Source organism: Erythrobacter sp. LQ02-29 (assembly GCF_022576075.2).
In the GTDB taxonomy this organism is placed as follows: domain Bacteria; phylum Pseudomonadota; class Alphaproteobacteria; order Sphingomonadales; family Sphingomonadaceae; genus Alteriqipengyuania.
Genome location: NZ_JANCNT010000001.1, coordinates 2,192,529 through 2,247,827 on the forward strand (window position 1 = coordinate 2,192,529; position 55,299 = coordinate 2,247,827).

The 55,299-nt window shown below is 64.4% G+C and carries 57 protein-coding genes and 2 tRNA genes (2 of these 59 running past the window's edge); 34 read left to right on the forward strand and 25 right to left on the reverse strand.

Annotated elements, in window-relative coordinates:
• Positions 1–363: the 5' portion of a universal stress protein gene (locus MKP08_RS10820; RefSeq protein WP_241553834.1), read on the reverse strand. Its footprint begins 93 nt before the window's first position; the window shows 363 of its 456 coding nt (coding positions 1–363); its start codon is at positions 361–363; its stop codon lies beyond the left edge, outside the window.
• Positions 364–486: 123 nt separating this feature from the next.
• Between MKP08_RS10820 and MKP08_RS10825 the strand changes: the two genes are divergently transcribed.
• The 5 genes from MKP08_RS10825 (at position 487) to MKP08_RS10845 (ending at position 4,619) form a co-directional block, all read left to right on the forward strand.
• Positions 487–1,833, forward strand: coding sequence for a pyruvate dehydrogenase complex dihydrolipoamide acetyltransferase (locus MKP08_RS10825; RefSeq protein ID WP_241553835.1), 1,347 nt, complete (start codon positions 487–489; stop codon positions 1,831–1,833).
• Entirely contained in the window at positions 1,830–2,231 is a 402-nt protein-coding gene (locus tag MKP08_RS10830) for a hypothetical protein (protein ID WP_241553836.1), read from the forward strand. Before MKP08_RS10825 ends, MKP08_RS10830 begins: the two co-directional genes overlap by 4 nt.
• Positions 2,224–2,625, forward strand: coding sequence for an acyl-CoA thioesterase (locus tag MKP08_RS10835; protein WP_241553837.1), 402 nt, complete (start codon positions 2,224–2,226; stop codon positions 2,623–2,625). Before MKP08_RS10830 ends, MKP08_RS10835 begins: the two co-directional genes overlap by 8 nt.
• Before the next feature lie 312 nt (positions 2,626–2,937).
• Positions 2,938–4,350: a dihydrolipoyl dehydrogenase gene (gene lpdA / locus MKP08_RS10840; RefSeq protein WP_241553838.1), complete on the forward strand. Its 1,413-nt coding sequence runs from the start codon at positions 2,938–2,940 to the stop codon at positions 4,348–4,350.
• 77 nt (positions 4,351–4,427) lie between these two features.
• Complete coding sequence (locus MKP08_RS10845) at positions 4,428–4,619, forward strand: hypothetical protein (RefSeq protein ID WP_241553839.1); 192 nt, start codon at positions 4,428–4,430, stop codon at positions 4,617–4,619.
• 7 nt (positions 4,620–4,626) lie between these two features.
• Here MKP08_RS10845 and MKP08_RS10850 read toward each other — a convergent pair.
• Positions 4,627–4,716 (reverse strand) — tRNA-Ser (locus MKP08_RS10850).
• Between the two features lie 103 nt (positions 4,717–4,819).
• Between MKP08_RS10850 and MKP08_RS10855 the strand changes: the two genes are divergently transcribed.
• The 10 genes from MKP08_RS10855 (at position 4,820) to mazG (ending at position 13,008) form a co-directional block, all read left to right on the forward strand.
• Positions 4,820–5,836 (forward strand): lytic transglycosylase domain-containing protein, encoded by a 1,017-nt coding sequence (locus tag MKP08_RS10855; protein WP_241553840.1) that lies wholly within the window; start codon positions 4,820–4,822, stop codon positions 5,834–5,836.
• Positions 5,837–5,931: 95 nt separating this feature from the next.
• Positions 5,932–6,072, forward strand: coding sequence for an SPOR domain-containing protein (locus MKP08_RS10860; protein ID WP_255750556.1), 141 nt, complete (start codon positions 5,932–5,934; stop codon positions 6,070–6,072).
• A 32-nt stretch (positions 6,073–6,104) separates the two neighbouring features.
• A complete protein-coding gene (locus tag MKP08_RS10865) occupies positions 6,105–7,268 on the forward strand; it encodes a D-alanyl-D-alanine carboxypeptidase family protein (protein ID WP_241553842.1) in 1,164 nt (387 codons plus the stop codon).
• Positions 7,265–7,903 (forward strand): dTMP kinase, encoded by a 639-nt coding sequence (gene tmk, locus MKP08_RS10870; RefSeq protein WP_241553843.1) that lies wholly within the window; start codon positions 7,265–7,267, stop codon positions 7,901–7,903. The genes MKP08_RS10865 and tmk overlap by 4 nt, the downstream gene beginning before the upstream one ends.
• Complete coding sequence (locus tag MKP08_RS10875) at positions 7,903–8,850, forward strand: DNA polymerase III subunit delta' (RefSeq protein WP_241555590.1); 948 nt, start codon at positions 7,903–7,905, stop codon at positions 8,848–8,850. The genes tmk and MKP08_RS10875 overlap by 1 nt, the downstream gene beginning before the upstream one ends.
• Positions 8,843–10,402 (forward strand): methionine--tRNA ligase, encoded by a 1,560-nt coding sequence (gene metG, locus MKP08_RS10880; RefSeq protein ID WP_241553844.1) that lies wholly within the window; start codon positions 8,843–8,845, stop codon positions 10,400–10,402. The genes MKP08_RS10875 and metG overlap by 8 nt, the downstream gene beginning before the upstream one ends.
• Positions 10,402–11,178 carry a TatD family hydrolase gene (locus MKP08_RS10885; RefSeq protein WP_241553845.1) on the forward strand — a complete coding sequence of 259 codons (777 nt, stop codon included), beginning with the start codon at positions 10,402–10,404 and terminating at the stop codon, positions 11,176–11,178. Before metG ends, MKP08_RS10885 begins: the two co-directional genes overlap by 1 nt.
• Positions 11,175–11,942 (forward strand): MBL fold metallo-hydrolase, encoded by a 768-nt coding sequence (locus tag MKP08_RS10890; RefSeq protein ID WP_241553846.1) that lies wholly within the window; start codon positions 11,175–11,177, stop codon positions 11,940–11,942. The genes MKP08_RS10885 and MKP08_RS10890 overlap by 4 nt, the downstream gene beginning before the upstream one ends.
• Positions 11,942–12,106: a hypothetical protein gene (locus MKP08_RS10895; RefSeq protein ID WP_241553847.1), complete on the forward strand. Its 165-nt coding sequence runs from the start codon at positions 11,942–11,944 to the stop codon at positions 12,104–12,106. Before MKP08_RS10890 ends, MKP08_RS10895 begins: the two co-directional genes overlap by 1 nt.
• 134 nt (positions 12,107–12,240) lie before the next feature.
• On the forward strand, positions 12,241–13,008 hold the full coding sequence (gene mazG / locus MKP08_RS10900; RefSeq protein ID WP_241553848.1) for a nucleoside triphosphate pyrophosphohydrolase: 768 nt from the start codon (positions 12,241–12,243) through the stop codon (positions 13,006–13,008).
• A gap of 27 nt (positions 13,009–13,035) precedes the next feature.
• Here the strand turns inward: mazG and hflX are convergent, their stop codons facing one another.
• From hflX to dusB, 7 genes are all read right to left on the reverse strand, one after another.
• Positions 13,036–14,391 (reverse strand): GTPase HflX, encoded by a 1,356-nt coding sequence (gene hflX, locus MKP08_RS10905; RefSeq protein WP_241553849.1) that lies wholly within the window; start codon positions 14,389–14,391, stop codon positions 13,036–13,038.
• The gene (hfq, locus tag MKP08_RS10910) at positions 14,378–14,941 is read right to left on the reverse strand and encodes an RNA chaperone Hfq (protein WP_373418086.1); all 564 of its coding nucleotides are present in this window, start codon (positions 14,939–14,941) and stop codon (positions 14,378–14,380) included. The genes hflX and hfq overlap by 14 nt, the downstream gene beginning before the upstream one ends.
• A gap of 152 nt (positions 14,942–15,093) precedes the next feature.
• Complete coding sequence (locus MKP08_RS10915) at positions 15,094–16,467, reverse strand: sigma-54 dependent transcriptional regulator (RefSeq protein WP_215228181.1); 1,374 nt, start codon at positions 16,465–16,467, stop codon at positions 15,094–15,096.
• A gap of 31 nt (positions 16,468–16,498) precedes the next feature.
• The gene (locus tag MKP08_RS10920; RefSeq protein ID WP_241553850.1) at positions 16,499–18,721 is read right to left on the reverse strand and encodes an ATP-binding protein; all 2,223 of its coding nucleotides are present in this window, start codon (positions 18,719–18,721) and stop codon (positions 16,499–16,501) included.
• Between the two features lie 63 nt (positions 18,722–18,784).
• A complete protein-coding gene (locus MKP08_RS10925) occupies positions 18,785–20,197 on the reverse strand; it encodes a sigma-54 dependent transcriptional regulator (protein WP_241553851.1) in 1,413 nt (470 codons plus the stop codon).
• Positions 20,194–21,285 carry a nitrogen regulation protein NR(II) gene (locus MKP08_RS10930; RefSeq protein WP_306300148.1) on the reverse strand — a complete coding sequence of 364 codons (1,092 nt, stop codon included), beginning with the start codon at positions 21,283–21,285 and terminating at the stop codon, positions 20,194–20,196. The genes MKP08_RS10925 and MKP08_RS10930 overlap by 4 nt, the downstream gene beginning before the upstream one ends.
• The gene (gene dusB / locus MKP08_RS10935; protein ID WP_241553852.1) at positions 21,282–22,295 is read right to left on the reverse strand and encodes a tRNA dihydrouridine synthase DusB; all 1,014 of its coding nucleotides are present in this window, start codon (positions 22,293–22,295) and stop codon (positions 21,282–21,284) included. Before dusB ends, MKP08_RS10930 begins: the two co-directional genes overlap by 4 nt.
• Before the next feature lie 84 nt (positions 22,296–22,379).
• On the opposite strand from dusB, the gene MKP08_RS10940 reads away from it, so the two are divergent.
• From MKP08_RS10940 to MKP08_RS10950, 3 genes are read left to right on the forward strand one after another with little or no spacing between them, the layout of a single operon-like run.
• A complete protein-coding gene (locus tag MKP08_RS10940; RefSeq protein ID WP_241553853.1) occupies positions 22,380–23,528 on the forward strand; it encodes a bifunctional 2-C-methyl-D-erythritol 4-phosphate cytidylyltransferase/2-C-methyl-D-erythritol 2,4-cyclodiphosphate synthase in 1,149 nt (382 codons plus the stop codon).
• Between the two features lie 10 nt (positions 23,529–23,538).
• Complete coding sequence (locus tag MKP08_RS10945) at positions 23,539–24,096, forward strand: hypothetical protein (protein WP_241553854.1); 558 nt, start codon at positions 23,539–23,541, stop codon at positions 24,094–24,096.
• A 5-nt stretch (positions 24,097–24,101) separates the two neighbouring features.
• Positions 24,102–24,611 (forward strand): CinA family protein, encoded by a 510-nt coding sequence (locus MKP08_RS10950; protein ID WP_241555592.1) that lies wholly within the window; start codon positions 24,102–24,104, stop codon positions 24,609–24,611.
• On the opposite strand, the gene MKP08_RS10955 is transcribed toward MKP08_RS10950, so the two are convergent.
• The gene (locus MKP08_RS10955) at positions 24,572–25,033 is read right to left on the reverse strand and encodes a type II toxin-antitoxin system RatA family toxin (RefSeq protein WP_241553855.1); all 462 of its coding nucleotides are present in this window, start codon (positions 25,031–25,033) and stop codon (positions 24,572–24,574) included. The two genes, MKP08_RS10950 and MKP08_RS10955, sit on opposite strands and share 40 nt — an antisense overlap.
• Positions 25,033–25,992: a lipoyl synthase gene (gene lipA / locus MKP08_RS10960; RefSeq protein WP_241553856.1), complete on the reverse strand. Its 960-nt coding sequence runs from the start codon at positions 25,990–25,992 to the stop codon at positions 25,033–25,035. The genes MKP08_RS10955 and lipA overlap by 1 nt, the downstream gene beginning before the upstream one ends.
• Positions 25,993–26,050: 58 nt before the next feature.
• Between lipA and MKP08_RS10965 the strand changes: the two genes are divergently transcribed.
• Positions 26,051–26,704, forward strand: coding sequence for a carbonic anhydrase (locus MKP08_RS10965; RefSeq protein WP_215228172.1), 654 nt, complete (start codon positions 26,051–26,053; stop codon positions 26,702–26,704).
• Positions 26,705–26,731: 27 nt separating this feature from the next.
• Positions 26,732–27,451, forward strand: a complete 720-nt coding sequence (locus MKP08_RS10970) for an NYN domain-containing protein (protein WP_215228171.1) — start codon at positions 26,732–26,734, stop codon at positions 27,449–27,451.
• 79 nt (positions 27,452–27,530) lie between these two features.
• Here the strand turns inward: MKP08_RS10970 and MKP08_RS10975 are convergent, their stop codons facing one another.
• Positions 27,531–28,895 carry a hypothetical protein gene (locus tag MKP08_RS10975; protein ID WP_241553857.1) on the reverse strand — a complete coding sequence of 455 codons (1,365 nt, stop codon included), beginning with the start codon at positions 28,893–28,895 and terminating at the stop codon, positions 27,531–27,533.
• A gap of 260 nt (positions 28,896–29,155) precedes the next feature.
• Between MKP08_RS10975 and gyrA the strand changes: the two genes are divergently transcribed.
• On the forward strand, positions 29,156–31,948 hold the full coding sequence (gyrA, locus tag MKP08_RS10980) for a DNA gyrase subunit A (protein WP_241553858.1): 2,793 nt from the start codon (positions 29,156–29,158) through the stop codon (positions 31,946–31,948).
• Here the strand turns inward: gyrA and MKP08_RS10985 are convergent.
• Positions 31,945–32,613 carry a lysoplasmalogenase gene (locus tag MKP08_RS10985; protein ID WP_241553859.1) on the reverse strand — a complete coding sequence of 223 codons (669 nt, stop codon included), beginning with the start codon at positions 32,611–32,613 and terminating at the stop codon, positions 31,945–31,947. The two genes, gyrA and MKP08_RS10985, sit on opposite strands and share 4 nt — an antisense overlap.
• Positions 32,614–32,678: 65 nt before the next feature.
• Between MKP08_RS10985 and trmFO the strand changes: the two genes are divergently transcribed.
• Positions 32,679–34,052 (forward strand): methylenetetrahydrofolate--tRNA-(uracil(54)-C(5))-methyltransferase (FADH(2)-oxidizing) TrmFO, encoded by a 1,374-nt coding sequence (gene trmFO, locus MKP08_RS10990; protein WP_241553860.1) that lies wholly within the window; start codon positions 32,679–32,681, stop codon positions 34,050–34,052.
• Here the strand turns inward: trmFO and MKP08_RS10995 are convergent.
• The 5 genes from MKP08_RS10995 to MKP08_RS11015 all read right to left on the reverse strand — a co-directional run bounded on the left by MKP08_RS10995 (position 34,049) and on the right by MKP08_RS11015 (position 38,101).
• Positions 34,049–34,516 carry a hypothetical protein gene (locus tag MKP08_RS10995; protein WP_241553861.1) on the reverse strand — a complete coding sequence of 156 codons (468 nt, stop codon included), beginning with the start codon at positions 34,514–34,516 and terminating at the stop codon, positions 34,049–34,051. The two genes, trmFO and MKP08_RS10995, sit on opposite strands and share 4 nt — an antisense overlap.
• 30 nt (positions 34,517–34,546) lie before the next feature.
• Entirely contained in the window at positions 34,547–35,158 is a 612-nt protein-coding gene (locus MKP08_RS11000) for a hypothetical protein (RefSeq protein WP_241553862.1), read from the reverse strand.
• A gap of 22 nt (positions 35,159–35,180) precedes the next feature.
• The gene (locus MKP08_RS11005; protein ID WP_241553863.1) at positions 35,181–36,578 is read right to left on the reverse strand and encodes a pyruvate dehydrogenase complex E1 component subunit beta; all 1,398 of its coding nucleotides are present in this window, start codon (positions 36,576–36,578) and stop codon (positions 35,181–35,183) included.
• Between the two features lie 3 nt (positions 36,579–36,581).
• Positions 36,582–37,667: a pyruvate dehydrogenase (acetyl-transferring) E1 component subunit alpha gene (pdhA, locus tag MKP08_RS11010; RefSeq protein ID WP_241553864.1), complete on the reverse strand. Its 1,086-nt coding sequence runs from the start codon at positions 37,665–37,667 to the stop codon at positions 36,582–36,584.
• A 116-nt stretch (positions 37,668–37,783) separates the two neighbouring features.
• Positions 37,784–38,101, reverse strand: a complete 318-nt coding sequence (locus MKP08_RS11015; RefSeq protein WP_241553865.1) for a septum formation initiator family protein — start codon at positions 38,099–38,101, stop codon at positions 37,784–37,786.
• A gap of 201 nt (positions 38,102–38,302) precedes the next feature.
• On the opposite strand from MKP08_RS11015, the gene hppD reads away from it, so the two are divergent.
• From hppD to MKP08_RS11035, 4 genes are all read left to right on the forward strand, one after another.
• The gene (gene hppD / locus MKP08_RS11020) at positions 38,303–39,427 is read left to right on the forward strand and encodes a 4-hydroxyphenylpyruvate dioxygenase (protein WP_241553866.1); all 1,125 of its coding nucleotides are present in this window, start codon (positions 38,303–38,305) and stop codon (positions 39,425–39,427) included.
• A complete protein-coding gene (locus tag MKP08_RS11025; RefSeq protein ID WP_241553867.1) occupies positions 39,424–40,005 on the forward strand; it encodes a VOC family protein in 582 nt (193 codons plus the stop codon). Before hppD ends, MKP08_RS11025 begins: the two co-directional genes overlap by 4 nt.
• 71 nt (positions 40,006–40,076) lie before the next feature.
• Entirely contained in the window at positions 40,077–40,994 is a 918-nt protein-coding gene (locus MKP08_RS11030; protein WP_241553868.1) for a mechanosensitive ion channel family protein, read from the forward strand.
• Positions 40,995–41,097: 103 nt separating this feature from the next.
• On the forward strand, positions 41,098–41,976 hold the full coding sequence (locus tag MKP08_RS11035; RefSeq protein ID WP_241553869.1) for a mechanosensitive ion channel family protein: 879 nt from the start codon (positions 41,098–41,100) through the stop codon (positions 41,974–41,976).
• A gap of 59 nt (positions 41,977–42,035) precedes the next feature.
• Here the strand turns inward: MKP08_RS11035 and MKP08_RS11040 are convergent, their stop codons facing one another.
• Both MKP08_RS11040 and MKP08_RS11045 read right to left on the reverse strand, forming a co-directional pair.
• Positions 42,036–42,509, reverse strand: a complete 474-nt coding sequence (locus MKP08_RS11040) for an AtaL-like protein (RefSeq protein ID WP_241553870.1) — start codon at positions 42,507–42,509, stop codon at positions 42,036–42,038.
• 35 nt (positions 42,510–42,544) lie between these two features.
• On the reverse strand, positions 42,545–43,408 hold the full coding sequence (locus MKP08_RS11045; RefSeq protein WP_241553871.1) for an SDR family oxidoreductase: 864 nt from the start codon (positions 43,406–43,408) through the stop codon (positions 42,545–42,547).
• A gap of 107 nt (positions 43,409–43,515) precedes the next feature.
• Between MKP08_RS11045 and MKP08_RS11050 the strand changes: the two genes are divergently transcribed.
• Positions 43,516–44,406 (forward strand): LysR family transcriptional regulator, encoded by an 891-nt coding sequence (locus tag MKP08_RS11050; RefSeq protein ID WP_241553872.1) that lies wholly within the window; start codon positions 43,516–43,518, stop codon positions 44,404–44,406.
• A 44-nt stretch (positions 44,407–44,450) separates the two neighbouring features.
• Here MKP08_RS11050 and MKP08_RS11055 read toward each other — a convergent pair whose 3' ends face one another.
• On the reverse strand, positions 44,451–45,341 hold the full coding sequence (locus tag MKP08_RS11055; protein ID WP_241553873.1) for a TorF family putative porin: 891 nt from the start codon (positions 45,339–45,341) through the stop codon (positions 44,451–44,453).
• 232 nt (positions 45,342–45,573) lie between these two features.
• Between MKP08_RS11055 and kdpF the strand changes: the two genes are divergently transcribed.
• From kdpF to MKP08_RS11085, 6 genes are read left to right on the forward strand one after another with little or no spacing between them, the layout of a single operon-like run.
• Positions 45,574–45,663 carry a K(+)-transporting ATPase subunit F gene (gene kdpF / locus MKP08_RS11060; RefSeq protein WP_215228156.1) on the forward strand — a complete coding sequence of 30 codons (90 nt, stop codon included), beginning with the start codon at positions 45,574–45,576 and terminating at the stop codon, positions 45,661–45,663.
• A complete protein-coding gene (gene kdpB / locus MKP08_RS11065; protein ID WP_241553874.1) occupies positions 45,663–47,672 on the forward strand; it encodes a potassium-transporting ATPase subunit KdpB in 2,010 nt (669 codons plus the stop codon). The genes kdpF and kdpB overlap by 1 nt, the downstream gene beginning before the upstream one ends.
• Positions 47,673–47,690: 18 nt before the next feature.
• Positions 47,691–49,349, forward strand: coding sequence for a potassium-transporting ATPase subunit KdpA (gene kdpA / locus MKP08_RS11070; RefSeq protein ID WP_241553875.1), 1,659 nt, complete (start codon positions 47,691–47,693; stop codon positions 49,347–49,349).
• Between the two features lie 26 nt (positions 49,350–49,375).
• Positions 49,376–49,930 (forward strand): potassium-transporting ATPase subunit C, encoded by a 555-nt coding sequence (locus tag MKP08_RS11075; RefSeq protein ID WP_241553876.1) that lies wholly within the window; start codon positions 49,376–49,378, stop codon positions 49,928–49,930.
• A 15-nt stretch (positions 49,931–49,945) separates the two neighbouring features.
• The gene (locus tag MKP08_RS11080) at positions 49,946–52,585 is read left to right on the forward strand and encodes a sensor histidine kinase KdpD (RefSeq protein WP_241553877.1); all 2,640 of its coding nucleotides are present in this window, start codon (positions 49,946–49,948) and stop codon (positions 52,583–52,585) included.
• Positions 52,578–53,261, forward strand: coding sequence for a winged helix-turn-helix domain-containing protein (locus tag MKP08_RS11085; protein WP_241553878.1), 684 nt, complete (start codon positions 52,578–52,580; stop codon positions 53,259–53,261). Before MKP08_RS11080 ends, MKP08_RS11085 begins: the two co-directional genes overlap by 8 nt.
• Positions 53,262–53,373: 112 nt before the next feature.
• On the opposite strand, the gene MKP08_RS11090 is transcribed toward MKP08_RS11085, so the two are convergent.
• The 4 genes from MKP08_RS11090 to grxC form a co-directional block, all read right to left on the reverse strand.
• A tRNA-Arg gene (locus MKP08_RS11090) sits at positions 53,374–53,450 on the reverse strand.
• Positions 53,451–53,500: 50 nt separating this feature from the next.
• Positions 53,501–53,980, reverse strand: coding sequence for a DUF1178 family protein (locus tag MKP08_RS11095; RefSeq protein WP_241553879.1), 480 nt, complete (start codon positions 53,978–53,980; stop codon positions 53,501–53,503).
• Positions 53,977–54,807, reverse strand: coding sequence for a carbon-nitrogen hydrolase family protein (locus MKP08_RS11100; protein WP_241553880.1), 831 nt, complete (start codon positions 54,805–54,807; stop codon positions 53,977–53,979). Before MKP08_RS11100 ends, MKP08_RS11095 begins: the two co-directional genes overlap by 4 nt.
• Positions 54,808–55,071, reverse strand: coding sequence for a glutaredoxin 3 (gene grxC / locus MKP08_RS11105; protein WP_215228148.1), 264 nt, complete (start codon positions 55,069–55,071; stop codon positions 54,808–54,810).
• Between the two features lie 167 nt (positions 55,072–55,238).
• On the opposite strand from grxC, the gene MKP08_RS11110 reads away from it, so the two are divergent.
• A protein-coding gene (locus tag MKP08_RS11110; protein WP_241553881.1) for an Hsp20 family protein crosses the window boundary here: on the forward strand, positions 55,239–55,299 show its 5' portion. It continues 416 nt past the right edge of the window; 61 of the gene's 477 nt are visible here — the first part of the coding sequence; it begins with the start codon at positions 55,239–55,241; its stop codon lies beyond the right edge, outside the window.

Genomic DNA, 55,299 nt, shown 5'->3' on the forward strand with positions numbered 1-55,299 from the left:
TGAGACCAGCGGCCCCGGCGCGCCTTCGGCCGCGGCGCTCAGCACCAGCATTGTGACCTCGGGATGCGCCTCTAGGTAATTGCGCACCACCGTGTTGCCGTCGCCCACTTCCACGCTGATTGCGGGCATGCGGCCGCTTTCGGAAAAGAGATTGCCCGCCGCGCTGGTGGCGATCGCCTCCGCCCGGTCGCGCGCCTCCTTCTCGATCGTGGCCTGCACGCCGCCGAACGCGTTGAAGCTCTGTGGCTCGACCAGCGCGAGAATCTGCACCGTACCGCCGGTCGCCTCCGCGCGCCTGCTGGCATAGCGCAGTGCCTTTCGCGCCTCTTCGGTCTCGTCGATGATGACAAGGAATGTCCGCAAGTCCGTCTCCCGGGCACGGATATCGGCTGAAAACGTATGCGTGGCAAGGACCTTGCCGCGCTTCGCCTATTTCGCCTAAGCCGTTCGGCAAATCCGCGCCGCCGTAGCGCCAGAGGAGACCCGATGCCCACACCGATCAAGATGCCCGCCCTGTCCCCCACCATGGAGGAGGGCACGCTCGCCAAGTGGCTCGTCGGCGTGGGCGACAAGGTCGAGGCCGGCGACATCATGGCCGAGATCGAGACCGACAAGGCGACCATGGAGTTCGAGGCGGTCGACGAAGGCACTATCGCCAGCATTGAAGTGGACGAGGGGACCGAGGGCGTGGCCGTCGGCACCGTGATTGCGATGCTCGCAGGCGAGGGCGAAGACGTCGAGGAAGCGGCGAACGCCGCGCCGTCCGGCGAGAGCGAGGATAGCGACGACGAGGGGAAGGGCGACCGGCAGGCGCCCTCCGACCGCACCACCGCCAAGGACGCAAAGGATGCGAAGCCCGCCTCGGCAAAGACGCAGGAACTGCCGCAATCGGCCCCCGCGCCGAAGGTGGACGGCGACCGCATCATCGCCTCCCCGCTCGCGAAGCGGATCGCGGAGCAGGAGGGCATCGACCTCGCCGATGTGACCGGCTCCGGCCCGAATGGCCGGATCGTGAAAGCGGACCTCGAAGGCGCCAAGAAAGGGGAAGCGAAGCCAGCGAAAGCGGCGACGAAACCCGACGGCACCGGCGAGATGGAGCAGCCGCGCACCCCGGCGAAGACGCCGGCCGAAAGCGAGTACGGCGCGCCTTACGAGGAAGAGAAGCTTTCCAACGTGCGCAAGGTCATCGCCCGCCGCCTGACCGAGAGCAAGCAGCAGGTCCCGCACTACTACCTGTCGATCGACATCCGGCTCGACCCGCTGCTGGACCTCAGGAAGCAGCTCAATGCCGGGCTGGAAGCGGACGGGGTCAAGCTGTCGGTCAACGACCTGCTGATCAAGGCGCTCGCCCGTGCGCTGATGCGCGTTCCCGATTGCAATGTCAGCTATCAGGGCGACACGCTCCACCGCTACAGCCGCGCCGATGTCTCGGTCGCGGTCGCAGCGCCCAGCGGTCTGATCACGCCGATCATCACCGAGGCGGACAGCAAGGGGCTGGCGAAGATCAGCACCCAGATGAAGGAGCTGGCAGGCAAGGCGCGCGACGGGAAGCTGCAGCCGCACGAATACCAGGGCGGCACCGCCAGCCTCTCCAATCTCGGCATGTTCGGGATCAAGCAGTTCGACGCGGTGATCAATCCGCCGCAGGCGATGATCATGGCCGTCGGCGCGGGCGAGCAGCGCCCCTACGTGGCCGACGGCGCGCTGGCGGTAGCCACCGTGATGACCGCATCGGGCAGCTTCGACCACCGCGCCATCGACGGCGCCACCGGCGCGCAGCTGATGGAGGCGTTCAAGAGCCTCGTGGAGAACCCGATGGGGCTGGTGGTTTGACATTTGGACGTGAGTTGAAAGCTTTCGCAACTGCCACGTTGATGGCTGCGATCGTTTTTGACTCGATAGTATTTGCATACCTTCTTGCGACAGGAGACATGCAATTTAGTTCCGATAACATTTTCTTGTTTATCTATATCTATATTGCAAGTCTTATTCCGGTGGCGATTTCCGGATTTCTAATTGGCTTGCCGATCGCTATGATTTTGCGATGGATAGGTGTGATTTCAATCGTCCCGCTATTGATCCTGGCGACGATATCGGGTGGTTTAGTGAGCTTCATGACGATAGGGTTCTTTGGAAATTCGCAGTGGTTAATTCCTGGAATGTTTGCCGGTTTGTCCGCTGGAATTGTTTGGTGGGTCATCGCCGAGAACGCTGCGACCCGCGATGCCTGACCGTAACCCCCTCATCCGCGTCACCGCGATGCCGACCGACATGAACCCCTATGGCGGGGTGTTCGGCGGGTGGTTGATGAGCCAGATGGCGCTCGGCGCGGGCAGTCTTGCCAGCCGGATCGGCGAGGGCCGGGCAAATGTCGTCGCGGCCACCGATTTCGGCTTTCCCGCCGCGATGATGCAGGGCGACGAGCTGTCGATCTATTGCGAGGTCGAGCGCGAGGGCAACACCTCCATCACGATCGCCGCCGAGGGGATCGCGCGCGAGCGCCATGGCGAGGCGACCAAGCTGGTGTGCAAGGGCACCTTCGTGTTCGTCCTCACCCACGACGACGGCACCCCGCGCCCGGTGCGCGCGGCAGGCGCGGCAGCGCTGGATGGGGCGAACGATTGAGTACGCGCGCCACTCCTAGATCCGCTCGTCCTGAGCCTGTCGAAGGACCGCTCTTTCTTCGAGCGTGGCGCGGGAAGGCCAGTACGACCGTTGATGCTTCGCATCAGCTTCGCTTCCGCCACGCTCAGGGTGAGCGGTGTCGGCGAGGCTGTCCTACATCCGACGTCTCGTGCGATGTCGCGCCGATGGACATTCGCGCGGTCAGCCTCCCATCTCACCTGAATAAACCTCCGCAAACCGGCACATTTTTCCGCACCAGGACACTGTTCCAGGTGTTCCATCCTGTAGGACTTCAAGAAGGCAATCTCTCCCATGGCTGACCAATACGACGTCATCGTTCTCGGCTCCGGACCCGGCGGATATGTCGCCGCGATCCGCTGTGCGCAGCTCGGGCTGAAGACCGCGATCGTGGAGCGCGAGCTGCTTGGCGGGATATGCCTCAACTGGGGCTGCATCCCGACCAAGGCGCTGCTGCGTTCGGCAGAGATCAAGCACTACATGGATCACGCGAAGGATTACGGCCTGAAGGTCGCAGGCGAGATCGAGGCCGATCTGGAAGCGGTGGTGAAGCGCAGCCGCGGCGTCGCCAAGCAGCTTAACCAGGGTGTCACGCACCTGATGAAGAAGAACAAGATCGCGGTCCACATGGGCGAGGGCACGCTGACCGGCCCGACCTCTCTCACCGTCAAGGGCGAGAAGGGCGAGGAGAAGCTGACCGCCAAGCACATCATCGTCGCCACCGGCGCGCGGGCGCGCGACCTGCCCTTCGCCAAAGCGGACGGCAAGCGCGTTTGGACCTATCGCCACGCGATGACGCCGCCCGAAATGCCCAAGAAGCTGCTGGTAATCGGCAGCGGTGCGATCGGAATCGAGTTCGCGAGCTTCTACAACGACATGGGCGCGGATGTGACCGTGGTCGAGATGCTCGACCGGATCGTGCCGGTGGAGGACAAGGACGTCTCGACCTTCCTCGAAAAGAGCCTGACTAAGCAGGGCATGACGATTATGACCGGCGCGGGCGTGGAGGAGATCAAGGTTTCGGGCAGCGGCGTGAAGGCGCAGATCAAGGCGAAGGACGGCAAGGTTTCGGAAACCGAGTTCTCCCACTGCATCGTCGCCATCGGCATCGTGCCGAACACCGAGAACATCGGGGCCGAGAAGCTGGTCGAGATGGAGCGCGGCTTTATCCAGATCGACGATTACGGGCGCACCAAGTCCAAGGGGCTGTGGGCGATCGGCGACTGCACGCCCGGCCCGTGGCTGGCGCACAAGGCGAGCCACGAGGGCGTCACCACGGCAGAGGCGATCGCGAAGGAGCTGGGTAACAAGGACGTTCATCCGCACCCGCTCGACCGGGCGAATATCCCGGGCTGCACCTATTGCCATCCGCAGATCGCCAGCGTCGGCCTCACTGAGGAAAAGGCGAAGGAAGCGGGTTACGAGGTCAAAGCGGGCACTTTCCCCTTCATCGGCAACGGCAAGGCGATCGCGCTAGGCGAGGCGGAAGGCTTCACCAAAACGGTGTTCGATGCGAAGACCGGCGAGCTGCTGGGCGCGCATATGGTCGGTGCGGAAGTGACCGAGATGGTCCAGGGCTTCGTGGTCGGCAAGACGCTCGAGACCACGGAAGCCGAGCTGATGGGTACGATCTTCCCGCACCCGACCATCTCGGAATCGATGCATGAAAGCGTCCTCGCCGCATACGGGCGCGCGCTGCATATCTGACGCGCTACGCGCTTCGTCGCTTTTACTGGCACTCCCTCGCGTCCCGCCCGTTGGGTTCGCGAGAGGAGTTCCAACCGATGGAGTATGAAATCACCGACGATCCGCAAGGCCAGGACGGCGAGCCCGACACCCCCGATTACAACGACAAGAGCGAAGTGATCGACAAGCATCGCGCGCTCAAGAACCAGAGCAGCACGACGCCCGAGCATCACCCGAAGGGGCAACGCGAGGACCAGTCGCTGGTGCAGAAGGACAAGAAACGGAAATAGGGATTGCTGGCGGACAGGGTGGGATTCGAACCCACGAAGGGCTTGCACCCTTGCCGGTTTTCAAGACCGGTGCATTCAACCGCTCTGCCACCTGTCCGCGCTGGCGAGGTCGCTAGGCAAAAGTTTCGCGAATGTCACCCCGGCACGTGGCGTTCGCATTGGGCCATTGGCTGTTAAGGGATGATGTGAGAGGAGGGACCATGTCATTGTCGCGTCTGATCTTTTCCGCCCTTGTCTTCGCCCTGTCGGTCCCGGTGCCCGCACATGCGCAGGACATGCCGTTCGACGCCTATCTCCAGCTGCTGATCGCGAGGGCGCGGGGCGAAGGGGTGAGCGAGGCGACCATCCGCCGCATGACCGACGGGTTGACCCCGAACCCACGCGTCATCGAGCTTGACCAGGACCAGCCCGGGAGCTCGCGCGGTTCGGGCTTTCCGGCGCTTGCGCCTTATATCGCGCGGCATGTCGACAATGCACGCATCTCGCGCGGGCGCGAGGTGTCGAGCCAGACGCGCGGCCTCCAGCAGCAGGTGGAGGGGCGCTATGGCGTACCGGGCGAGATACTCCTCGCGATCTGGGGACACGAGACCAATTACGGCGGCTACAAGGGCGATTTTGATCTTGCGCGCTCGCTGGCGACGCTCGCCTGGGAGGGGCGTCGCCGAGACCTTTTCGCGACCGAATTCGTCGATGTGCTGAAGATCGCGGACAAGGGCTATCCGCGCTCCGAGCTGGTCGGCAGCTGGGCCGGAGCTTTCGGCAATCCGCAATTCCTGCCGAGCGTCTATCTGCGCCTTGCGACCGACGGCGATGGCGATGGGCGCGCGGATATTTTCAACAACCGTTCCGACACGCTGGCGTCGATCGCGCGCTATTTCGTCGATGCGGGATGGCGCACCGGGCAACCATGGGGCGTGCGCGCCTATGTGCCGGACGGTTTCGACGTCTCGCGCTATGCGACGAAGCTCGACGCGCCGGTCTGCGACCGGGTGCACGGGCGGCATAGCCAGTGGAAGACGGTTCGCGAGTGGCGCGATCTCGGCGTGCAACCGCAGCGCGCGCTGGGCGACGACGTCCTCGCCTCGCTGTTCCAGCCCGACGGGGCGGGTGCGCCCGCCTGGCTCTTGACCTCAAATTACCGGGTTATCCTCGAATATAACTGCTCAAATTACTACGCGATGAGTGTGGGATTGCTTGCAGATGAGATTGCCCGATAACGTCCTGCGCGCGGTGTGAGGTGGTTTGCTAACCGCGCTCATGGCCGCTTGCACGAGCGGCGGGTGACGGGGCAAGACACGCTATCACCGACCGGATCGACGGCTACGTGGAAGCAAGCGAGGGCATCCATCGCGTTCGCACCGGCCCCAACGCAACCCGTGGAAAGGCCGAAGCGGCGCTCGCCAAGGTACGGGCGGCAGGCTATAGCGACGCCCGCGTGTTTACAGCAGGTTGAACCGCCGGCCCCGCCGGCGGGCGGGAGCTAGGGTGAGTTCGAAACTGAAGAGAGCAATCGTCTCGGTCGTAACGGCTTTTTGCCTGACCGTACCTGCGGTCGCCAAGGACGACGTGCCATCGCTTCCCGATGCAAATGATGCCCCGATAGCGCTGCTGGTCGATGCGGGCAGCGGGCAGGTTCTGTTCTCGAGAAATCCCGATCTGCGCTTCATGCCCGCCTCCATCACCAAGGTAATGACGGTCTACACGGCCTTCCGGTTGGTCAGGGAGGGGAAGCTGTCGCTGGTGCAGCATTTTCCCTATACAGATACCGCGTTCGCCGAATGGGATCGCAAGGGCTCCAGCCTGTTCCTCCCGCGCGGAGCGAATCCGAGCGTCGATCTGCTGCTGAGGGGCATCACGACCGTTTCGGCCAATGACGGCGCTGTCGTTCTGGCGGAAGGGGCGGGGGGCTCCGTCGCGGGGTGGACCCGGATGATGAATGCGAATGCGCGTCGACTGGGCATGCGCGATAGCCATTTCAACACGCCCAATGGCTGGCCGGACCAAGGCGGGACCTTCGTGACGGCGCACGATCTGGTGATCCTCGGCCGCGCGATGGTGAACGATTATCCGACGCTGTTTCGCCGCTATGTTGGCAAGCCGGGTATGCGGGCCTTCGGCATCGCGCAGGACAATCACGATCCGATCCTGGGCAAGGTCGAGGGCGCGGACGGGATCAAGACCGGCTTCACCAACCAGGCGGGCTATGGCTTCCTGGGCACGGCGGAGCGCGACGGACGCCGCCTGATGCTGGTCGTGGCGACCAGCGACACCTGGCGTCAGCGCAATGCCGCTGCCCGCGATCTGATGGAGTGGGGTTTCGCCCGCTTCGCTAATCAGAACCTGTTCCCGGCGGGCAAGCCGATCGCGATGGCGCGGGTCCAGAACGGTTCGGCCAGCGAGCTGCCGCTGATTGCCCCGCGACCGGTGCGACTCTCCGTGCCCCAGGGCAACACGGGACCGGTGAAGGTCGAACTGCTTTACGACGGGCCGCTGGAGGCCCCGATCGCGAAAGGCGAGGAGGTCGCCCGGCTCAAGCTGACGGCACCGGGCCTCGAACCGTCCACCGTCCCGCTGGTCGCGGGCGAGGCGGTGGAACGGGCCGGTCCGCTGCGTCGCATCGTCAACGGCTTTTCCGCTTTCCTGCGATGACACCGGGACGGTTCATTGCTTTCGAAGGGGGGGAGGGGGCCGGCAAATCTACGCAGGCGCGGCTACTGGCCGACCGCTTACGAGATGCGGCGATCGACGTCGTCATGACCCGTGAGCCCGGCGGCACACCGGGTGCGGAGGCTATTCGCACGTTGCTGCTCGATCCACCGGGCGAAGGGTGGGGCGCGCGCGCCGAGGCGCTGCTGTTCGCCGCCGCACGGGCAGACCATGTCGAACGGCTGATCCGCCCCTCGCTGGCCGCGGGAAAATGGGTAGTATGCGACCGCTTCGTCGATTCGAGCCGTGCCTATCAGGGCGGGGCGGGGGGCTTGGGAGACACGGCGATCGTCGGTCTCCACGGCTTCGGAAGCGAGGGGCTGCGGCCCGATCTCACCCTACTCCTGCAAGTTTCCGCGGCCAGCGCCTCGACGCGCCTGGCGCAGCGGGACGGCGGGCGTTCGGATGCCATCGGCGGGCGCGATGCCGCCTACCATGCTGCCGTCGCCTCGTCCTTCGCCGAGATTGCGGAAATCGAGCCGACCACGACCGTGCAGATCGACGCCGACGCAGACGCCGCGACCGTGGCCGACCGTATATGGACCGTCGTCGCGCCTCTGGCAGAGGGCAGCCGGTGATGCAGCCAGGCCACGAAGCCGCCTGGCGCGAATGGAACGCAGCCCGTTCGGGCGCGCGGATGCATCATGCTTGGATACTCGCGGGCAAGCAGGGCCTCGGGAAGCGGGCCTTTGCAAACGCGGCCGCGCGCTCGCTGGTGGGCGCGGAAGAGGGCGCGCAGCATCCCGACATCCTCACCCTGACCCACCCGCCGAAGGACGACAAGGAAGACCGCAAGCGCGCGGACGGCAAGCCTTACGAGCGCGCGCGCAGCATCCGCATCGCCCAGATCCGCGAGATGCAGCGCCGGCTCGCGACCCGGCCGACCCTGGGCGAGCGCCGCGCGATCGTGATCGATCCCGCCGACGATCTGGAGCGCAACGCGGCGAACGCCCTGCTCAAGAGCCTGGAGGAACCGCCGCAGGGCACGTTTTTCCTGCTGGTGTCGCATCGCCCGGCGCGCCTGCTCCCCACCATCAGGTCGCGCTGCCGCATCCTGCGCTTCGCCCCGGTCGGCGAAGACGCGATCCTCGCTTTCCTGGCCGAAGCCGCGCCAGAATCCGACGACGCGTCGCGGCGGGCGGCGGCGGCCGGTGCGGGCGGCTCCCCCGGCGCGGCGCTCACTTTCATCGAGCAGCAGCTGGCCCCGGTGGAGGAACTGATGCGCCGTCTGGTTCGCGAGGGCGACCGGGATTTCGCGCTGCGCGGCAGGCTGGTAGACGCGATCGGCAACCGGCCCGACCGCACCCGGCTGCAGGCGATATTCGACCTGTCGCGCAACGTCTTGCGGGACGAGGCCGTCGGCGCGCAGGGTCCGACGCTCGCCGCCGTGGCGGATGCGCACGCCGCCATGGTCGCCCTGGCGGCCCAAGCCCCGACCTACAATTTCGACCCCGGCTTCCTTTCGACCGAAATCGGCGGGTTGCTCGCATCGGCCGCCGGGCATAGGAGCACGGCCGATGTCTGATCCTTACTATATCACCACCGCCATCAGCTATCCCAACGGACCGCCGCATATCGGCCATGCCTACGAGGCTATCGCGGCCGATGTCATCGCTCGTTTCCAGCGGTTTCGCGGGCGCGAGGTGCGTTTCCAGACCGGCACCGACGAACACGGGTTAAAGATGGCGCGCAAGGCGGAGGAGCAAGGCAAGAAGCCGCGCGAGCTGGCGGACGAGATGTCCGGCCGGTTCCGCCGCATGTGCGATGCGCTCGACATCTCCTACGATCGCTTCATCCGCACGGTCGATGCCGATCACCACCGCGCCAGCCAGGCGATCTGGCGCGCGATGGAGGCCAAGGGCGACCTCTACCTGGATCGCTACGAGGGCTGGTATTCGGTCCGCGACGAGGCGTTCTACGACGAGAAGGAATTGGTCGACGGGGAAGGGGGGGAGCGTCTTTCCCCGCAAGGCACTCCAGTCGAATGGACCGTCGAGGAAAGCTGGTTCTTCCGCCTGTCGAGCTATCAGGAGAAGCTGCTGGCCCTGTTGCGCACCCCCGGGTTCCTCGAACCGGAAAGCCGGCGGAACGAGATGATCGCGTTCGCCGAAGGCGGCCTGCGCGATCTTTCGATCAGCCGGACCAGCTTCGACTGGGGCGTGAAGGTGCCGGGGAGCGACGACCACGTCATGTATGTTTGGGTCGATGCGCTGACGAATTACATTACAGGGCTCGGCTACCCGGACGATACCGAAATGTGGCGCAAGTTCTGGCCCGCCGACCTGCATTTGATCGGAAAGGACATCGTTCGCTTTCACACGATCTACTGGCCGGCTTTCCTGATGAGCGCCGATCTGCCGACCCCGAAGAAGGTGTTCGGCCACGGCTTCCTGCTCAATCGCGGGCAGAAAGAATCGAAATCGCTCGGCAATGTCACCGATCCGCTGACCCTTGCCGACAGCTTCGGCGTCGATACGCTGCGCTACTTCCTGCTGCGCGAGGTCGCGTTCGGCCAGGACGGCAGCTATTCGCCGGAGGCGATCGTGACGCGCGCCAATGCAGAACTGGCGAACAGCTTCGGAAATCTCGTACAGCGCACATTATCCATGATTCACAAGAACATGGATGGTGTTCTTGAGGATTTCTCTCCGGATGGTGTCGATCGCAGTCTGCTGACCGTGGTGCAGGATGCCTGTCGTGAGGCTTTGCCGGAGGCTTTCGAGAGGCTGGCGTTCTCGACCGGGCTCGAAGAGTGGATGCGCGCGGTCTTCGCCTGCAACCAGTATGTCGACGAGCAGGCTCCATGGGCGCTGCGCAAGACCGATCCCGATCGGATGAAGGCCGTGTTGCAGACGCTGCTGATCGCGATCCGTGATCTCGCGCTGGCGGTGCAGCCGGTCATCCCGAACAAGGCGAAGGCCGTGCTCGATGCCGTGGGCTGCGAACCGGAGCGGCGCGGCTTCGCCGATCTCTCAAACGAGGGGTGGTTCGGCGCTCTGGTCGCCAGCGGTCATCGCATCGCCAAGCCGGAGCCGATCTTCCCGCGCCTCGAACTGCCGCAAACGGACGCCGCCTGATGCTGATCGATAGCCACTGCCACCTCGAATACGAAGGTCTGGTCGAGGATCAGGCGGCGGTGCTCGATCGCGCGCGTGCGGCCGGGGTCCACGGCTTTCTGAACATCTCCACACGCCAGTCGGAATGGGACCGCGTGGTCGGTACGGCGCAGCGCGAGCCGGATGTATGGGCCAGCGTCGGGATTCATCCGCACGAGGCGGACGCGCACGAGGATCTCGGTCGCGAGGCGCTGCTGGTGGCGACGCAGCAGGATCGCGTCATCGGCATCGGCGAAACCGGGCTCGACTATTATTACGACAAGTCCGACCGCCAGGTGCAGCAGGCGCTGTTCCGGATGCACATCGGCGTGGCGCGCGAGACCGGCCTGCCGATCATCATTCACACGCGGGACGCGGAGGACGATACGGCCGCGATCCTGGCCGATGAAATGGAGCAGGGCGCGTTCCCTGCGCTGATCCATTGCTTCACCGCATCGGCGGAGTTCGGACAAAAGGTTCTCGATCTGGGACTGACGATCTCGCTGTCCGGCATCGTCACATTCAAGAATGCCAAGGATTTGCAGGAAGTGGCCAAGGGCGTGCCCGCCGATCGGCTGCTGGTCGAAACCGATAGCCCGTTCCTCGCGCCCGTACCCAATCGAGGCAAGACTTGCGAACCGGCCTTCGTGCGGGACACCGCGACATTTGTCGCCGAGCTTCGGGGCGTCCCGCTGGACGGCCTGGCCGAAACAACCACCGCCAATTTCCACCGTCTGTTCACTCGGGCGAAGGCGTGAAGGTCACGCTGCTCGGTTCGGGCACCTCGACCGGGGTTCCCCGCAGCAATGGCGACTGGGGTGCCTGCGACCCGGACGAGCCCCGGAATCATCGGATGCGCGTCTCGATCATGGTCGAGAGCGACGAGGGCAAGCGGATCCTGGTGGACACCTCGCCCGATCTGCGGCGCCAACTGCTCGACAACGACATCGCTTCCGTCGACGGCGTGTTCTGGACCCACGACCATGCCGACCACTGCCACGGGATCGATGATTTACGGTCGCTCCGTTACGGACGTTCAGGGCCGATTCCGGGCTACGGAACCGAAGAAACGGTCAGGCGGCTGCGCGCGCGCTTCAGCTACGTTTTTGCCGGCGAATATGGTTATCCGACCATTGTCGATCTCGACACGCTCGATCGACTGAGGATTTTCGCGGGCTTCGGTATAGGTTGGTGTCGTATGCCGCACGGACCCGCGAAGAGCACCGGTTTCCGGTTCGAAAACGATGGAAAGACAATCGGTTACGCAACGGATTTCAGCGAAATTACAGCCGATATGATTGAAGTGTTCGGCGGGGTCGACGTGCTGGTTTGCGACTGTTTGCGGCGCGATCCGCATCCAACGCATGCTCATCTCGCGTTGGCGCTGGATTTGGCCAAGCGATGCCGGGTTGGAAAACTCGTCCTGACGCATTTGGACAAATCGATGGATTACAGAGCGTTGCAGGCTGAAGTTCCCAAGGGTGTTATCGTCGGCCACGATGGACTGGTGGTGGAAGCATAATGGGCAACGACGTGCTCCAGATTGTGGTGCTACTTGGCTGGCTTATCCTGGCGGCGGGCGCGTTTGCATCCTTTCGGCTCGACTGGCGCTCCGGTTTGCGCTTGGCGCTCGTCTGGGCCGCGATTTTCACAGGGCTCGCGATTGTCATCTCGATGATTGTTTGAGGAGCAAATCAGGCGCCGGCCCACGCTGGATATATATCATTTAACATAATATATATTATCAATCTCGTTTTGAGGTGGTGAGAGAGTTCCCCGACATGCTGGAGTCCGGCTCGCTCACCGGTTAGGCAGCGCACATGACCAAGCCGATCGAACGACTGCTCGAAATCATGGCCAGGCTCCGCGATCCGGAGACCGGATGCGACTGGGATCGCGCGCAGACTTTCGCGACGATCGCACCGTACACGATCGAGGAAGCGTACGAAGTGGCCGACGCCATCGAACGCAGCGCGATGGACGACTTGCACGAGGAACTCGGCGACCTGCTTTTCCAGGTCGTTTTCCACGCCCGCATGGCCGAGGAAGCCGGCGCGTTCTCTTTCGACGACGTCGCGCAGGCCATCGGCGACAAGATGGTGTCACGCCACCCGCATATTTTCGGCGCTGAATCCGACCAGGCCATGACGGAAGACCGTTGGGAAGCGTTGAAAGCGACAGAACGCGACAGCAAAGGCGCGACCAGCTCGATGGACGGGGTCGCCGGTGCGTTGCCCGCGCTGCTCAGGGCGGAAAAGCTGCAAAAGCGCGCGGCTCGCGACGGGTTCGACTGGCCGGATGTCGACGGCCCTCGCGCCAAAGTTCGCGAGGAGATGGACGAACTCTCCGAAGCAGCGACAGCCGAGGATCGGGTGGAGGAAGCCGGCGATTTGCTGTTTGCCGCGGTCAACCTTGTCCGAGCCTACGGTGTCCCGGCGGAAGAGGCATTGCGCGCCGCCAATAGGAAGTTCGAGCGGCGCTATCGCGCGATGGAAAACCTGGCCGGCGGTTCGTTCGCCGAGCTCGATCTGGACCAGCAGGAAGCGCTCTGGAACCGCGTCAAGAAAACCGCCCAGCGCACCTCGTGATAGCACGCAGGCGGCCCCGCCGCATGTTCACGCGGCGTCGGTAGCGGAGAGGGACCGAAACCGCCCGTATTCCCTGGGTGTCAGGCGGACGCTCAATCGCGCTACCAATCCGCCTTCCTCGTCGGACTGGGACAGGACATGGCCGTGTTGGTGGAGCCACGCCAGGCGCTTGCCATCGGTCGCCGGCAAAGCCAGCTCGTAGCACCGCGCATCGGCTGTCAGTATCGCGTCGATGCGCGTGCGCAGGTCGTCTATGCCCTCTCCTCTGGCTGCGGAAATGGGCACTACGTTCGGATCGTTCGCGGCCGCCTGGCCGAACTCCTCGCGCGTTTCCGGATCGAGGAGGTCCCTCTTGTTCCACGCTTCGACGACCGGCGTCGGTTCGTGCCCGTCCTCACCCTCCCCCACCCCGACCCCAAGGTCGGCGAGCACATCGAGCACCTGCTGCTTCTGCGCCGCGTTTGCCGGATTGGCCATGTCGCGCACATGGACGATGACATCGGCAGCAACGACCTCTTCCAGCGTAGCGCGAAATGCCGCGACGAGTTGTGTCGGCAGGTCCGAAATGAAGCCCACCGTGTCGGACAGGATGACCTTCTCCATCCCCGGCAGCTCGATCGCGCGCATGGTCGGATCGAGCGTTGCGAACAGGAGATCTTCCGCCATAACGTCCGATCCCGTCAGCCGGTTGAAAAGCGTCGATTTACCGGCATTGGTGTAACCCACGATCGCGACCAGAGGCCACGGCGCCCGCTCTCGCCGATCGCGATGCAGGGAACGGGTCTTGCGAACCTGTTCGATATCCCGCCGCAATCGGGCCATGCGCTGGCGGATCATTCGCCGGTCGGCCTCGATCTGCGTTTCGCCCGGCCCGCCCAGGAAGCCGAAGCCACCCCTCTGCCGCTCGAGGTGGGTCCAGCTGCGCACGAGGCGACTGCTCTGGTAATCGAGGTGCGCCAGCTCGACCTGCAAGCGGCCCTCCGCCGTCGCGGCCCGTTCGCCGAAGATTTCCAGGATCAGGCCGGTCCGGTCTATCACCTTGCGCTTGAGTGCGTCTTCCAGATTGCGCTGCTGAATCGCGCTCAACGCGCCATCGATAATCACGAGTTCGATTTCGTGCTGCTCGCACTCGGTGCCGATCCGTTCGACCTGACCGGCGCCAAACAGTGTGTTCGGCCGGACGTCGCGTACCGGAAGAACGTAGCTATGGGCGATCTCGATGCCGATGGCGAGCGCGAGCCCGCACGCCTCTTCCAGCCGCTCCTGCGCGCCCAGTTCGTAATCGGCTCCGCGAATATCGGGGCACACGACTAACGCTCGCGCGCCCGAGGTCACCTCTCCCAGCAGGTCGTCGTCCAGGTTCAGCGGCTCAGCCCTCTTCATCGGGGCTGCCGTCGTCGGCGTCCCCTTCCCATTCAGTCAAGTCCACCGGGCTGGCCGGCTGAATGGTCGACACCGCATGCTTGTATGCCAGCTGGACGTAGCCGTCGCGCTCCAAAAGCGTGCAGAACAGGTCATAGGCAGCGATCCGGCCCTGGAGCATGACGCCATTCACCAAGAACATGGTCACTTGCACCTCGGCCTCGCGCACCCGGCTCAGGAACACGTCCTGCAACAGGCGCTGCTTCGCGCTGCCGTCCTTACTCCCGAACTGTTCGGCTTCCATCGGTTGGCCCGGCATGATGGTGCTGATCGCGTGTTTGTAGACCAGCTGAGATTGGCCATCCCGACGCAGGAGCAGCGAGAAATTGTCGAACCAGGTGACGATGCCCTGCAGCTTCACGCCCTTGACCAGAAAGACGGTGACCGGCGTCTTTTGACGACGCAGCAGATTGAGGAATGCATCCTGCAGGTTGCCCGGCGCTGGCGCGGGTTTGGGCGGCTCCTTCTTCGGCGCTCGCGGCTTGACGGTCAGGGTCTTTCCTTCGGCCACTTGTTCGGCTCCTGTTATGGGCGACCCGTTAGCCGGGCCGCGATCTGGAAGGGTACCGATCAGGTACCTACCGGGAAAATAAGGCGCTGGTGCTAAAGAGAACGCCCTTCGTCAAATGTGGATGATGGACGCGGGTTCCGCAAGCCGGCACATCATTCTTCCTTGCGATCGGACATGCCGAGTATTTTCAACTTTCGGTGCAGGGCCGATCGTTCCATCCCGATGAAGGTAGCGGTCTTCGAGATGTTGCCGGAGAAGCGGCGGATCTGGATCGTCAGATACTCGCGTTCGAAGGTTTCCCGCGCCTCACGCAAGGGAACGCCCATCAGCGAAGCGAGCCCGGGAGCGCCCCCGATCTTTCCGCTCGTTACCTCGCTGGGGAGCATGTCGGGCTCGATCTTCTCCAGCCGTTCGCGCGGCGACAGGATGATCGTGCGCTCGACCACATTGCGGAGCTGTCGCACATTGCCCGGCCAGTCGTATGCCTGAAGCGCGGCCATCGCCTCTTCGCTGATGGAGGGAGGCGCGATGCCCTGCTCGGCCGCGTACCGGGTGAAGAAATGGTCGGCCAGCGCGGGTATATCGTCCCGGCGTTCGGTCAGCGATGGAACGGTGACCGGCACGACGTTGAGGCGGTAGAACAGATCCTCGCGAAACCGCTTCTCGTCGATCTCCGCCTGGAGATCGCGCGAGGTCGACGAGACGACCCGCATGTCGACGCCGATCTGCCGGGTTCCGCCGACCCTGACGAAGCTCTGTTCCGTCAGAACGCGGAGGATCCGCGCTTGGGTCGACAGCGGCATGTCCGCAACTTCGTCAAGGAACAGGGTTCCACCGTCCGCCAGTTCGAGCAATCCGGCACGAACCAGTTTTCCGTCGGCTTCCTCTCCGAACAATTCCTGCTCGAACCGTTCCGGCGTGATGCGGGCGGAGTTCACTACGACAAAGGCACTTTCGGCCCGCGGGCTCCAATTGTGCAGAAGGCGCGCCGCCACTTCTTTACCTGCTCCCGCCGGGCCGGTGATCAGCACCCGGCTGCCGGTGCCTGCCACGCGCTTCAGGGTAGCGCGAAGCTGGTTCACCACCGCCGAATTGCCGGTAAATTCCTCCCCGCCGGGAGTGTCCTGCCGCAGTCGTTCGTTTTCACGGCGAAGCCGATCTGTCTCGGTCGCACGCGCGACGAGGAGCAGCAGGCGCTCCGCCTCGAACGGCTTTTCGATGAAATCCATCGCCCCGCGCGAAACCGCGGATACCGCAGTATCGATATTGCCGTGCCCTGAGAAGACGATCACCGGCAGGTTGGGCTCGCGCAGCTTGATCGCGTCGAGCACTTCGAGACCGTCGAGCTTGCTGCCGTGCAACCACACATCCAGCAGAACGAGGCTGGGGCGCTTCTCGTCGACCATGTCGAGCGCGGTTTGCCCGTCGGCGGCGGTCCGGCACTCGTACCCCTCGTCACTGAGTACACCCGAAACGAGATCGCGAATATCGCGTTCGTCATCCACGACAAGTATTTCGAGCGCCATCAGAGCGTCCTCATTTCAGTTCTCATGTTGATCATTCGGCGGCTTCCGTTGCCAGGGCGTTCGGGTCCCGCGCGAAGCTGAGCACCACCCGGGTTCCGCCCCCTTCGACCCGGCGGAAAGCCATGTCGCCCCCATGTTCCTCGACGATCTTGTTCACGATCGCGAGGCCCAACCCGGTGCCCTTCTCGCGCATCGTCACATACGGCTCGACGATCCGTTCCGGTTCGTTGGGCAGGCCGACGCCATTGTCCTCGACAGTGATCGATAGCAGCGTCTCTCCCGCATCGACCGTCACGCCGACCCTGCCCCGATAGTCGGGCTCTGCCCCCCTCGCCCGCGCCTCGACCGCCTCGACCGCGTTCTTGAGCACGTTCGTCATCGCCTGGCCGAACTGGTGGCGATCGCACTCGATCCGCAAATCGTCATCGATCGCCAGCGCGAGGGCGAAATCGACTGCCGGGTGCGCGACCTCCTGCAGGAACAGCGACTGCCGAACCAGGTCGGCCGGATCCTCGCGCCGGAAGACCGGCTTGGGCAGACGCGCGAAAGAGGAAAACTCGTCCACCATGTTACGCAACGTGCCGACTTGCCGAACGATCGTACTGGTAAGCTCATCGAACAGATCGCCGTCATTGGCGATCTGCTTGCGATAGCGGCGCTTCAGCCGTTCGGTCGCGAGCTGGATCGGGGTCAGCGGATTCTTGATCTCGTGCGCGATCCGGCGGGCGACGTCGGACCAGGCGGCCTGACGCTGGTCGAGCAGCTGGCGCGTGATGTCCTCGAAAGTGACAACATGCCCGGTACTGGAACTGGTCACCCGAACGGCCAGCGTCATGATTTTCTTGTCGCGTTCGTGGGAGACGACCCCACCCTTCGCCCCGCTTTCGACCATCGCGGCGATGGCGGGGCTGATATCCTCCAGCGGCTTGCCCGCAGCCTCGATCTCTTCCTTGCCCAGCAACACCGCGCGGGCGGAGGGGTTCATCAACAATATCTCGCCGCTGCCATCGGTGGAGATGATCCCCGACGTGATCGATTCGAGCACCGCTTCGATGAATCCTCGTCGTTCGTCGAGTTGCCGGTTGGCCGACACCAGAGCGTCGGTCTGCTTCTCCAGTTGCGCGGTCATCCGGTTGAACGCACGGTTGAGCAGACCGACTTCGTCGCCGCCGCGGCGTTCCTCGACGCGCATGGCGAAGTTGCCCGCCCCCACCTTGCGGGCCGCGGCGACCAGATCGGTCAATGGCTCCACCTGCCGGTCGGCGAAGCGAAGCGCGAACCACACCGCGAGGCCCACCAGCAGAAGGCTGACGAAGAACAGCGCCAGGTTGAACTGCAATTGCAGGGCGCGCGCCCGCGCGGTCAGCGCGTCGTAGGATGCGACGACCGAGCTCGCTTGCTTCCACTGACTGAAGGACAACGCCTCAGTATTGCGCGCGTTGTAGAGGTATATTCCGGCTTCGCGATCAATGGGCGTGATCGCCTCGATCCGCGTTGGATCGGCGAAAACGGCCTCCGTCTCTCCGCGCTCGAACAGCGGCAAAGCGCGCTCGCCCGCCTTGGCCGGTTCGTTCCCCTCGGTAAGCCCGATCGCGAGCGCGGTCGTCATTCGGCCGTCGGGGAAAGCCTGCAGAATCGCAGATTCGTTGATATCGCGACCCTGCATCTGGTCGCTGTAACGGCTGAGGAATTCGCGGTCCCCGAGGTCCGGCGACTCCTGCCGCTGCAACAGAAACAGGATGTCGCCCGCCATCGAATAGGTTTCGTTCTTCACCTCGAGCTGGTTCTGCTCGAAATAGCCGCGCGCCAGGCGATTGGCCTGTTCCATGACCCCGCGCGACTCTCCCGACATCCAGAAATCGACGCCCGACTGGAACAGGAATGCGGCGAAAGCGGAAACCAGCAAGGTGGGGACCGCAGCGATGATGGAGAACAGGAACACCAGGCGGGTGTGCAACCGCGCCGTACTGCCGGCAGCGCGCCGACGGGCAAGGCGCCGTCCGCCCAGCACCAGCAGCACCATCGTGGGCAGGAGGGTGCCAACCAGCAGGGCCGCCACCTGGCTCGCCATCAGGATATGGTCCGAATCCGACCGACCGCTGAACGCGAGCCAGGTCGTGCCGACCATGATCACGAACGCCACCGACGCCCCGATCTCGAGCACGGTAAAAATGTCCGCCCGACGCATCGACATGAGCTTGCGCTTGGCGAAGGATGCGCTTGCTGAATTGCGTGGGGGGGTGACGCTTACCATCGTTGCGCATTAACAACGCGCATGTTGCCTAAATGCAAGCAGCATTTGCGGCGTAGCCGGGCGTCAGGCGCTCGCGGAGAACGCCTCGGCGGAAATTCCCAGATCGCTCAACCGTTTGCGCAACGTGTTGCGATTGATCCCGAGCATCTCGGCAGCGCGGAGCTGATTGCCCCCCGTCTTTCGCAGCGCATATTCGAACAGGGGCCGTTCGAAGGTCGCGAGCGCGGCGCGATACAGCGTTCCGTCGGCTGGCGCGGCGTGAGCGATCCAATCGTCGATCGCGCGCGAGATGGGCAATCCGTCCGCCCTTTCGTCGACGGGCTGTTCTGCTCCCAGAACCTCGTCGATCACCGAAACGTCGATCGTCTCGTCGCGCGCCATGAGCGCGAGACGATAGACCACGTTGCGCAGCTCGCGCACATTGCCACGCCACCGGCGCTGGGCGAGCCGCTCGATCGCGTCATCGTTCATGCGCCGGTTCGGCAGACCCTCCTCCGCCGCCCGGGCGAGGAAATGGCGGACTAGCAGCGGAACGTCGTCCCGGCGCGCCCGCAGCGGAGGCAGTTCGATCGGCACGACATTCAGGCGATAGTACAGATCCTCGCGAAACGATCCTTCCGCGATCATCGGTGCCAGGTCGCGGTTCGTGGCGGCGACGATGCGCACATCGACCGCGATATCGTGACGACCGCCCACGCGGCGGATACGGCCGGACTGGAGGGCTCGCAGCAGGCGGGTCTGCGCCTCGGCCGGCATGTCGCCGATCTCGTCGAGGAACAGCGTGCCGCCATTGGCCTGCTCGAACTTGCCGATCGCCCTGGAGGCGGCACCGGTGAAGGCGCCTTTCTCGTGCCCGAACAATTCGCTTTCGATCAGGTCGCGCGGAATGGCCGCGGCATTGACGGCGATGAAGGGGCCCGATTTGCGATGACCCAACTGGTGAATTGCTTCCGCGACCAGCTCCTTGCCGGTGCCGCTTTCACCCAGGACAAGGACGGTCAAATCGTTGCGCAGAACGCGCGTGATCATGCGGAAGACGCCCTGCATGGCCTGGCTGCGTCCGACCAGGGGCAAGGCGGTTTCCGCCTCCTGTCCTCGTTCCGTCGGGGCTCCTTGGTCCTTGACCGCCTGCTCCACCGCGCGGACCACGTCGTCGAGGTCGAACGGCTTGGGGAAATACTCGAACACCTCGTTCTCGCTCGCACGGACCGCCGTATCGAGGGTGTTTTGCGCCGAGATCACGATGACCGGCAGTGATGGATGCGCCGCCCGCACCGGGGCGAGCGAACCGATCCCGTCGCCATCGCCTAGCATCACGTCGGTCAGCATCACGCCATACCGATGGCGTTCGAGCAGCGCGTCCCGCCCCGCCAGCTCGGTACAGTGATCGACGGCATAGCCCTCCGCCTCCAGCGCGGAGACGATCACCGTGGCGATCGCGCGGTCGTCTTCCACCAGCAGGACGCGGCTGCTCATGCGGTTTTCTCCGGTCGGGGCGCGGCGGCGAGATGGAGCCGGAAATGCGTCAATCCCTCGCGCTCGTCGCGGCTGTGCGCAATGCGCCCTTCCATGTCGCGGACCAGCTTCCGCACCAGCGCCAGACCCAGCCCCTGCCCACCCTGCTTCGTCGTCACGAACGGTTCGAAGATCGTATCGCGCAAGGCCGGATCGATTCCCTGCCCGTTATCGGTCACCGTGATCTCGATCGGCAGCCGCACCGATCGCCCCGGATGGAGGGCATTCAGGATCAATCCGCTGGAAAACCGGGTGCGAATATCCACTCGTCCTGCCCCGCTCGCTGCGGCGGCATCGCGGGCGTTTCCGATCAGGTTTATGAGCACCTGCTGCAACGCGTCGCGACTGGCGAGCACGGCCGGCAGCGAGGGATCGAACTCCTCGCGGAACTCGACCTCGTCCAGGTCCCCCTGTTCCTCGGCTGACTGCACGACCGCCAGCGCGTTGCGGATGACCTCGTGCAGGTTGACCGGCTCCAGCGGGTCGGAGGTCCGACTGCCCAGCCGCTGCATACGATCCACTAGGCGGGCGATGCGGTCCACCTCGTCCCGTATCAAAGTCAGCAGGCCGACATCGGCCTCCGGCACCTTGCGGACCAGAAGCTGGCTCGCGCCGCGGATTGCCGAGAGCGGGTTCTTTATCTCGTGCGCCAGCACCGAAGGAGCGCTGGGCCGGGCATGCTCGCCCACATCCCCCATGTCGCGCTGTCCGATGTCGGAGAGTGTCATTACCCGCCAGCCCGGATGGCCCCCGACCGGAGACAGGGTGAGATTGACGTGCCGCGCCTCGTCCGCGACCTCGATCGATAGACCCCGGGCGGTCAGGCCCTCTTCCGACAGCTTGAGCCGCCGCAGAACGCGGGGATCGCTGATCTTCACCCAATCGAGCACCGGCTGCCCGCCAAGGCGCCGCATACTCGCGCCGAGCATGTTCTCGGCCGCCGCGTTCGCTTCCGCGATGCGGCTCTCCGGATCGAGCAGCAGCAGCGCGAAAACAAGATGGGCGAGCTGGGCCTGCGGGTCGGGCGGTCCCGCATGCGCCATGGTCATGCCGCGCGACGTCGCAGGAACGGGGCGTAGAAACGCTCCAGCTCGTCCAGCACCTGCGCCGGGTCCTCGATCACGTTGACCCGGTTCCGGAACTCGGCCGATCCGTGCATGCCCTTGGTGTACCAGCCAAGGTGCTTGCGCGCGATCTTCACGCCCACAGCGCGCCCGTAATGGTCGAGCATCCGCTCGTAATGCTCGACCAGGGTCGTGTACTGTTCGTCGAAGCTGGGGGTGTCCAGCGCCTCCCCGGTACGCCACCAGTGCATCACCTGCCCCAGCAGCCAAGGTTTGCCGTAGGCGCCCCGCCCAATCATCAATCCATCGGCACCTGACTGTTCCAGGGCGGCGGCCGCGTCCGCGATCGTGCAGATGTCGCCGTTGACGATCACGGGGATGGAAACCGCATCCTTCACCCGGCGGATGAACGACCAGTCGGCCTGTCCTTTGTACATCTGGTTGCGGGTGCGCCCGTGCACTGTGACCATCTTCACACCCAGATCCTGAGCGATGCGGGCCAGTTCGGGGGCGTTCAGGCTGGCATGGTCCCACCCCATGCGCATCTTGACCGTTACCGGCACGTCGACCGCCTTCACCGTCGCTTCCATCAGTCGCGTAGCCAGGGGAACTTCGCGCATCAGTGCGGATCCGGCGAGCTGGCCCACAACCTTGCGGACCGGGCATCCGAAATTGATGTCGATAATGGCCGCGCCATTGCCCTCCTGCAATTTTGCGGCCTCCGCCATCGAAGCGGGATCGCAGCCAACGAGCTGCATGGAGACCGGCTCCTCGGTACGGTCCCACTCCGCCTTCTGCACGCTCTGACGCGTCTCGCGGATGGCGGCCTCGCTCGCGATCATCTCCGTCACGTTGAGGCCCGAGCCGTAGCGGCGCACGAGAGTGCGAAACGGGAGGTCGGTGACGCCGGTCATCGGCGCTAGCACGACCGGCGTCTCGATCGTAACGGGGCCGACCGAGAGAGGTGACGGCGGACGGGGCGGAGCAGGGATCATAACGATGGGTCTGGTTGGTGCTTAAAATTTGGGCAGCGCCTATCGCATTGCGGCATCCTTCGCAAGCGGGTAGCGGGCCACCCGATGGACGACGGTTCCGTAGACACCCCATTCGCAGCGATCATCGTCGCGGCCGGTAAAGGCATGCGCGCGGGGCAAACCGTCCCCAAGCAATTCGCCCCGTGGCGCGGCGAGCCGGTGTTGCGGCATTCCGCAAGGGCCTTGTCGGCGGCTGGTGCCGATCCCCTCGTCATCGCCATTCCCCCTGGGGAGCATGAGGCCGCGATCGACGCGCTCGGCCCCGACATCGCAGCGCACCTGGTTGGAGGCGGCGAAACGCGCCAACAATCCGTGGCAAACGCGCTGGAGTTCCTCGCCGATCATCCGCCCGAGCGCGTCCTGATTCACGATGCCGCGAGGCCGCAAGTCGATCCGCAGGTGATCGGTCGGATTCTCGCCGCGCTGGAGGGCCACGACGGGGCGATCCCGGTGCTGCCGGTGGTCGACAGCCTCGTTATCGCGCGCGACGCCTGCATGGAAGCGCCCGCCGATAGAGACGCGATGCGCCGCGTCCAGACACCACAGGGCTTCCGTTTCGATGCCATTCTTGCCGCCCATCGCGGCTGGCAGGGGGAGCCTGCTGCCGGGGACGATGCGCAAGTCCTCCGCGCGGCCGGACACGAGGTCGCACTGGTCGAAGGGGACGAGCAGCTCGCCAAACTGACATTCGCAGGGGATTTCATGTCGGAAGCACCGCAGGTTCGCACGGGGATGGGGTTCGACGTCCACCGCCTCGAGCAGGGCGAAACGCTTTGGCTCGGCGGGATCGAGATCGCCCATACGCATGGATTGGCAGGCCATAGCGATGCCGATGTCGCCCTCCACGCGCTGGTCGACGCGCTGCTGGGAGCGATCGGGGATGGCGACATCGGGAGCCACTTCCCCCCCTCCGACCCGCAATGGAAGGGTGCGCCCTCCTCTCGCTTCGTCGAACATGCCGCCAGCCGGGTGCGAGAAGCGGGCTATAGTGTCGCGAATGTCGATCTCACCATCATCTGCGAGGCGCCGAAAATAGGCCCGCATCGCGAGGCGATGCGCACCCGGATCGCGCAGCTTCTATCCGTTGACACTGGCGCGATTAGCGTGAAGGCAACGACCACGGAACGGCTTGGTATGACCGGGCGTGGCGAAGGGATCGCGGCGCAGGCCATCGCCACGCTTATCCGCAGGTAGGAGGGTTTTCATGATGAAGCTTTCAGGTCTTCTTTTCGCCGGTATCCTGGCGGTGGCCGGCACTGGCGCGGCCCAGGCGCAGGACGCCGGCGACGCGCCGGTGGAACTCGATCCGGCACAGGTCAGCAGCGCGGTGCGTTATGCGATGCCGCTGGCGCTCGACGGGCTCTACGCAAGCTGCGCCAGCTCGCTCCCGCCGAAGGCCTACCTCCTCTTGCACCGGGACGGTCTCAAGACCCGGTTCACCAAGGCTTCCGAAGGTACGTGGAGCCAGGCGCGCGGTCTGATCATGCAATTGATGGACAAAAAAGGCGGCGAAGACCTGTCGTTCATGAAGAACATGCCCGACGATGCCATGAAGCCCTTCGTGGACGCGATGGTGACGCAGCTCGTCGCGGAGGAGATCGAGCCGGCCCAGTGTGTTGATATCGACAGGGTCATGGAACAGCTCGATCCTTTGCCTGCCGAAAACCTCGCCAATCTGGTCGGCGTCGTGGTCGATCTGGCGATGAAGGAAGAAAAGGGTCCGAAGCCGCTCGCAATCCCGATGGCACCGGCCCCCGAATGACCGTAATGCCCGCAGAACATCTCCTACCCGACGATATCTGCCTGCTCGCGCAGCAGGTGGTGAGAGCCAATACCGAGGCAGGTCGCAAGGTTACCGTGGCGGAAAGCTGCACCGGTGGTCTGGTATCGGCCGCCCTTACCGAAGTGCCCGGCTCGTCCGCCGTGTTCGAGCGCGGCTACGTCACCTATGCCAATTCGTCGAAGGAGGAGATGCTCAACGTCTCGTCCGACATTATCGAAACCTTCGGCGCGGTGTCGATTGCGTGTGTCTGGGCGATGGCGCAGGGCGCGCTCGAACGCAGCGGGGCGGACGTTGCGGTCGCGATCAGCGGAATCGCGGGACCTGGCGGCGGCACCGACACGAAGCCGGTCGGAACAGTGGTATTCGCGCGGGCGAAGAAGAGCTCCTCAGACGGCGGTCAGCCGGAGGGTGAGATGCGCAAGTTCGACGGCGCGACCCGCGCCGAAATCCGGCGTCAGGCGACGCTGTGCGCGCTGGAACTGCTGCTGCCATAAAGCGCTTGGGCGCGTTTTTCGAACGCCTCCACCATGCGGCGGAACGCGCGGTCGAAATACTGGCCCGCCAGCGCTTCGAACACCCTGTTCTTGAAGGTGAACTGGACGCAGAAATTGATGCGACAGCCACCATCGGCGGTGGGTTCGAAGCGCCATTCGTTTTCGAGATCGCGCAGCGGCCCGTCGACGTAGTTGACCTTCAGGAAATGCGGCCGGTCCTTCTCGACCCGCGACGTGAACCGCTCCCGGATCGCCTTGAAACCGACGACCATGTCCGCGACCATTTCGGTCTCGGCGTCCGAGCGCACGCGCGTTGCAATGACCCACGGCAGGAATTCCTTATACCGCCCGACATCGGCGACCAGATCGAACATCTGCTCGCAGGTAAACGGCAGCTCGCGCGTTTCGCGAATTCCCGGCATCAGGCGGCCTCCCCGCGCCGGCCCTCCGCCTTCGCCAGTTTGGCTTCGCGCGCAGCCTTCATCTGGGCGAAGTCATCGCCCGCGTGGTAGCTCGACCGGGTCAGCGGGCTGGACGCGACCTGCAGGAACCCCTTGGCCCGGGCGATCGCGCCGAAGGCATCGAACGCCTTCGGGGTGACGAAATCCTCCACCTTCGCATGGCGCGGGGTGGGCTGGAGATACTGGCCCAGGGTCATGAAATCGATGCCGGCGCTGCGCATGTCGTCCATCACCTGATGGACCTCCAGCCGCTGCTCGCCCAAGCCCAGCATCATGCCGGACTTGGTGAAGATCAGCGGATCGTGGGCCTTCACCTCCTCCAGCAGGCGGAGCGAGGCGTAATAGCGCGCGCCGGGGCGAATGGTGGGATAGAGGCGCGGAACGGTTTCCAGATTATGGTTGAAGACGTCGGGTCCGGCCGCACAGATCGCCTCGATCGCCGGGCGCATCTTGCCGCGGAAGTCGGGGGTCAGGATTTCGATGGTCGTGCCGGGCGTTTCGCGCCGCAGCGCCTCGATCACCTTCACGAACTGCCCCGCCCCGCCATCGGGCAGGTCGTCGCGATCGACGCTGGTGATGACGATATGCTCCAGCCCCATCTTGCCCGCCGCGACCGCGACGTTCTCCGGCTCCATCGGATCGACCAGCCGGGGCATCCCCGTCTTCACGTTGCAGAACGCGCAGGCGCGGGTGCACACGTCGCCCAGGATCATGACAGTGGCGTGCTTCTTCTCCCAGCACTCGCCGATATTGGGGCAGGCGGCCTCTTCGCACACGGTGTTGAGGTTGAGTTCGCGCATCAGCTTGCGCGTCTCGTGATAGCCCTTGCCGACCGGTGCCTTCACCCGGATCCAGTCGGGTTTGCGCGTGCGCTGCGGCCGGTCGGCCGGTGTCGTGGGAGCCGAGGAGAGATCGTTCATGCCGCCCACTTAGGCATCGCCCTTGCCACTGGCAATGGCGGCAGGCATGGGAATGGGCATGATCCAGACCGACTCACCGGACCTCGATGCCCTGATCAAGGGATACCGCGATTTTCGCGAAAAAGGCTGGGCCCCGTATCGCAAGCGCTGGGCCGAACTGCGGCAGGGGCAGAACCCCCAGGTGATGGTCATCGCCTGTTCCGACAGCCGCGTCGATCCCGCGCAGATCTTCGATGTCGATCCGGGGCAGATTTTCGTGGTGCGCAACGTTGCCGCCCTGGTCCCCCCGTTCGAGACGACGCCCGGCCAACACGGCGTTTCAGCGGCGCTGGAATTCGCGGTCCAGGTGCTGAAGGTGAAGGAAATCGTGGTCATGGGCCACGGCATGTGCGGCGGGTGCGAGGCGGCGCTGAGCCGCTCCATGGAGGGCACCGAACCCGGCAATGGCGGCTTCATCGCCCAGTGGATCAAGCTTCTCGACGGCGCCCGCGACAAGGTGACCGAGCAGCAGGGCACGGAAGGCAAGGAAGCTCGCCGTGCGATGGAAATGGAAGCGGTCAAGGTCAGCCTGGAGAACCTGCGGACCTTCCCTTGCGTGCAGGCCAAGGAGGGGCGCGGCGATCTGAGCCTGCGCGGTGCCTATTTCGCGATCAGCGACGGCCTGTTGCATCTGCTCGACGACGAGAGCGGCAAGTTCAGCGCCATCACCTGATCGTCGCGTAATACCGGAGAAATGATAATGTCCGAAATGGACGCGAAGAATATCGCGCTGCTGATCGATGCCGACAACGTCAATCCGTCAGGTATCAACGCCGTGCTGACCGTGCTGGCCGAACTGGGGCAGGTCAATATCCGCCGCGCCTATGGCAACTGGGCGAAGGATGCGCTTAAGAAATGGGGCGACATCACCAACCGGTTCGGCATCCAGCCGCACCAGCAGTTCGACCTGACCCGCGGCAAGAACGCGACCGACATGGCGATGACCATCGACGCGGTCGACCTGCTCTATCAGGGCAAGGTCGACGGGTTCGGGATCATGAGCTCGGACAGCGACTTCACCCCGCTGGTGACCCGGCTGAGGCAGGACGGGCTGCCCGTCTATTGCTTCGGCGACAAGAAGACGCCCGAGGCGCTACAGAGTGCCTGCACCCGGTTCATCGATATCGACAAGCTGATGAAGGGCGAGCAGCGCAACGGTGGCGGCTCGGCCCCTAGCGACGAGGGCGAACGGGTCGACGAAGACGTCATCACGCTGCTGGGCGACGCATGGAAGGCATCCAGCCGGGACGAGGACGGCTTCGCCCGCTTGCAAGAGGTCGGACAGATTGCGGGCAACCGGTCCAGCTTCGATGTGCGCAACTTCGGCTTCAAGCGGTTGTCCGAACTGGTCCGCTCGCTCGACCGGTTCGAACTGCGCCGGGGCGAGGACAACCAGCTTTACGTCAAGCGACTGCGCTGACGGTTGATAAGAAAAAGGCGCGGCCCCGTTTTAGGAGCCGCGCCGTCAATCTTAGCCCTTGGATTGCGGGCCGGAGCGATCAGCTGCCGGTCGCCGCAGAGGCGGTTGCCCCGGTCGAACCCGCGGCCTGCTGCGCCGCGTAGATCGACCACAGCTGCGCGATGTTCTTGCGCGACTGGTCGCCATCGACCTTCGCGAAAGTGGCCTGCGCCTCCTCGTACTTGCCCTGATCAATCTGCGCGATACCCATGCGGGTCAGCGCCTCGGCCTTGTCCACATCCGGCTTTTGCAGGGCCAGCGTATAGAGCTCTTCGGCTGTCGCCGCCTTGCCGTTGCTGAGTTGCGAGTTCGCAGCGGCAACGATCAGCTTGGTGCTCACGCCGGACTTGCGCGCATCCGCCGCCAGCGAGGGCAGATCGGCCTTCTCGCTCGCGATCCGGCCACTCGCTTCGCCCTTCGCTTCCTTGATGAACTGGTCACTGGTGTTGATCTTGCCGGCGGCGACACCGCGATCGATAACCCCGGCCACTTCGCTGGGAAGGCGGCGGGCATCGGCCGCGTTGATGTAATCGGTGTAGTCGCGTTCGGAACGCAGTGCATCGTTGCGCGCCAGCAGGCGCAGCGCGTCGAGGAGGGCAGGCTCGGTCGGGGTATAGTAGTTACGCTGCCCGGCCATCACGTCGCCCCACGCGGTGGGGCTGGGATAGTACTTCACCCACATCTCGCCGAGCTTGGTCACTTCCGGGCCAAGCTCGTTCTGGAACGCCGCGACATAGGCGCTACGCAGCAGCGTCTCGTCGGGCTTGCCGGTGCTGGCCTGCTGCTCGATCTGCTGCACGGCGTAGTCCACGCCCTGCTGCGCCTGATCGGCATCGATATAGGTGCGCATGATGGTCGAGCGCATATCGTTGGGGCCGATCTTGCCGGTCGTCCCGTCGGAGAATGTTGCGTCGAACGAATAACCGATGTCGATCGCCCGCTGCAGGGCCGTGCGCGCGCCGTCCATGTTGCCGGCGGCCCGCTCGGCTTCGAACAGGCCGTAGTTGATCTGACCCTGGGTCTTAGCATCGCCCTTGCCGCTGTCGGCCATCATACGCAGACCGGCAAGCTTCAGGTCCTGATCGTTCAGCTTGGTGGCGACACGATAGGCGAGGCTGCCGGCTTCGAACTTCTCGTCGCTCGACTTGGCGACCGCATTGACGGCGGGCAGCTTGGTCTTCGCTGCCGCATAGTCGGCCGCCGCTTCGTCCTTGATAGGGTCGTTGGCCGCGTTGTAGGCGGTGACGAACTCCTTCGAGAACTCCGGCTTCGCCGCTTCATCGCCCTTCTTGTCCTGCGCTGCGGCTGGCGCTTCGACTGCCGTGGCAGCGATCGAACCACCCGCGACAAGGGCGAGCGCGAGCGCCAGGCTGGAAGGCGTGGATTTACGGGCGAAGAATCGCATTACGGGTATCTCCCATTGAATTTCACGTTTGATCGAACAGAACCTGACCGGCCCCGCTCTGGCGATAGGCCTCGTCTGTTACCGGACTGAGATATGATTTCCACGCTGAATATGGATTGAATGCCCGGAACATCGCAATACGGCCACGAAATGTGGAAAACCATGCGCAATTCGCGCTCGCCATGGCGGTAAAAGTGGTGTCGCGCGGCGCGTTCCCCTACCCTCCTCCGATCACAGAACAATTACGGATCTGAACGGCCTTGACCGACGAAACCGATACCATGACCCCGCCCGCGCCGATGGGCGAATACGAACGCATCGACATCGTCGACGAAATGAAGACGAGCTACCTCGATTACGCGATGAGCGTGATCGTGAGCCGCGCGCTGCCCGACGTGCGCGACGGGCTGAAGCCGGTGCATCGCCGCATCCTGTTCGCCAGTAACGAAGGCGGCTTCGTCGCGGGGCGGCCCTATCGCAAGAGCGCCAAGATCGTGGGCGACGTGATGGGCAACTATCACCCGCACGGCGACAGCGCGATCTACGACGCGCTCGCGCGGATGACGCAGGACTGGTCGATGCGGGTGCCGCTGGTCGATGGCCAGGGCAATTTCGGCAGCATGGATCCGGATCCGCCCGCCTCGATGCGTTATACCGAGGCGCGGCTGGCGCGGGTCGCCAACAGCCTGCTCGACGATCTCGACAAGGATACGGTCGATTTCGCCGACAACTACGACGGTTCGCGGCGCGAGCCCACCGTCCTTCCCGCCCGCTTCCCCAACCTGCTGGTCAACGGCGCGGGCGGCATCGCGGTGGGCATGGCGACCAATATCCCGCCGCACAATCTGGGCGAGGTGATCGACGGCTGCCTCGCGCTGATCGAGGATCCCGGCCTCTCCAGCGAAGAGCTGATGGAGTATATCCCCGGGCCCGATTTCCCGACCGCGCCCCTGATCCTGGGGCAATCCGGTGCCCGCTCCGCCTACACCACCGGCCGCGGCAGCGTGCTGATGCGCGCCCGGCACGAGATCGAGGAGAAGCGCGGCGACCGGCGATCGATCGTCTTCACCTCCATCCCGTTCCAGGTCGGCAAATCGGGCCTCGTCGAAAAGATCGCCGAAGCCGCAAAGGAAAAGCGGATCGAGGGCGTTTCCGACATCCGCGACGAGAGCTCGCGCGAGGGCGTGCGCGTCGTCGTCGACCTGAAGCGCGACGCCAGCCCGGAAGTCGTCCTCAACCAGATCTGGCGCTACAGCCCGGCGCAGGCGAGCTTCCCCGCCAATATGCTGGCGATCCGCGGGGGCAAGCCCGAAACGCTGGACCTGCGCAGCATCCTGCAATCCTTCGTGCAGTTCCGCGAGCAAGTCATCACACGCCGCACGAAGTACGAGCTCAACAAGGCGCGCGACCGGGCGCATATCTTACTCGGCCTGGTCGTCGCGGTCTCCAACCTCGACGAGGTGGTGCAGATCATTCGCGGCGCGCCAAATCCCGCCACCGCGCGCGAGCGGCTGCTTGCCAAGGAATGGCCGATCGGCGACATCGCGCAATATATCCGGCTGGTCGAGGCGATCGAGCCGACCGCCGATCAGGAAGGCGGCACGTACTCCCTGTCCGAACGGCAGGTGAAGGCGATCCTCGACCTGAGGCTCCACCGCCTGACCGCGCTCGGCCGCGACGAGATCGGCGAAGAGTTGAAGGAACTGGCCGACGCGATTGAGGAATATCTCTCGATCCTGGCCGACAGGGCGAAGCTGTATCGTGTGATGCGCGAGGAGCTGGAGGAGATCCGCAACACCTACGCCACCCCGCGCGTCAGCGAGATCGCGCCGGCGTGGGACGGGCTCGAGGACGAGGACCTGATCGAGCGCGACGAGATGGTCGTGACGGTCACAATGGACGGCTACATCAAGCGCACCCCACTCTCGACCTTCCGCGCGCAAGCGCGCGGGGGCAAGGGCCGGTCCGGCATGGCGACGAAGGACGAGGACGCGGTGCGCGAACTGTTCGTCACCAGCACCCACAATCCGGTCCTGTTCTTCTCCACCGCGGGCAAGGTCTATCGCCTGAAAGTGTGGAAGCTGCCCGAAGGCGGTCCGCAGACGCGCGGTCGGCCGATCGTGAACCTGCTGCCCGCGCTCGATGCCGAGGAGACGATCGCGACCGTGCTCCCGCTGCCGGAGGACGAGGACAGCTGGGGCGCGCTCAACGTCGTGTTCGCCACGGCCAGGGGCAATGTGCGGCGCAACGCGATGGATGCCTTCGCCAACATCCCCTCCAACGGCAAGTTCGCGATGCGCTTCGACGACGACAGCGACGATCGCCTGATCGGTGTGCGCCTGCTGGAAAGCGGCGACGACGTGCTGCTGGCGAGCCGCATGGGCAAGGCGATCCGTTTCGATGGCGAGGATGTGCGCGAATTCCAGAGCCGCACCTCCACCGGCGTGCGCGGCATGCGGCTGAAGGATGGCGACGAGGTCGTCTCGCTCGCCGTGCTGAAGGGCGGCACCTGGTCGCCGGAGGATCGCGACGCCTATCTGCGCGTCGCCCCGTGGAAAGCCGACGACGACAGCCCCGCTCTCGAAGGCGAGCAGGCGACCATGGCGGAAGACGAGGAATTCATCCTGACCGTCTGCGCCAATGGCTACGGCAAGCTTTCCTCCGCCTACGAATACCGGCGCAGCGGTCGCGGCGGCCAGGGCGTGACCAATATCGACAACATCGCCCGCAACGGGCCGGTCGTCGCCAGCTTCGTCGCCGACAAGGCGGATCAGCTGATGTTGGTCACCGATCAGGCGAAGCTGATTCGTATCCCGCTCGAAAGCCTGCGGGTGATCGGGCGCGGTTCGGCGGGCGTGCGGCTGTTCAATGTCGGCAAGGGCGAGCATGTCGTCAGCGTCACGCGCATCGACGACGAGGAAGCGCCCGAGAACGAAGCCGAGCGGCTGGTGGCCGAGGAAATGCTCGAGAAACGCGGCGGCGACGACGAGACGCAGCCCGACACCACGATGGACCGCGACGACCCGCCGGGCGACGAAGAGGGCGAGGTCTAAGCGGGCAGGATCTCGCGCCGGTCGGCCTTGTCCCGCCGGCGCAGGCTCTGCACCACGCCCGTCGCGATCAGGAACTGACCCGCGGCATAGAGCGGCCAGATCAGCCACGCCGCCACCGTGCCCGGCACCATCCCGCCGCCGCGCCCGAAAATAAGCAAGTCGGACACCACGAACAGGATCGCGCCGATCCCGACGCGGTAGCGGGGAAAGCTGCTGAGCCAGGCGGTCGCCGCCATCGCCCCCAGGCCCAGCCCGTAGAACGACACCTGCAGCGATCCCGACAAAAGCCACGCAAGCGCGGGCGTGAAAACGAAGAGCGCCACCGCGAGCGCAACCTGGCTGCCAGCGGGATTCGCGCGCCGATTGCGCAGGTACAGCACGATGCCCGCCAGATGCCCGGCGAAGAACGCTGCGCCGCCATAGAGCAGGTCGATCTCCAGCAGCATGTCCCCCAGCGCACCCAGCCCTAGCACCAGCGTGAGCAACTGCCCGTCGACGCCCAACCCGCGTTCAGCGGCATAGATCGCAAGCGCGGCGACAGGGGCACCCTTGAGAGCAATGATCCAGTAATCGTCGGTGGTACCGCGCAGCACGAAATAGGCGATCGCCGCCACAATGGCCGCAAACAGCCAGGGACGGCGGTCGATCAGCGCTCTTTTCGGCAATCCACCCTCCCCTGCGGCACCCGCGCCGCTTGAAGCTCACCTAGGGCAAGCGATATGGGGCGGCAATGACACATGATATTCACATCATCGGCGGCGGTCTCGCCGGAAGCGAAGCGGCATGGCAACTGGCCCGGCGCGGCTTCCGCGTCCGCCTGTCCGAAATGCGCGGCAGCGGCGAGACGACCCCGGCGCACCAGACCGACGGCCTGGCCGAGCTGGTCTGCTCCAACTCATTCCGGTCCGACGACAGCGACAAGAACGCAGTCGGTCTGCTGCATGACGAGATGCGGCGCCTCGATTCGCTGGTGATGCGTGCGGGCGAGAAGGCGCGCGTTCCCGCAGGCAGCGCGATGGCGGTCGACCGCGATGTGTTCTCGGCCGAGGTCGAGCGCACCCTGGCCGAACACCCGAACGTCACCGTGGTGCGCGAGCGCGTTGACGTGCTGCCTGCCGGCGGGCCGACGATCGTTGCGACCGGGCCGCTGACCGCGCAGGCGCTCGCCGAAAGCATCGTCGCGGCGACGGGGCAGGAACGGCTCGCCTTCTTCGATGCGATCGCGCCGATCGTCCATCGCGACAGCATCGACATGGACATCTGCTGGATCCAGTCGCGCTGGAACAAGCGCAACGAAGCCTCGAACGAGGATGGCGATTACATCAACTGCCCGATGACGAAGGAGCAATATCTCGCTTTCCACCAGGGATTGATGGACGGAGAGAAGACCGAATTCCGCGAGTGGGAAGCCGATACGCCCTATTTCGACGGCTGCATGCCGATCGAGGTGATGGCGTCGCGCGGTGTCGATACGCTGCGCTATGGCCCGATGAAGCCGGTTGGGCTGGACAACCCGCGCGATACCACGCCAGAATTTCCGCAGGGGCGCTGGCCCTACGCCGTCGTCCAGCTGCGGCAGGACAACAAGCTCGGCACGCTGTGGAACATGGTCGGTTTCCAGACCAAGCTGAAATACGGCGCGCAGGTCGAGCTGTTCCGTACGATCCCCGGCCTGGAGCAGGCGGAGTTCGCGCGCCTTGGCGGCCTGCACCGCAACACCTTCCTGAATTCGCCGCTGGTGCTCGACCGGCAGCTGCGCCTGCGCGGGGCGGAGCATATCCGCTTCGCGGGCCAGATTACCGGGTGCGAGGGCTATGTCGAAAGCTCCGCGATCGGGCTGGCCACCGGCATGATGGCGGCATGCGAGCTGGCGGGCGAGCCGTGGCGCGAACCGCCCCGGACGACCGCGCTGGGCGCGTTGCTGTCGCATATCACCGGCGATGCGGAGGCCGATACCTATCAGCCAATGAACGTGAATTTCGGCCTCTTCCCGCCGCTGCACGAGGTGAAGAAGAAGCAGCGCAAGGAAGCCTATACCGGTCGCGCGAAGGCGGACATGGGCGAATGGCTTGCGCACTTGGAGCGCGAGCGGGTCCCCGCCTAGCAGCTACAGGTCGGTTTCTTCGGTTTTCGCTTGGGTGCGGTGGTCGCGAACTCCGCCTGCGTCAGCGACCGGTCGTGGTTCGCATCGGCCCCGTCGAAGCGCTGCGCGGTCGCCACCGCCCACTCCTCGAAGCTCAGCAGGTTGTTGCCGTCCTTGTCCAGCCGACGAAAATCGTCGGTTCGCGACGACAGCATCTCGCTGCGGGTGATCTTGAGATCGCGGTTGCGATCGTAGCGGAAGAAGCGGCGTTGCTCGCGCGTCAGTTCGCTCGCCTCTGGCGGTTCCGGACCGCGCATGGCGCCCGGATCGGCCTGCGGCAGGGTCGGCTCCGCATTTGGATCGGCGAGCGCAACGGGCTCCGGCGGCGGAGCCCCCTTCTCCACCTCGGCGCGGCCCTGCCACCAGAACAGGCCGATGCCAACCAGTACCAGCGCGCCGACGAATCCCAGGATAGCCTTGTTCATGCCCGCCCCCCTTTTCGCGGCATTTCTACGCTAGCGCCCGAAAATGCCAACCCGCATCGCCGCCGCCATATCGCCCGGACGGGCCAGCATCGGGCGCTGGAGCCGGATCGCCCGACGGGCAATGGTCGCGAGAACCGCGAACATGAGTAGGGAGCGCGGCAGAGGACGGGTATCGGGCAATTCGTGCGCGAGTGCGAAGGCCGCCTTGCGGTCTTCATCCGAACCGCAATGCTGCGCGAGATCGGCGAGCGCCCACCACGTTCCCGCCGATGCGGCCGCAGGGACCGCCGCTTTCTCGCCCAGCGCCAGCGCCACCGCGGCCCAGCCTTGCCCGCGACCTTCGGCAAAGCTTTGCGCGACTTCGTCGCTCAGAGTGTCGGCGACAAGCAGGGTTTCCCAGCCATCGACCATCGCGCCGAGCTGGCTCGTGCCGCCGTCCCACAATGCGAGGCGTGCCAGCAACGGTTCGCCCTCGGGCCACGCGCTCGGCTCCTCGGCGAACCGGTCGCGCCACCACGCCAGACGCAATTGCCCGGTGATCGGCTCGCTCGCCTGCCGCACCGCATCGGCCAGGCGGCGATCAAGCTCGAACAGGTCGAGCGCGACGGCTCGCGATGCCGCAGGGGCGTAGGAAAGCGCCAACCTTTGCTCTGGCGGAAGGTCCTCAGTCCTCGACGTAGCAGACCTTCTTCGCGGCCTTCACGATGGAGGCGGTGTCCACCAGCGCCATCTGCTCGAGGTTCGCGGCATAGGGCAGCGGCACGTCCGCATTGGTCACGCGCAGTACCGGCGCATCCAGATGGTCGAAGCCCTGCTCCATGCAGATCGTCGTGATTTCCGATGCGATCGAGCAGGTCGGCCAGCCTTCTTCCGCCACGATCAGGCGATTGGTCTTAGCGAGGCTCTCCAGCACCGTCTCGGTGTCGAGCGGGCGCAGGGTGCGCAGATCGATCACTTCCGCGTCGATCCCGGCCTCGGCCAGCTCCTCCGCCGCTTCCAGCGCCAGACCGACCGCGATCGAATAGGACACGATCGTCACGTCCGACCCCTCGCGCACGATCCGCGCCTTGCCGATCGGCAGGACATGGTCGTCGAGTTCCGGCAGTTCGAAGGTGCGCCCGTAGACCAGCTCGTTTTCCAGGAAGACCACCGGGTCCTCGCTGCGGATCGCCGCCTTGAGCAGACCCTTCGCGTCCGACGCGTCGTAGGGGGCAATCACGATCAGGCCGGGAACGCTGGCATACCAGGGGCCGTAGTTCTGGCTATGCTGCGCGCCGACGCGGCTCGCCGCGCCGTTCGGTCCACGAAACACCACCGGGCAGCGCATCTGCCCGCCCGACATGTAATTGGTCTTCGCCGCCGAGTTCACGATGTGGTCGATCGCCTGCATCGCGAAGTTGAAGGTCATGAATTCGACCACCGGCCGCAGCCCGCCCATCGCGGCACCGGTGCCGATCCCGGCAAACCCGTATTCGGTGATCGGCGTGTCGATCACGCGCTTGTCGCCGAATTCCTCCAGTAACCCTTGCGTGACCTTGTAGGCGCCCTGATACTCGGCGACTTCCTCGCCCATCACGAAGACGCGCTCGTCCCGGCGCATTTCCTCGGCCATGGCATCGCGCAGCGCCTCACGCACGGTGATCTTCGCCATGTTGGTGCCGGCGGGAATTTCGGGATCGGTCTTCGCTTTTGCGTCCGATTTCAGACTTTCGGCGCCGCCTTCGGAGGTTTCGGCCTTCTCCTTGGACTTCGCCGGCTTGTCGTCGGACTTCTCTTCCGACGGCGTCGGGGCGGATTCGGGCTCCGCATCGGCATCCTCCCCTTCGCCGATCAGCGTGGCGATGGCGGTGCCGACGGCTACGCCCTCGGTGCCTTCCTCGATCAGAATCTTGCCGAGCGTGCCTTCGTCAACCGCCTCGAATTCCATCGTCGCCTTGTCGGTTTCGATCTCGGCGATAATGTCACCCGCCTCGATCGTGTCGCCTTCCTGCTTCAGCCACTTGGCGAGCGTACCCTCCTCCATGGTGGGGGAAAGCGCGGGCATCTTGAGTTCGATCGCCATGGCTCAATACTCCTCCACCAGAACATCGGTGTAGAGTTCGCTCGGCTCCGGCTCAGGCGAATTCTCGGCGAAGTCCGCCGCTTCCGAAACCTGCGCGCGGATGCGCTTGTCGATCGCCTTCAAATCGTCCTCGCTCTTGCCCTTTTCGATCAGCGCCTTCTTCAGTCGCTCGATCGGGTCATGGTGATCCTTCTGGTCCTGCACTTCCTCGCGCGTACGATACTTCGCGGGGTCAGACATCGAGTGGCCGCGATAGCGGTAGGTATTGCACTCGATCAGCACCGGGCCGTTGCCGCCGCGAACATATTCCAGCGCAATCTCCGCCGCCTTGCGCACCTGCAGCACGTCCATCCCGTCGACTTCCATGCCCGGAATGCGAAACGCAGTGCCGCGGCGGTGGAAGTGCGTTTCCGCGCTCGACCGCTTGCTGGCGGTGCCCATCGCGTACTGGTTGTCCTCCACCACGAACACGATCGGCAGCTTCCACAGGCTGGCCATGTTGAACGCCTCGTACACCTGGCCCTGGTTCGCCGCGCCGTCGCCGAAATAGGCCAGCGTCACGCCGCCGTCCTCGTTGTACTTGTGCGCGAAGGCGAGTCCTGCGCCGAGCGGCACCTGCGCGCCGACGATGCCGTGCCCGCCATAGAATTTGTGCTCGGTGCTGAACATGTGCATCGAGCCGCCCTTCCCCTTGGAAATCCCCGCCTCGCGACCGGTCAGTTCGGCCATGATGACCTTCGGATCGAGGCCGTAGGCGAGCATGTGCCCGTGGTCGCGATAGCCGGTGATCACGCTGTCCTTGTCTCCGTCCAGCGCGCTCTGCATTCCTATAGCGACCGCTTCCTGGCCGATGTAGAGATGGCAGAACCCGCCGATGAGGCCGAGGCCGTAAAGCTGGCCTGCGCGTTCCTCGAACCGGCGGATAAGCAGCATCTGCTCGTAGAAATGGAGCATCTGATCATCGTCGGCGTCGAAGGACGGGTCCTTCTCGAGCGCCTCCTGCAAGGAATGCAGGGCGAAATCCTCATCCTGTTCCGGCGTGGCCGCCTTGTTCTTCGGGGCGGACTTCGCGGACGGGGATTTTGCCAAGGGAGACCTCTCAAACGCTACGGAAGGCTAATCTATGCGTGGCCGACGCTATAATCATCCCACGCGTGCCGGTGCAACGCCCGAAAGGGCCACCCGGGTCCGCATAGCTATGCATGTCAGGGATTGGTGATAGGAAGAATCACTTCGTCGGGACGCACGACATTGAGATTCTTCCGCAGAAGCTCGCTCACCATGTCGGGGTCCGCGTGATCGGGATCGAGCGCGGCAACCTGGCTCTGCAGCTCGCCACGCCGTTCCTCCAGTGCTTCGATCCTGGCCTTGCGCTGATCCAGCAGCCGCGCATTTTCGCCCCATGCTAGCACGCCGTCCGGACCCATCAGGGACAGGCCGGCAAGCGCCAGCAGCACTACAAGAGCCAGCCCCTGCGTAAATTGTTCTCGCGGCAATGCGAGTTTGTGCCCTTCGCGCGTCATCGGAAACGATAGAATCACAACCGGCCTTTCGCATCAAGCGCAAATCGTTGAGGCCGATAGATTTCGCGCCGGATGGAGGGTGCAGCAAACGAGGTGCGCCGCTACCCTCTCTGGACCTTCGCCTCCTTTCCCTCGTTTGACAAACACTGAAGGAAACGGTATTTAGTTTCTATTGAAACCAAATTCGCAGGAGCCCTCTGCATGACTGATCTTTTTGAGAATCCTGCCGGACTCGACGGCTTCGAATTCGTCGAGTTCTGCGCGCCCGAAAAGGGAGTGCTGGAGCCGGTCTTCGAAGCGATGGGGTTCACCCATGTCGCAAACCACCGGTCGAAGGACGTCCAGCTGTGGCGCCAAGGCGAGATAAACCTGGTCGCGAATTACGAGCCGCGCAGTGCCGCCTGGTATTTCGCCCGCGAGCATGGTCCGAGCGCATGTGGCATGGCCTTCCGCGTGAAGGACGCGGCGGCGGCCTGGGACCACCTGATGGAACAGGGCGCGGAACCGGTCCATGTCGAAACCGGGCCGATGGAGCTGACCCTGCCTGCCATTCGTGGCATCGGCGGAGCAATCCTCTATCTGGTCGATCGCTACGAAGGGAAGACGGGCGACAACGACCTGTCGATCTACGACATCGATTTCGAATATCTTCCCGGCATCGAGACGCACCCGAAAGGTGCCGGCTTCCAGAAGATCGATCATCTGACGCACAACGTCTACGGCGGGCGCATGTCCTTCTGGGCCGATTATTACGAGAAGCTCTTCAACTTCCGCGAGATCCGCTATTTCGACATCAAGGGCGAATACACCGGCCTTACGTCCAAGGCGCTGACCGCGCCGGACGGCAAGATCCGCATCCCGCTGAACGAGGAAGCGAAGGGCGGTGGCGGCCAGATCGAGGAATTCCTGCGCGAGTTCAACGGCGAGGGAATCCAGCACATCGCGCTGATCACCGACGATCTCGTTGCCGCGTGGGACAAGCTGAAGGAATTTGGGGTGCCGTTCATGACGGCCCCGCCCGAAACCTATTACGAGATGCTGCCAGAGCGCCTGCCGGAGCATGGTGAACCGGTCGATGAGTTGAAGCCGCGCGGTATCCTGCTCGACGGCACCACGGAGGGGGGCAGCCCCCGCCTGCTGCTGCAGATTTTCGCCGAAGCGCAGGTCGGCCCAGTCTTCTTCGAATTCATCCAGCGCAAGGGCGACGAGGGGTTTGGCGAAGGTAACTTCAAGGCGCTGTTCGAAAGCATGGAGCGCGACCAGATCCGCCGCGGTGTCCTCAATGCCAAAGACGCGAAGTCTGTCGAGAAGGAGCCTGCGGAATGACCGATCAGTCCAACCATCCGGTGAAGCTAGGCGGAGTCCATCACGCGGCCTATCGCTGCAAGGACGCGAAAGAGACCGTCGAATGGTACGAGAAGGTGCTCGGCATGGATTATGTCAGCGCCTTCTCCGAAGATCACGTTCCCTCGACAGGGGAGTACGACCCGTACATGCACGTCTTCCTCGATGCGGGTAACGGCAACATCCTCGCCTTTTTCGAGCTACCCAACCAGAAGGGCATGGGCCGCGACGAGAATACGCCCAAATGGGTCCAGCACCTCGCGTTCCGGGTCCATTCCGAGGACGAATTGCTCGCGGCGAAGGAACATGTCGAAAGCCTCGGCATCGACGTGATCGGCCCGACGCATCACGGCATCTTCAAGTCGATCTACTTCTTCGATCCCAACGGCCACCGCGTAGAACTTGCCGCCGATATCGGTACGGATGAACAGTATGCCGAGCTGAAGCGCGTGGCGATGCCGATGTTGGAGGAATGGAGCGAAACCAAGAAGGCTCCTCGTCACGCCGATTGGCTGCACGAAATCGCGCGCGCGGAGCGCGAGGCAAAGGCCGAGCATTAGAAAAACCGGCGGAGTTCCGCGGGAACCTGGCCCATCGCTCATGCATATTTCCCCGTAACAAAGGGGAACATATGTTAGCCGCGCCTTCGCCGACGCCTACACCCGACACGGTCGATCCGGTCGGTACGCTCAACCACCAACTGGTCGATATGGGCCAGCAGCTTATAAAGGCGTTGCCAAGCATCGCCATCGCACTGGTGATCCTCGTAATCACTTGGGCAGTTGCGCGGATGGCGGTCAAGATCGCCGACCGGGTGACCGGGCGCACCAAGATGCGCCCCAGCCTGCAGGCGCTGGTCGAAACGGTGGTAAAGCTGGCGATCTGGATCGTCGGCCTGATGATTGCGGCTATCGTTGTCATCCCCAGCCTCACTCCCGCCAGCCTCGTCGCCGGCCTCGGCATCGGTGCAGTCGCGATCGGTTTCGCCTTCCAGGATATCTTCGAGAATTTTCTGGCGGGCGTTCTGATCATGGTGCGCGAGAAGATGCGGATCGGCGACGTGATCCAGTGCGAAGGCATCATCGGTAAGGTCGAACATATAACCTTGCGCGAAACGCATGTGCGCAAGCTGTCGGGAGAGGTGACCCTCGTTCCCAATTCGATACTGTTCAAGAACCCGGTCGAAATCCTGACCGACGAGGTGAAGCGCCGCCACGAAGTGGTGGCTGGTGTGTCCTACGACACCGATCTCGATCACGCCGCGGACGTGATCCGCAAGGCGGTTGAAAGCGTCGAAGGCATCGACGTCGAGAAGGGCGTCGATGTGTTCGCGCAGGAATTCAATTCCAGTTCGATCGACTTCAACGTGCGCTGGTGGGCCGGCTCCACCCCCCGCAATATGTGGGAAAGCAAGGACAAGGTCGTGCGCGCCATCAAACGGGCGCTGGACGATGCGGGTATCGAGATTCCCTTCCCCTACATCACCCACACCTTCAAGGAACGGGTGCCGCTGGGCGAAAAGGTCGGTGAGGCCAACCCTAACGCCTGATCGCCAGCGCCGGCGTGTGGCAAAGGGCCGGGTTGAGAAGCCTGGCCCCCTTCCCTACGTCACCTTCGATCCCAGACAGAGCTGACACAGGATAATCGGTTTCGTGAACTATCTGAACGTTCTTCAGAACGAGTTGCAGGGCATGGCCAAAGGTGCCGTCGAGCTGCTTCCCAATATCGCCATTGCCGTGATCGTCATCATTTTGACCTCGATCGTTTCGCGTATCATGGTGGGTATCGCACACAAGCTGACCAACAAGGCGCATATTCGCGAGGACTTGCGCCAGCTCGCGCAGACCCTGACCAAAGTGGTCGTCTGGATCGTCGGCATCCTGCTGGTGATGACGATCATCGTTCCCGATTTCACGTTCGGCGGTGCGGTCGCGGGCCTGGGGGTGGGCGCGGTCGCGATCGGCTTCGCCTTCCAGGATATCTTCGAGAATTTCCTCGCCGGCGTCCTTATCATGCTGCGCGACAAGATGCAGCTGGGCGATTACATCGAGGCGGAAGGAGTCGACGGGACGGTCGAGAAGATCACCCTACGCGAAACCCATATCCGTCAGTTTTCCGGCGAGCTGACGATCGTCCCCAATTCGACGATCTTCAAGAACCCGGTGAAAATCTACAGCGACCGGCCCTTCCGCCGTTTTCAGATTATGGTCGGGGTGTCCTACGATACCGACCTGAAGCAGGCGCGCGAGATCATTACGCAGGCCGTCGGCGAAGTGTCGGGCATCGATCCGGAGCGCGGCTACGATGTCTATATCCGCGAATTCGGCGCCAGCTCGATCGATTTCCTCGTCCGCTGGTGGATCGACACCAAGGAAAACAGCCTGTTCGAGGTTCAGAACGAGGTCGTGCTGCGGATCAAGGACACGCTGGACGAGGCCGGCATCGAAATCCCGTTCCCCTATATCACCCATACCTTCAAGGAGGTGGTTCCGCTTGGGAAGGAACCAGGGACGTCGGTCGAGGACAGCTGATCGTTCGCGAGCAAGTTTGCACGCTGGGAGCGGCTGGTGGTCGCTCCCGGCGCGCTCGATCAAATCAGACCCTCGTCGACAAGTTCGCGCGTCCGCTCCAGAGTCGACAGCAGCGCGGCCTTGTATCCTTCCTCACTGTCGAATTGCACCTGTTCGGCCTGTTCCTCCGGGCCGCCGGGCGCTTTGCCCCGCAAGCCGAGATAGCAGTAGAACCGCAGCTGAAGTGCACCGGCATCGTCCTCGAACAGTTCGTTGACGATCGCACCTTCGCGTGGGCCTGTAGCCTGAAAGAAGGTCACCTTGCGCGCGGGTTCGAGCACGATGATCTCGCGCACATTCTGGCCACCGATCGTCGCATCGCGCACGAAATGGGACGAGCTTTCCTCGGTAACGTCGCACCGCGTACAAAGACCGGGCGGCAGAAAAAGCCGGGCATCGCGCGCTTTGGCTTCGAGGCCTTTCCACACCTGCTCGCGGGTAAGCGTGGTCTGGCCTTGCGGATTCACCGGCACGGTCGCGGTAGAATAGATCATGGTATCGTTCCTTGTTCGAAGAGAGAGTTAGCGGATCAGGCCGCGATCTGCGCGACATGGTCGCGATAGGTGCGTAAGGGACGGCCCAGAATGTCGGTCAGACGGGTGACATCGCCGGGCTCGGGGATCATGCCCTCGGTCTGGAAACGGTCGGCCATCTGGCGCATGTCGTACGCCATCCAGCTCGGCATCGCTTGACGCATATTCCGCTCGAAACCGGCGGTATCATTGCCCGGAAAGACGATCGTGCGACCCAGTACATCGGACCAGATCGCAGCGACTTCGGCACCTGTCAGCGTCTCGGGGCCGACCAGATTCATCCGCGTGGTCGGCAGAGGCTCGGCCGAATTATCACGGCGGATCAGTTCGATCGCGGCGAGTTCACCGATGTCGCGCACATCGATCATGGCGAGACCCTTGTCCCCGATCGGCATCGGATAGACGCCATGTTCGCGCACGATGTCGCGGATCGTGATCTCGTTATCCATGTAATATGCCGGGCGCAGGATCGTCGCTTCGAACCCCATCGCGTCGATCATCCGCTCGACCCCGAACTTGCCGGCGAAATGGGGTACGTTGACGTACACATCGCTGTGGATCACAGACAGGTAGACCACCCGCTTCACACCGGTTTCGCGTGCGACGTTCAGGGTGATCAGCGCTTGGGTGAATTCGTCCGCGACCACCCCGTTCAGCAGGAACAGGGTCGATATGCCGGACATTGCTGATCTCAACGAGTCGACGTCGAGCATGTCGCCACGGACGACTTCGACGGCGTCGGGCAGTTCGGCCTTGGACGGATCGCGGACGAGCGCCCGAACGTCTGCGCCGCGCTTTACCAACTGATCGACGACATTGCCGCCCACATTGCCGGTGGCGCCGGTTACGAGAATGGTCATGGTCTTCACTCCTTTGGGTTGAGCCGTTTGGCATTTCCCGAATTAGTGATCCACGAATGTGCAAATAGCCGCTATATCTGGACGCACTGTCTATCTGGTGAAACGATATGGATCTCCTCGCTCTTGCCGATTTCACTCTCGTCGCCCGCCACGGCGGTTTCGGAAAAGCCGCTCGCGCAACCGGGCGACCCAAGGCGACACTGTCCCGCCGCGTGGGCGACCTGGAGGCGAGCCTCGATCTGCGCCTGTTTGAACGTGGACCGCGTGATCTGAAGCTTACCGAAGAGGGCCGTGCGCTGTTCGAGCGCGGCGGCAGGCTGCTCACCGAGTTGGAGGAAACCACTGCCGAGATCGCATCCGGCGGCGATCGTCCGCGCGGGCGGCTGCGGATCAGCGCGCCGCTGCTCTTCTGTCAGACCGCGATGGGTAAGCTCGCCGGCGATTTCGCGCTGCGCTATCCCGAGGTGCAGCTCGAAGTGACCACCGAGGACCGCGCGGTCGATATGATAGAGGAAGGGTTCGACCTCGTGATCCGGGTCAACCCAGATCCCGACGAAAGCCTGGTCGGCCGGGCCTTCCTGCGCGATCGGTTGGTGGTGGTCGCACCGCCCGGCCTCGATCGTCCAAGGGCCGGAGCGGTAGCCCCGGCGGTAGTGAGGACCGCCGCCGATCGCGCGCCCTGGCGGATGAAGGGTCAATCGCCGAATGCCGCAATCGCAGTCGACCCGGTCCTGACGCTGTCGTCGCTGATAATGATCCGCGACGCGGTGCGGACCGGAGTGGGTGCCGCGCGACTGCCGATATCCCTTGTCAGCCGCGACATCGCCGACGGTACACTCGTCCATTGGGGTGATGCGGACGTGCCCGAGATCGCGCTCTGGACTTTATATCCCACACGCCGCCTGCTGAGCGCCCGTGTGTCGGCGTTTCTAGAGCATCTGAAGCGCACGTTCCCGTCCGGCGCTCCCGAAGAACTGGCGGCCTTCGTCGATAGGTGACCCGGTGCAACCGAGGGCGATCTTGCCGCGCCCGTCCGCCGCGATCAAAAGGAGGCGGTTATGGACGCCACCACGGCAGAACCGGCAATCGAACCCCTTCCGTCTTGCCCGCGCGAAAAATATGGTTGGAGATAGGCGCTGTCCGCAGCCGAGATGTCGGTATCGACATAGGCAAGCGACACCGTCAGCCCCCGGACCGGGATTACGTCGACGCCGAGCATCCAGTCGAAATAGCTGCCCGTAGGTGTGATGCTGGTGCCATTGGGGCCAAGGCCGGAATTACCATCAGAGTAGCCGATATGAGCCTTCAGGCTGACGGGGGTATCGGCCACGCCATAGACCGCATCGCCCGACAGATAGAGGTTGTCCTCCTTGTCGCCCGGGTAATCCGGCAGGCCGGCGGCGGCTGCCGCGCCGGTGAGATAGACCTTGCCGAGCGACTCCTGGCGTGGGGCGTAGGCCACGCCTGCAGTCAGAGAGAGTGGACCCACATCGCCCGACAATCGTGCGAAGAGCTCGGCGAAGTCGCTCACCTGCGCACCGCCCGGATACATGTACCAGACCAGTCCCGTGTCGAGCACCCCCTCGCCGACCGGCACCTTCACCCCGCCGATCAGGTCGAGCTCCATGTTCGGGCCGCCGAACGTGCCCCAGCCGGCCAGGTTGGAGCCCCATGCCCCGACATAGACACCGCTTTGGTGCGAGAGGGTCACGCCGCCCTGCACCGCCATGCCGCGATCGGTCTGGGAGACGCCGCGGAAGCGATAATCGGAAATGAGGGTCGCGCTGCCTGAAACAGACAACGGAGCCGGTTCGTCCGTCTGCTCTGCTTCGGATTGCGGGGCGGCGACCACAGCGGCGGGCTCCCCACCGTCCTGCGCATAGGCGGGGGCGGCAATCACGGCAGTAAGCGCGGCCAGGGTCAGGTATCGCATTGGAAACTCCTCGTCGTGCGACGGCGCACATCACCGCCAGACGGGAACCCCGATCCTACCGATCGGCATGAAATTGCCATGTGAATGGCCACACCGCGGAGTGAAATTCGTATTAAATCGCGACATCGCAAACCCGATTTTCATGCGAATTTAATGCCCCACCCCCCGAACGCCCCGCGATTTTTCATGGCGCGCCGACGCAGGGAAACTCCTGAATGAAGGAGCTTCACGCATGACATTCGATCTCATCCTTGTTGGCCTGGTTGCCCTCGGGCTGCTGGCCTATCTCACTGCGGTCCTGATCCGTCCGGAGCGTTTCTAATGACGCGCGCGACCCTGTTCGAGCGGGCGCTCGTCGTTCCGGCCATTCGGGAATCCTTCACCAAGCTCGATCCGCGAACGCTGGTGCGAAACCCGGTGATGTTTACCACCGCGGTGGTTGCAGCGGCGGCTACGGTCATCCTCGTCCGCAGCGTCGTCGCCGGAGAAGTCGATGTCCTGTTCCAGGCGCAACTCGTTTTCTGGCTGTGGCTGACGGTTCTGTTCGGCAACTTTGCCGAAGCGCTGGCCGAAGGACGTGGGAAGGCGCAGGCGCAATCGCTGCGCAGTACCAAGGAAAGCCTGGTCGCGTTGCGCGTCGGCAAGAGCGGCGCAACCGAAGAAATTCCGGCCACGCAACTGCGGATGGGCGATGTCGTGCTGGTTTCGGAAGGGAAGCAGATTCCTGCCGACGGCGAAGTCGTGTCGGGCGTGGCCTCGGTCAACGAGGCGGCCATCACCGGCGAAAGTGCCCCGGTCATTCGCGAGGCGGGTGGCGACCGTTCGGCGGTCACTGCCGGGACCACCGTCATCTCCGACCGGATCAAGGTGAAGGTCACGGCCGAACCGGGATCGGGCTTTCTCGACCGGATGATCGCGCTGGTGGAAGGGGCCAGCCGGCAAAAGACGCCGAACGAGCTGGCGCTCACCATTCTGCTGACCGGGTTGACGCTGATCTTCCTGGTCGCGGTCGGCACACTGCCGGCCTTCGCTGCGTTCGCCGACGGAGCCATTGCGGTACCAGTACTGATCGCGCTGTTCGTAGCGTTGATCCCGACCACTATTTCCGCACTGTTGTCCGCCATCGGGATAGCGGGGATGGACCGTCTCATCCGTTTCAACGTGCTGGCGAAGTCCGGGCGTGCGGTGGAGGCGGCCGGCGATATCGGTACGCTGCTGCTCGACAAGACGGGTACGATCACCATCGGCGATCGGCAGGCGAGCGAGTTCGTCGCCCTGCCTGGCGTCGCGGAAAGCGACCTGATCGCCGCGGCGCGTCTTTCCAGCCTTGCCGACACCACGCCCGAGGGACGCTCCATCGTGGCGCTTGCGGGGGGTAGCGAGGAAGCGCCGCCGGATGGCGAGGTGGTCGCGTTCTCCGCCCAGACACGCGTCAGCGGCATCGACCTTTCCGGGCGAACGATCCGAAAAGGCGCCGTGGATGCGGTGCTGAGGTTGCACGATTTCCCCGAAGATAAGGTCACCGCGCTCAGGACGATAACCGACCGGATCGCGCAGGCCGGCGGCACGCCATTGGCGGTGGTCGAGAACGAGCGTCTGCTCGGCGCGATCCATCTCAAGGACATCATCAAGGCGGGCATTCGCGAGCGGTTCGTCGAACTGCGCCGGATGGGCATCCGAACCGTCATGATCACGGGCGATAACCCGCTGACGGCAGCCGCCATCGCCGCCGAGGCAGGAGTGGACGATTTCCTCGCCGAGGCGACACCGGAGGACAAGCTCGCCTACATCCGCAAGGAGCAGGCCGAGGGCAAGCTGGTCGCGATGTGCGGCGACGGGACCAACGATGCCCCCGCGCTTGCCCAGTCGGACGTCGGCGTGGCGATGAACACCGGTACGCAGGCCGCGCGCGAGGCGGGGAATATGGTCGATCTCGACAGCGACCCGACCAAGCTGATCGAGGTCGTGGGCATCGGCAAGCAGTTGCTGATGACGCGCGGCAGCCTGACAACCTTCTCGATCGCCAACGATGTCGCAAAATATTTCGCCATCCTGCCCGCGATCTTCGTGGTGCTCTATCCTTCGCTCGGTGCGCTCAACGTCATGGGGCTCGCCAGCCCTTCGAGCGCGATCCTGTCGGCGATCATCTTCAACGCCGTGATCATCCCGGTCCTGGTGCCGCTGGCGCTGAAGGGCGTGAAATATCGCCCCATGCCCGCTGCCAGCCAGCTGCTGCGCAACCTCGGCATCTATGGCGCGGGGGGCGTGGTGGCGCCCTTCATCGGCATCAAGCTCATTGATCTGGCCGTGTCCGGCCTCGGCCTCGCGTAAGCCGCGAAAGGATAAATCATGCTCAACGCAATCCTTACCGTCATCCTGATCGTCGGCGGCACCGCGCTGCTTTGCTGGCCGCTCGGGACCTACATGGCGAAGCTGTTCGGCGGGCAATTCGCCCGCGCCGACGGCCTGTTCGCCCGCGCTGTCGGCGGCGCCCCGGCCCAGGACTGGAAGCAGTATTCTATCGCGCTGCTGGCTTTCAACGCGGTGATGTTCGTATTCGTGTTCGGCCTCCTCGCGCTGCAGCATCTCCTCCCGCTCAATCCTGACGGTCAGGGTGCGGCGAGCCTCGATCTCGTCTTCAACACGGCGGTGTCGTTCACGACCAACACCAACCTTCAGCATTATTCGGGCGAAAGCACCTGGAGTTACCTCGCGCAGCTCGGCGGGCTGATGTGGCTGCAATTCGTCTCCGCGGCGACAGGCATCGCGGCTCTTGCGGCGCTGGCGCGCGGGATCGCGGGGCAGCGTGATATGGGGAACTTCTTCGTGGACGTGCAGCGGGCCGCGTTCTGCGTCCTCCTCCCGCTGGCGATCATAGTCGCAGTCGTCATCGCGCTCGCCGGAGTGCCGATGACGCTGCAGGGCGCGGCGCAGGTCACCACGCTGGAAGGTGTGGCCCAGACGATCGCGCGCGGACCGGTCGCGGCCTTCGTCGCGATCAAGCAACTGGGCACCAATGGCGGCGGCTTCTTCGGCCCGAACTCGACCCATCCGCTGGAAAACCCCGATTTCTGGTCGAACGGGTTCGAGATGATGGCGCTGATCCTGATCCCGATGGCCTGCGTCTGGATGTTCGGGCGCATCATCGGCCGCATGAAGCACGCCGGCGTGGTCTTCGGCGTGATGGCGGTGCTGCTGCTGGTGAAGGTGACCGCGGCGGTCGGGTTCGAAATGGCTCCGACGCAAGCCTTTGCCGGGCTGCCGGTGATGCAGGATGTCGGCAATCTGGAAGGCAAGGAACTGCGCCTTGGTGCCACCACGGGGCCGCTTTGGGCAGCCCTGACCACCTCGACCAGCAATGGCTCGGTTGGCGCAATGCACGACAGCCTCAATCCGCTGACCGGTCTGGTGCCGATGGCGGGCATGTGGCTGAACGAGACCTTCGGCGGCGTGGGCGTCGGCATGATCAACATGTTCCTCTACATCGTCGTTGCGGTGTTCGTGGCGGGAATGATGGTGGGCCGAACGCCCGAATATCTCGGCCACCGTGTCGAGGGGCGCGAAATGCGGCTGGCGGTGCTGGCGTTGATCAGCCACCCGGTGCTGATCCTGGGCGGCACGGCGCTGTTTGCGGCGACGGCGTGGGGCACAGGCACGCTGAACAATGTCGGCGCGCACGGCTTCTCTGAAATCCTCTACGAGTTCAGTTCGGCCGCCGCCAACAACGGCTCGGGGTTCGAGGGGCTGGGCGACAACACCGTGCCATGGAACATCGCCACCGGTCTCGTGATGCTGATCGGGCGTTACCTGCCCATCATCGTTCCGCTCGCCATCGTGGGATCGCTGATGGCCAAGCGCCGCAGCGCGGAAAGCGCGGGCACGCTCAGCGTGGAGGGCAACACGTTCGGGGTCATGCTGCTGATCACCATCCTGATCTTCGGTGCGCTGACCTTCTTCCCCGCCGCCGCCCTCGGCCCCGTCGCCGAACACCTCACGATGATGCGCTGATCCCTGCCAGAAAAGGAACACAACCGATGAACTATCTTCTTCCCTCGCTCCGCCTCTGGCTGGTTACCATTCTCATCTGTGTGGTGGGTTACGCAGGGATGATGCTGGCTTTCGCGCAGACCGTCACACCGTGGCGCGCCGACGGCTCCATCGTGGAGGTCGAAGGGCGCGCGGTGGGCAGTGCGCTGGTTGCGCAGGAATTCACGGTCCCGCGTTATTTCTGGCCGCGCCCCTCTGCCGCCGACTACGACGCGATGGGCGCGGCGGGCAGCAATCTCTCGCCGACCAGCGACGACCTGACGGCCCGGGCGCAGGAAACCATCGCGCGATATGGCGCAACGCCCGCAACCCCGCTTCCGGCGGATCTGGTCGCGGCGTCGGGTGGCGGGCTCGACCCGCATATCTCGCTCGACGGCGCACTCTACCAGGTCGACCGGGTCGCGCAGACACGCGGCCTACCGCAAGCCGAGTTGCGCAATCTCGTTACCTCGCTTGCCTTCGCGCCTGGCGGGGTGTTCGCGCCGGAGCGGATCGTGAATGTGCTCGAACTCAATCTGGCGCTCGATCGTCTTGGGGCATAAACGGGAATCACGCTCATGACCGACCAGCCGCCCGTGAACGATGCCGAACGCTTCCTCCGGCTGGCGAAGCAGGAGCAGCGCGGGCGGCTGACCGTCTATCTCGGTGCGGCACCGGGCGTCGGGAAGACCTACCGCATGCTGCAGGAGGCGGCGCGGCGGCAGGCGGAGGGGGTCGATGTCGTGGTCGGCGTCGCGGAAACCCATGGCCGCAGCGAAACCGCAGCCCTGATCGAACCGCTCGAAGTGCTGCCCCGGCAGACCATTGAGCACCAGGGCCACCGGCTGGACGAATTCGCAATCGACGCGGCACTGGAACGCCGGCCCGGACTGATCCTGGTAGACGAGCTCGCCCATACCAACGCGCCCGGCTGTCGCCATCCCAAGCGCTGGCAGGACGTGGCCGAACTTCTCGTCGCCGGGATCGACGTGGCGACCACGATCAACATCCAGCATATCGAGAGCCTGAACGATGTCGTCGCTGGTTTCACCCACGTCCGAGTGCGCGAAACGGTGCCCGACAACATCCTCGATCACGCCGAGATCATCGTCGTCGATTTGCCGCCCGAGGCGCTGATCGAGCGGCTTGAAGCAGGGAAGGTTTATCTGCCCGACACCGCCGGTCGGGCGCTGGCCAATTTCTTCACGCCGACGAAGCTTGCGGCGCTACGCGAGATGGCGCTGCGCTTCGCCGCGCGCAATGTCGATCGCCGCCTGACCGAACAGCTGGAGATGAGCGGCGAACGCGACAGCGATGTTGCCGGCGATCGGGTGATGGTCGCCGTCAGTCCGGGCAAGGGTGGCGCGCGTGTCGTGCGGCAGGCGAAGCGGATCGCCGACATGTTCCATGCCCCATGGACGGCAGTCGTGGTCGAAAGCGGCAGTGCGCGCGCCGTGCGCGGCAGCCAGCGCGAACAACTGGCGGACAATCTCGCCCTCGCCTCCTCGCTCGGCGCATCGTTGATGACTGTCGCCGCAACAGACATCGGACAGGCGCTGATCGATCACGCGAAGGAATTGCGGGCGAGCCAGATCGTGATCGGAAAGAGCCGGCGCGGCCGCTGGTTCGAATGGCGTCACGGCTCCATCGCACAGGACGTGATCCGGCGCTCCCAGGGCGTGGCCGTGCATGTCGTGCCTCTGGATGAGGCCGACGAACGGCCCCATCGGGCTCGCGACGCCCACCCCTATCGCGATCCGCTGATTGCGCTGGGCCTCGTCGCGGCAACGGTAGGGCTTCTCCAGTTCCTTCCCAGGCAGGTTTCAGCGGGAGCGATCGATCTCGTCCTGCTCGTCCCCGTCATCCTTGCGGCGACGCAACTACGCATGAGCGGGGCGCTGTGGGCTGCCGTTTGGGCCGCCCTCGCCTACAACTTCTTCTTCACCGAACCCTATCACACGCTCGATATCTACGGCACGGAGGATATCATCACCTTCGCGGTGCTGGGATTGGTTGCAGCGGTCATCGGTGCGCTGGCGGGGCGTATACGACGCCAGGCGGAAACCAATGCCGGCGTCGCGCGTCTGAATGCCGCGCTCGCGCGGTTCGCCGGCCTGATGGGCTACCTTTCCACCAAGGAAGAAACCGCGCAGACGGCATGCGATGAGATTTCCGGCCTGCTCGATGTCGAGGCGATCGTCGTAACCGTGGAAGAGGGACAAGTGATCGTGCGCGGCAATGCGAAATACCCCTCGCTCGACATGGTAGAGGAAGCGGCAGCGCATTGGGCGCTGGAAAAGGGCGAGCCGGCGGGGCGCGATACCGGCACGCTCAACGCGTCCGACTGGCAATTCCATCCGCTGAAGACGTCGCTGGGCATCATGGGCGCTCTCGGTATCGCACGCCCCCTCGAAAGCCGGGTCATCCGACCCGACGACGCGACCTTGCTCGCCTCGCTGGTGGACCAGACCGCGCTCGCGCACGAACGGCTCGTACTGGAAGCGCAAGCGCGCCAGGTCGACACGCTGCGCGAGCGTGACCGGCTTCGCGGAGCGCTGCTCGGCAGCATCGCCCACGACCTGCGTACCCCCCTGACCGCGGTCATTGCCGCGACCGAAGCCATCCCGGCGGAAGGCAGCTTCACCGAGGAAGTGCGAATCGCCCGCACTGAATCGCGCAGGCTCCAGCGGTTCCTCAACGATCTGCTGGAAGCGTCGCGGATCGAACATGGGACCATCGAACCCAGCTGGGAGAGCGTCGATCTGACCGATATCGTGACGGCAGTGCTGCGCGACCTGCGCCAGGATCGCGCCGACGCACGGGTCCAGACCGCTGTCGATACGGACTGTCCGTTGATCCGCAGCGATTCACTCCTCCTGCGCCACGTGCTGATCAACCTGCTCGACAACGCGCTCAAATTCTCACCGTCGGACAGCACGGTTACGGTGGAACTCTCCTGCGAGGAAGGAGAAGCGACGTGCCGCGTGCTCGACCGCGGGCCCGGGCTCCCGGCCGAGCACGCGGACTTGTTCGAGCGCTTCCACCGGCTGGAAGGCAGCGACCGGGCGGGTGGATCCGGCCTGGGCCTGTGGATCGCGAAGAACTTCGCCGAGGCCGTTGGCGGCACTATCGCGGCGCATAACCGCGAAGGGGGCGGCGCGATATTCGCCGTCAGCCTGCCGCTTAACGCCAAGAGAGGGGCCGCGGCCGATGCGTAGCGATGTCTTGATCGTCGACGACGAGCCCGCCATCCGACGGCTGTTGACGGGCGCCCTCGACCGGAGTGGCATCAGCCATCTGGAGGCGGGAACGGCGGGCGAGGCGTTGCGCCTTGCCGCTGCGCTGCCGGCGCCATTGGTCGCCCTGCTCGACCTCGGCCTGCCCGACCGCGACGGGCTGGAGATAGTGCCGCAGCTTGCCGGTTACGGACTGGCGGTGGTGGTCCTCACCGCGCGCGATGCGACGCAGGAAAAAGTCGCGGCCCTGGATCTGGGCGCCGACGACTTCGTGACCAAACCGTTCGATAGCGAGGAACTGCTCGCACGTGTCCGCTCGGCCTTGCGGCGCAAGGCAGGCCCCCTCGCCGACGCATCGGCGCGCGAGTTTTCGGGCGGACGGATCGATCGGGATCGCCACCGCGTGACGATGGGCGACCGCCAGATCGACCTCACGCCGCGCGAATTCAACCTTCTGTGGGCGCTCGCCGATCGACCGGGCCGGGTAATCACGCACGAAACGCTGCTCGAAACCGTGTGGGGCCCTGCCCACCGGCAGGATCTCGATTATCTGCGCGTCGCGATCCGCGCGCTGCGCCGCAAGATGGAAGTCGATCCCTCCAACCCAAGGCTGATCGTGAACGAGCCCGGCGTCGGCTATCGCCTCGCGGTTGGATAGCGGCCAGCAACCTGCGCTTCGCGGTTGGTCTTCGGCAATTCCTTATCCTGCTCGATCTTCGCCAACTTCCGGTGGCGCTTCGTCGCACCGCGGACCCAAAACCGAACGGAAATGGTGCGCCCGACAGGATTCGAACCTGTGGCCCCCAGATTAGGAATCTGATGCTCTATCCGACTGAGCTACGGGCGCGCCGTCGGGCGGTTTATAGAGGAGCGGCGCGCGAGGCAACGGCGCTGATATTAGTTCAACTCGTCGGGCTCTGCCACGGGAAACGGCAACGGCGCGACGGAGATGCCCTCGTCGAGCAACTCTTTCGCTTCCTGCAAGGTCGCCTTGCCGTGGATCGTGGCAAGGTCCTTCTCGCCGTAATGCATGGCCCGGCTCTCCTCCGCGAACGACGTTCCCACCCATTTGCTTTGTGACAATGCTTTGGCCTGGGCGGCCGCTAGGGCGCGCATCGCCTTCTCCACCGCAGGCGGTATCGCCCGGTTGCTCATGACCGTTTCGGAGCCACTGGATGCAGGGTCGCGCGGTGCCGGGTCCTGCCGGTTTCCCTTGGCCGGTATCGCGGGGGCCATCGGTGCCTTGCGTACCGCAGCGCTGTCGCATTCCGGGCAGGTGACGAGGCCGCGCTCCAGCTGATCCTCGTATTGCGATGTCGAGGCGAACCATCCCTCGAACCGGTGAGAACCGTCGCAAATAAGGTCGAATACGATCATGGTCGCGCGGCTGTAGAGAGATCGCGCCGGTTGGCAAGGCTCGGCACCTGCGCCCGCACGTGATCGATGCGCGCCGGATCGATTTCGGCAAAACCCAGCCCGGGTTCTTCGCCGCCCATGTCGAGCAGAACCTCGCCCCACGGATCGATCACCAGACTATGGCCGTAGGTCCGGCGACCGTCGCCATGCTCGCCGACCTGCGCGGTGGCGACCACATATGCGCTCGCCTCGATCGCCCGAGCCTGTTGGAGGATGTGCCAATGCGCCTTCCCGGTCGGGACCGTAAAGGCTGCGGGGATGGCGATGACGTCGCATCGCGCGGAGCCCAAGGCGTCGAACAGCGCTGGAAAGCGAATGTCGTAGCAGATAGCAAGGCCGAGGCGCCCGATCGGCGTCTGCGGCACGGTCACCACGGTATCGCCCGGCCTGTACGCGTTCGACTCGCGCCAGCTTTCGCCATCCGCGAGATCGACGTCGAACATGTGCAGCTTGTCGTAGCGGGCGACTATTTCACCCGCCGGGTCTAGGACGAAGGACCGATTGACCCAGCGTCCCTCCCCCGTATCGAGAGCGACCGAGCCCAGCGCGATCCATAGTCCGTGTCGCGCGGCGGCCTCGCGCGCGGAGGCCAGCGTGGGATCGTCATCTTCCGATCGGATGGAGGAGGCGGCACGCTTTCGATCGCGATCCAGCATCCCGGTCATTTCGGGCGTGAAGAGCATAGCGGCTCCCTCGTCCGCTGCCTGCGCCGCACGTTCCGTCAGGTCTTGGGCGTTGGCATCAGGATCTATACCGGATGTCGCCTGCCATAGCGCGATGCGGGCCATTCAGCCCGCGAGCATTGCGTCGAGCTTCCCGGCGCTTTCCAGTGCGGCAAGATCGTCGGACCCGCCGACATGCGTATCGCCGATGAAGATTTGCGGCACGGTCGAGGCGTTCGGCGCGCGCTCGCGCATCTCGTCGCGCTTCGGCCCGCCCATGGTGATGTCGAACTCTTCGTATTCGACGCCCTTCTGATCCAGCAGGCGCTTGGCGCGCGAACAGAACCCGCAACCGAACTTGGTGTAGATATCGACCTTGGGGGTGGACATAAGGGTATTCTCCTTGGTGTTGCGCGAGTCTTGAACGGTGCTGTCGCGCTTCCTAAATTCAGCCCGGAAACCAGTGCCGTACCGGGCTGTGTTTCCATCAATGCCGGGCAGGTGCCGGACGTTCCGGGCCCGCCCATTAGACGATCGCTCTTTTGGAGGATTTAGACATGGCACGTATCGATTTCACCCCCTACCGCCGCAACACCGTTGGTTTCGACCGGTTGTTCG

What these genes read in the sequence shown, in the direction of transcription:
- MKP08_RS11075 (WP_241553876.1), top strand. Translation starts at nt 49,376, where the DNA reads ATGAACTATCTTCTTCCCTCGCTCCGCCTCTGGCTGGTTACCATTCTC.
- MKP08_RS10875 (WP_241555590.1), top strand. Translation starts at nt 7,903, where the DNA reads ATGCAGCCAGGCCACGAAGCCGCCTGGCGCGAATGGAACGCAGCCCGT.
- MKP08_RS11100 (WP_241553880.1), bottom strand. Translation starts at nt 54,807, where the DNA reads ATGGCCCGCATCGCGCTATGGCAGGCGACATCCGGTATAGATCCTGAT.
- kdpF (WP_215228156.1), top strand. Translation starts at nt 45,574, where the DNA reads ATGACATTCGATCTCATCCTTGTTGGCCTGGTTGCCCTCGGGCTGCTG.
- MKP08_RS11030 (WP_241553868.1), top strand. Translation starts at nt 40,077, where the DNA reads ATGTTAGCCGCGCCTTCGCCGACGCCTACACCCGACACGGTCGATCCG.
- MKP08_RS10970 (WP_215228171.1), top strand. Translation starts at nt 26,732, where the DNA reads ATGTCCGAAATGGACGCGAAGAATATCGCGCTGCTGATCGATGCCGAC.
- grxC (WP_215228148.1), bottom strand. Translation starts at nt 55,071, where the DNA reads ATGTCCACCCCCAAGGTCGATATCTACACCAAGTTCGGTTGCGGGTTC.
- MKP08_RS11015 (WP_241553865.1), bottom strand. Translation starts at nt 38,101, where the DNA reads ATGACGCGCGAAGGGCACAAACTCGCATTGCCGCGAGAACAATTTACG.
- MKP08_RS10925 (WP_241553851.1), bottom strand. Translation starts at nt 20,197, where the DNA reads ATGAGCAGCCGCGTCCTGCTGGTGGAAGACGACCGCGCGATCGCCACG.
- MKP08_RS10955 (WP_241553855.1), bottom strand. Translation starts at nt 25,033, where the DNA reads ATGCCGGGAATTCGCGAAACGCGCGAGCTGCCGTTTACCTGCGAGCAG.
- metG (WP_241553844.1), top strand. Translation starts at nt 8,843, where the DNA reads ATGTCTGATCCTTACTATATCACCACCGCCATCAGCTATCCCAACGGA.
- MKP08_RS11005 (WP_241553863.1), bottom strand. Translation starts at nt 36,578, where the DNA reads ATGGCGATCGAACTCAAGATGCCCGCGCTTTCCCCCACCATGGAGGAG.
- MKP08_RS11025 (WP_241553867.1), top strand. Translation starts at nt 39,424, where the DNA reads ATGACCGATCAGTCCAACCATCCGGTGAAGCTAGGCGGAGTCCATCAC.
- MKP08_RS10915 (WP_215228181.1), bottom strand. Translation starts at nt 16,467, where the DNA reads ATGGCGCTCGAAATACTTGTCGTGGATGACGAACGCGATATTCGCGAT.
- MKP08_RS11095 (WP_241553879.1), bottom strand. Translation starts at nt 53,980, where the DNA reads ATGATCGTATTCGACCTTATTTGCGACGGTTCTCACCGGTTCGAGGGA.
- MKP08_RS10930 (WP_306300148.1), bottom strand. Translation starts at nt 21,285, where the DNA reads ATGACCATGGCGCATGCGGGACCGCCCGACCCGCAGGCCCAGCTCGCC.
- MKP08_RS11055 (WP_241553873.1), bottom strand. Translation starts at nt 45,341, where the DNA reads ATGCGATACCTGACCCTGGCCGCGCTTACTGCCGTGATTGCCGCCCCC.
- MKP08_RS10940 (WP_241553853.1), top strand. Translation starts at nt 22,380, where the DNA reads ATGGACGACGGTTCCGTAGACACCCCATTCGCAGCGATCATCGTCGCG.
- MKP08_RS10950 (WP_241555592.1), top strand. Translation starts at nt 24,102, where the DNA reads ATGCCCGCAGAACATCTCCTACCCGACGATATCTGCCTGCTCGCGCAG.
- trmFO (WP_241553860.1), top strand. Translation starts at nt 32,679, where the DNA reads ATGACACATGATATTCACATCATCGGCGGCGGTCTCGCCGGAAGCGAA.
- MKP08_RS10855 (WP_241553840.1), top strand. Translation starts at nt 4,820, where the DNA reads ATGTCATTGTCGCGTCTGATCTTTTCCGCCCTTGTCTTCGCCCTGTCG.
- MKP08_RS10885 (WP_241553845.1), top strand. Translation starts at nt 10,402, where the DNA reads ATGCTGATCGATAGCCACTGCCACCTCGAATACGAAGGTCTGGTCGAG.
- MKP08_RS11085 (WP_241553878.1), top strand. Translation starts at nt 52,578, where the DNA reads ATGCGTAGCGATGTCTTGATCGTCGACGACGAGCCCGCCATCCGACGG.
- MKP08_RS10835 (WP_241553837.1), top strand. Translation starts at nt 2,224, where the DNA reads ATGCCTGACCGTAACCCCCTCATCCGCGTCACCGCGATGCCGACCGAC.
- lipA (WP_241553856.1), bottom strand. Translation starts at nt 25,992, where the DNA reads ATGAACGATCTCTCCTCGGCTCCCACGACACCGGCCGACCGGCCGCAG.
- MKP08_RS10825 (WP_241553835.1), top strand. Translation starts at nt 487, where the DNA reads ATGCCCACACCGATCAAGATGCCCGCCCTGTCCCCCACCATGGAGGAG.
- MKP08_RS10965 (WP_215228172.1), top strand. Translation starts at nt 26,051, where the DNA reads ATGATCCAGACCGACTCACCGGACCTCGATGCCCTGATCAAGGGATAC.
- MKP08_RS10895 (WP_241553847.1), top strand. Translation starts at nt 11,942, where the DNA reads ATGGGCAACGACGTGCTCCAGATTGTGGTGCTACTTGGCTGGCTTATC.
- hflX (WP_241553849.1), bottom strand. Translation starts at nt 14,391, where the DNA reads ATGAAGAGGGCTGAGCCGCTGAACCTGGACGACGACCTGCTGGGAGAG.
- dusB (WP_241553852.1), bottom strand. Translation starts at nt 22,295, where the DNA reads ATGATCCCTGCTCCGCCCCGTCCGCCGTCACCTCTCTCGGTCGGCCCC.
- MKP08_RS11040 (WP_241553870.1), bottom strand. Translation starts at nt 42,509, where the DNA reads ATGATCTATTCTACCGCGACCGTGCCGGTGAATCCGCAAGGCCAGACC.
- MKP08_RS11045 (WP_241553871.1), bottom strand. Translation starts at nt 43,408, where the DNA reads ATGACCATTCTCGTAACCGGCGCCACCGGCAATGTGGGCGGCAATGTC.
- mazG (WP_241553848.1), top strand. Translation starts at nt 12,241, where the DNA reads ATGACCAAGCCGATCGAACGACTGCTCGAAATCATGGCCAGGCTCCGC.
- MKP08_RS10975 (WP_241553857.1), bottom strand. Translation starts at nt 28,895, where the DNA reads ATGCGATTCTTCGCCCGTAAATCCACGCCTTCCAGCCTGGCGCTCGCG.
- MKP08_RS10920 (WP_241553850.1), bottom strand. Translation starts at nt 18,721, where the DNA reads ATGGTAAGCGTCACCCCCCCACGCAATTCAGCAAGCGCATCCTTCGCC.
- MKP08_RS11080 (WP_241553877.1), top strand. Translation starts at nt 49,946, where the DNA reads ATGACCGACCAGCCGCCCGTGAACGATGCCGAACGCTTCCTCCGGCTG.
- MKP08_RS11050 (WP_241553872.1), top strand. Translation starts at nt 43,516, where the DNA reads ATGGATCTCCTCGCTCTTGCCGATTTCACTCTCGTCGCCCGCCACGGC.
- MKP08_RS10995 (WP_241553861.1), bottom strand. Translation starts at nt 34,516, where the DNA reads ATGAACAAGGCTATCCTGGGATTCGTCGGCGCGCTGGTACTGGTTGGC.
- MKP08_RS10945 (WP_241553854.1), top strand. Translation starts at nt 23,539, where the DNA reads ATGATGAAGCTTTCAGGTCTTCTTTTCGCCGGTATCCTGGCGGTGGCC.
- kdpB (WP_241553874.1), top strand. Translation starts at nt 45,663, where the DNA reads ATGACGCGCGCGACCCTGTTCGAGCGGGCGCTCGTCGTTCCGGCCATT.
- hppD (WP_241553866.1), top strand. Translation starts at nt 38,303, where the DNA reads ATGACTGATCTTTTTGAGAATCCTGCCGGACTCGACGGCTTCGAATTC.
- lpdA (WP_241553838.1), top strand. Translation starts at nt 2,938, where the DNA reads ATGGCTGACCAATACGACGTCATCGTTCTCGGCTCCGGACCCGGCGGA.
- MKP08_RS10845 (WP_241553839.1), top strand. Translation starts at nt 4,428, where the DNA reads ATGGAGTATGAAATCACCGACGATCCGCAAGGCCAGGACGGCGAGCCC.
- kdpA (WP_241553875.1), top strand. Translation starts at nt 47,691, where the DNA reads ATGCTCAACGCAATCCTTACCGTCATCCTGATCGTCGGCGGCACCGCG.
- tmk (WP_241553843.1), top strand. Translation starts at nt 7,265, where the DNA reads ATGACACCGGGACGGTTCATTGCTTTCGAAGGGGGGGAGGGGGCCGGC.